Annotated in this window: 55 protein-coding genes, 1 tRNA gene and 1 pseudogene (1 of these 57 running past the window's edge); 26 read left to right on the forward strand and 31 right to left on the reverse strand. The window is 66.7% G+C overall.

Going from position 1 to position 56,165, the window contains the following annotated elements; all coding sequences use genetic code 11:
• The 3 genes from A5756_RS17510 to A5756_RS17520 all read right to left on the reverse strand — a co-directional run.
• A partial coding sequence (locus tag A5756_RS17510; protein ID WP_197505794.1) for a phosphoribosylformylglycinamidine synthase subunit PurQ occupies positions 1-200 on the reverse strand: 200 nt, incomplete at its 3' end.
• Positions 197-436: a phosphoribosylformylglycinamidine synthase subunit PurS gene (purS, locus tag A5756_RS17515; RefSeq protein WP_066955000.1), complete on the reverse strand. Its 240-nt coding sequence runs from the start codon at positions 434-436 to the stop codon at positions 197-199. The genes A5756_RS17510 and purS, both read right to left, overlap by 4 nt.
• Positions 437-497: 61 nt before the next feature.
• Positions 498-1,232 (reverse strand): ATPase, encoded by a 735-nt coding sequence (locus A5756_RS17520; protein WP_066955003.1) that lies wholly within the window; start codon positions 1,230-1,232, stop codon positions 498-500.
• On the opposite strand from A5756_RS17520, the gene A5756_RS17525 reads away from it, so the two are divergent.
• Positions 1,209-1,847, forward strand: coding sequence for an MBL fold metallo-hydrolase (locus A5756_RS17525; RefSeq protein WP_066955007.1), 639 nt, complete (start codon positions 1,209-1,211; stop codon positions 1,845-1,847). The two genes, A5756_RS17520 and A5756_RS17525, sit on opposite strands and share 24 nt — an antisense overlap.
• A gap of 85 nt (positions 1,848-1,932) precedes the next feature.
• Here A5756_RS17525 and A5756_RS17530 read toward each other — a convergent pair whose 3' ends face one another.
• Together A5756_RS17530 and A5756_RS17535 are read right to left on the reverse strand one after the other, a co-directional pair.
• Positions 1,933-3,600 (reverse strand): FAD-binding dehydrogenase, encoded by a 1,668-nt coding sequence (locus A5756_RS17530; protein WP_066955009.1) that lies wholly within the window; start codon positions 3,598-3,600, stop codon positions 1,933-1,935.
• A 48-nt stretch (positions 3,601-3,648) separates the two neighbouring features.
• The gene (locus tag A5756_RS17535) at positions 3,649-4,353 is read right to left on the reverse strand and encodes a DUF2334 domain-containing protein (protein ID WP_066955012.1); all 705 of its coding nucleotides are present in this window, start codon (positions 4,351-4,353) and stop codon (positions 3,649-3,651) included.
• A 147-nt stretch (positions 4,354-4,500) separates the two neighbouring features.
• Between A5756_RS17535 and A5756_RS17540 the strand changes: the two genes are divergently transcribed.
• Positions 4,501-6,126 carry a DHA2 family efflux MFS transporter permease subunit gene (locus A5756_RS17540; protein ID WP_066955015.1) on the forward strand — a complete coding sequence of 542 codons (1,626 nt, stop codon included), beginning with the start codon at positions 4,501-4,503 and terminating at the stop codon, positions 6,124-6,126.
• Positions 6,127-6,368: 242 nt separating this feature from the next.
• On the forward strand, positions 6,369-7,991 hold the full coding sequence (locus tag A5756_RS17545) for a DHA2 family efflux MFS transporter permease subunit (protein ID WP_066955017.1): 1,623 nt from the start codon (positions 6,369-6,371) through the stop codon (positions 7,989-7,991).
• Between the two features lie 10 nt (positions 7,992-8,001).
• Here the strand turns inward: A5756_RS17545 and A5756_RS17550 are convergent, their stop codons facing one another.
• On the reverse strand, positions 8,002-10,152 hold the full coding sequence (locus A5756_RS17550; RefSeq protein WP_066955927.1) for a S9 family peptidase: 2,151 nt from the start codon (positions 10,150-10,152) through the stop codon (positions 8,002-8,004).
• Complete coding sequence (locus A5756_RS17555; protein ID WP_066955020.1) at positions 10,149-11,036, reverse strand: phosphoribosylaminoimidazolesuccinocarboxamide synthase; 888 nt, start codon at positions 11,034-11,036, stop codon at positions 10,149-10,151. The genes A5756_RS17550 and A5756_RS17555 overlap by 4 nt, the downstream gene beginning before the upstream one ends.
• Before the next feature lie 64 nt (positions 11,037-11,100).
• On the opposite strand from A5756_RS17555, the gene A5756_RS17560 reads away from it, so the two are divergent.
• Complete coding sequence (locus A5756_RS17560; RefSeq protein ID WP_066955022.1) at positions 11,101-11,721, forward strand: hypothetical protein; 621 nt, start codon at positions 11,101-11,103, stop codon at positions 11,719-11,721.
• On the opposite strand, the gene A5756_RS17565 is transcribed toward A5756_RS17560, so the two are convergent.
• The 3 genes from A5756_RS17565 to purB are packed head-to-tail and all read right to left on the reverse strand — an operon-like array spanning position 11,686 to position 15,376.
• Positions 11,686-12,705 carry a tellurite resistance/C4-dicarboxylate transporter family protein gene (locus tag A5756_RS17565; RefSeq protein WP_066955025.1) on the reverse strand — a complete coding sequence of 340 codons (1,020 nt, stop codon included), beginning with the start codon at positions 12,703-12,705 and terminating at the stop codon, positions 11,686-11,688. The genes A5756_RS17560 and A5756_RS17565 overlap by 36 nt on opposite strands.
• A complete protein-coding gene (locus A5756_RS17570) occupies positions 12,702-13,961 on the reverse strand; it encodes a cytochrome P450 (RefSeq protein WP_066955028.1) in 1,260 nt (419 codons plus the stop codon). The genes A5756_RS17565 and A5756_RS17570 overlap by 4 nt, the downstream gene beginning before the upstream one ends.
• Complete coding sequence (gene purB / locus A5756_RS17575; protein WP_066955031.1) at positions 13,958-15,376, reverse strand: adenylosuccinate lyase; 1,419 nt, start codon at positions 15,374-15,376, stop codon at positions 13,958-13,960. Before purB ends, A5756_RS17570 begins: the two co-directional genes overlap by 4 nt.
• A 42-nt stretch (positions 15,377-15,418) precedes the next feature.
• Between purB and A5756_RS17580 the strand changes: the two genes are divergently transcribed.
• Positions 15,419-16,165, forward strand: a complete 747-nt coding sequence (locus A5756_RS17580) for a DUF429 domain-containing protein (protein ID WP_066955034.1) — start codon at positions 15,419-15,421, stop codon at positions 16,163-16,165.
• Here the strand turns inward: A5756_RS17580 and A5756_RS17585 are convergent.
• Positions 16,099-16,761 carry a TetR/AcrR family transcriptional regulator gene (locus tag A5756_RS17585; RefSeq protein WP_066955037.1) on the reverse strand — a complete coding sequence of 221 codons (663 nt, stop codon included), beginning with the start codon at positions 16,759-16,761 and terminating at the stop codon, positions 16,099-16,101. The genes A5756_RS17580 and A5756_RS17585 overlap by 67 nt on opposite strands.
• A 74-nt stretch (positions 16,762-16,835) precedes the next feature.
• Here A5756_RS17585 and A5756_RS17590 point away from each other — a divergent pair, with 74 nt between their 5' ends.
• Both A5756_RS17590 and A5756_RS17595 read left to right on the forward strand, forming a co-directional pair.
• Complete coding sequence (locus A5756_RS17590; RefSeq protein ID WP_066955040.1) at positions 16,836-17,750, forward strand: alpha/beta hydrolase-fold protein; 915 nt, start codon at positions 16,836-16,838, stop codon at positions 17,748-17,750.
• A 75-nt stretch (positions 17,751-17,825) separates the two neighbouring features.
• Positions 17,826-19,409, forward strand: coding sequence for a gamma-glutamyltransferase family protein (locus A5756_RS17595; protein ID WP_066955935.1), 1,584 nt, complete (start codon positions 17,826-17,828; stop codon positions 19,407-19,409).
• Here the strand turns inward: A5756_RS17595 and purD are convergent.
• Together purD and A5756_RS17605 are read right to left on the reverse strand one after the other, a co-directional pair.
• The gene (gene purD, locus A5756_RS17600; RefSeq protein WP_066955043.1) at positions 19,406-20,674 is read right to left on the reverse strand and encodes a phosphoribosylamine--glycine ligase; all 1,269 of its coding nucleotides are present in this window, start codon (positions 20,672-20,674) and stop codon (positions 19,406-19,408) included. The two genes, A5756_RS17595 and purD, sit on opposite strands and share 4 nt — an antisense overlap.
• 24 nt (positions 20,675-20,698) lie before the next feature.
• Positions 20,699-21,130 carry a MarR family winged helix-turn-helix transcriptional regulator gene (locus tag A5756_RS17605; RefSeq protein WP_231989201.1) on the reverse strand — a complete coding sequence of 144 codons (432 nt, stop codon included), beginning with the start codon at positions 21,128-21,130 and terminating at the stop codon, positions 20,699-20,701.
• Between the two features lie 58 nt (positions 21,131-21,188).
• On the opposite strand from A5756_RS17605, the gene A5756_RS17610 reads away from it, so the two are divergent.
• Positions 21,189-22,274, forward strand: coding sequence for an aldo/keto reductase (locus A5756_RS17610; protein WP_066955046.1), 1,086 nt, complete (start codon positions 21,189-21,191; stop codon positions 22,272-22,274).
• A gap of 6 nt (positions 22,275-22,280) precedes the next feature.
• On the opposite strand, the gene A5756_RS17615 is transcribed toward A5756_RS17610, so the two are convergent.
• Genes A5756_RS17615 through A5756_RS17630 form a run of 4 tightly spaced genes read right to left on the reverse strand, consistent with a single transcriptional unit; the run spans position 22,281 to position 25,855 of the window.
• Positions 22,281-22,715, reverse strand: coding sequence for a carboxymuconolactone decarboxylase family protein (locus A5756_RS17615; RefSeq protein WP_066955049.1), 435 nt, complete (start codon positions 22,713-22,715; stop codon positions 22,281-22,283).
• Positions 22,715-23,572 carry an NAD(P)-dependent oxidoreductase gene (locus A5756_RS17620; RefSeq protein WP_066955052.1) on the reverse strand — a complete coding sequence of 286 codons (858 nt, stop codon included), beginning with the start codon at positions 23,570-23,572 and terminating at the stop codon, positions 22,715-22,717. Before A5756_RS17620 ends, A5756_RS17615 begins: the two co-directional genes overlap by 1 nt.
• Before the next feature lie 49 nt (positions 23,573-23,621).
• A complete protein-coding gene (locus A5756_RS17625) occupies positions 23,622-24,371 on the reverse strand; it encodes an SDR family oxidoreductase (RefSeq protein WP_066955055.1) in 750 nt (249 codons plus the stop codon).
• Positions 24,372-24,385: 14 nt separating this feature from the next.
• On the reverse strand, positions 24,386-25,855 hold the full coding sequence (locus tag A5756_RS17630) for an aldehyde dehydrogenase (RefSeq protein WP_066955059.1): 1,470 nt from the start codon (positions 25,853-25,855) through the stop codon (positions 24,386-24,388).
• Between the two features lie 219 nt (positions 25,856-26,074).
• Here A5756_RS17630 and A5756_RS17635 point away from each other — a divergent pair, with 219 nt between their 5' ends.
• The 10 genes from A5756_RS17635 to A5756_RS17680 all read left to right on the forward strand — a co-directional run bounded on the left by A5756_RS17635 (position 26,075) and on the right by A5756_RS17680 (position 35,216).
• Positions 26,075-26,713 carry a TetR/AcrR family transcriptional regulator gene (locus A5756_RS17635; protein ID WP_066955062.1) on the forward strand — a complete coding sequence of 213 codons (639 nt, stop codon included), beginning with the start codon at positions 26,075-26,077 and terminating at the stop codon, positions 26,711-26,713.
• Positions 26,710-27,936: a cytochrome P450 gene (locus A5756_RS17640; protein ID WP_066955065.1), complete on the forward strand. Its 1,227-nt coding sequence runs from the start codon at positions 26,710-26,712 to the stop codon at positions 27,934-27,936. Before A5756_RS17635 ends, A5756_RS17640 begins: the two co-directional genes overlap by 4 nt.
• Positions 27,937-28,761 carry an SDR family oxidoreductase gene (locus A5756_RS17645; protein WP_066955068.1) on the forward strand — a complete coding sequence of 275 codons (825 nt, stop codon included), beginning with the start codon at positions 27,937-27,939 and terminating at the stop codon, positions 28,759-28,761.
• A complete protein-coding gene (locus A5756_RS17650; RefSeq protein WP_066955071.1) occupies positions 28,758-30,113 on the forward strand; it encodes a cytochrome P450 in 1,356 nt (451 codons plus the stop codon). Before A5756_RS17645 ends, A5756_RS17650 begins: the two co-directional genes overlap by 4 nt.
• An 8-nt stretch (positions 30,114-30,121) precedes the next feature.
• A complete protein-coding gene (locus A5756_RS17655) occupies positions 30,122-30,331 on the forward strand; it encodes a ferredoxin (RefSeq protein ID WP_066955074.1) in 210 nt (69 codons plus the stop codon).
• Positions 30,332-30,334: 3 nt separating this feature from the next.
• Positions 30,335-30,883, forward strand: coding sequence for a hypothetical protein (locus tag A5756_RS17660; RefSeq protein WP_066955077.1), 549 nt, complete (start codon positions 30,335-30,337; stop codon positions 30,881-30,883).
• Positions 30,884-31,037: 154 nt separating this feature from the next.
• On the forward strand, positions 31,038-32,165 hold the full coding sequence (locus A5756_RS17665; RefSeq protein WP_066955080.1) for an NDMA-dependent alcohol dehydrogenase: 1,128 nt from the start codon (positions 31,038-31,040) through the stop codon (positions 32,163-32,165).
• Positions 32,166-32,192: 27 nt separating this feature from the next.
• Positions 32,193-34,247, forward strand: a complete 2,055-nt coding sequence (locus tag A5756_RS17670) for an FAD-dependent oxidoreductase (protein ID WP_066955083.1) — start codon at positions 32,193-32,195, stop codon at positions 34,245-34,247.
• Between the two features lie 16 nt (positions 34,248-34,263).
• On the forward strand, positions 34,264-34,692 hold the full coding sequence (locus tag A5756_RS17675; RefSeq protein WP_066955086.1) for a ketosteroid isomerase family protein: 429 nt from the start codon (positions 34,264-34,266) through the stop codon (positions 34,690-34,692).
• A gap of 119 nt (positions 34,693-34,811) precedes the next feature.
• A complete protein-coding gene (locus A5756_RS17680) occupies positions 34,812-35,216 on the forward strand; it encodes an HIT family protein (protein WP_066955090.1) in 405 nt (134 codons plus the stop codon).
• On the opposite strand, the pseudogene A5756_RS17685 reads toward A5756_RS17680, so the two are convergent.
• Both A5756_RS17685 and phoP read right to left on the reverse strand, forming a co-directional pair.
• Positions 35,188-36,646: pseudogene (locus tag A5756_RS17685) on the reverse strand (sensor histidine kinase). The gene A5756_RS17680 and the pseudogene A5756_RS17685 overlap by 29 nt on opposite strands.
• A gap of 40 nt (positions 36,647-36,686) precedes the next feature.
• Positions 36,687-37,406 (reverse strand): two-component system response regulator PhoP, encoded by a 720-nt coding sequence (phoP, locus tag A5756_RS17690; RefSeq protein ID WP_066955095.1) that lies wholly within the window; start codon positions 37,404-37,406, stop codon positions 36,687-36,689.
• Between the two features lie 156 nt (positions 37,407-37,562).
• Here phoP and A5756_RS17695 point away from each other — a divergent pair, with 156 nt between their 5' ends.
• On the forward strand, positions 37,563-38,279 hold the full coding sequence (locus A5756_RS17695) for a hypothetical protein (protein WP_066955098.1): 717 nt from the start codon (positions 37,563-37,565) through the stop codon (positions 38,277-38,279).
• 28 nt (positions 38,280-38,307) lie between these two features.
• A tRNA-Thr gene (locus A5756_RS17700) sits at positions 38,308-38,382 on the forward strand.
• Positions 38,383-38,885: 503 nt separating this feature from the next.
• On the opposite strand, the gene A5756_RS17705 is transcribed toward A5756_RS17700, so the two are convergent.
• Positions 38,886-39,671: a DUF732 domain-containing protein gene (locus A5756_RS17705; RefSeq protein ID WP_066955101.1), complete on the reverse strand. Its 786-nt coding sequence runs from the start codon at positions 39,669-39,671 to the stop codon at positions 38,886-38,888.
• A 363-nt stretch (positions 39,672-40,034) separates the two neighbouring features.
• On the opposite strand from A5756_RS17705, the gene A5756_RS17710 reads away from it, so the two are divergent.
• Together A5756_RS17710 and A5756_RS17715 are read left to right on the forward strand one after the other, a co-directional pair.
• Positions 40,035-40,238 (forward strand): cold-shock protein, encoded by a 204-nt coding sequence (locus A5756_RS17710; RefSeq protein WP_066955104.1) that lies wholly within the window; start codon positions 40,035-40,037, stop codon positions 40,236-40,238.
• Positions 40,239-41,342: 1,104 nt separating this feature from the next.
• A complete protein-coding gene (locus A5756_RS17715) occupies positions 41,343-42,251 on the forward strand; it encodes a lytic transglycosylase domain-containing protein (RefSeq protein ID WP_066955950.1) in 909 nt (302 codons plus the stop codon).
• 68 nt (positions 42,252-42,319) lie between these two features.
• Here A5756_RS17715 and A5756_RS17720 read toward each other — a convergent pair whose 3' ends face one another.
• From A5756_RS17720 to A5756_RS17745, 6 genes are all read right to left on the reverse strand, one after another.
• Positions 42,320-43,099, reverse strand: coding sequence for an enoyl-CoA hydratase (locus tag A5756_RS17720; protein ID WP_066955107.1), 780 nt, complete (start codon positions 43,097-43,099; stop codon positions 42,320-42,322).
• A 7-nt stretch (positions 43,100-43,106) separates the two neighbouring features.
• Complete coding sequence (locus A5756_RS17725; protein ID WP_066955110.1) at positions 43,107-43,346, reverse strand: hypothetical protein; 240 nt, start codon at positions 43,344-43,346, stop codon at positions 43,107-43,109.
• A 67-nt stretch (positions 43,347-43,413) separates the two neighbouring features.
• Positions 43,414-44,391 carry an MAP_0585 family protein gene (locus A5756_RS17730; protein ID WP_066955113.1) on the reverse strand — a complete coding sequence of 326 codons (978 nt, stop codon included), beginning with the start codon at positions 44,389-44,391 and terminating at the stop codon, positions 43,414-43,416.
• Positions 44,392-44,431: 40 nt separating this feature from the next.
• Positions 44,432-44,899 carry a lipoprotein LpqH gene (locus A5756_RS17735; RefSeq protein WP_066955116.1) on the reverse strand — a complete coding sequence of 156 codons (468 nt, stop codon included), beginning with the start codon at positions 44,897-44,899 and terminating at the stop codon, positions 44,432-44,434.
• A 149-nt stretch (positions 44,900-45,048) separates the two neighbouring features.
• Positions 45,049-45,696 (reverse strand): S1 family peptidase, encoded by a 648-nt coding sequence (locus tag A5756_RS17740; RefSeq protein ID WP_066955118.1) that lies wholly within the window; start codon positions 45,694-45,696, stop codon positions 45,049-45,051.
• 167 nt (positions 45,697-45,863) lie between these two features.
• A complete protein-coding gene (locus A5756_RS17745) occupies positions 45,864-46,730 on the reverse strand; it encodes an alpha/beta fold hydrolase (protein ID WP_197505801.1) in 867 nt (288 codons plus the stop codon).
• A gap of 92 nt (positions 46,731-46,822) precedes the next feature.
• Here A5756_RS17745 and A5756_RS17750 point away from each other — a divergent pair, with 92 nt between their 5' ends.
• Complete coding sequence (locus tag A5756_RS17750; RefSeq protein ID WP_066955121.1) at positions 46,823-48,307, forward strand: amidase; 1,485 nt, start codon at positions 46,823-46,825, stop codon at positions 48,305-48,307.
• 445 nt (positions 48,308-48,752) lie between these two features.
• Here the strand turns inward: A5756_RS17750 and A5756_RS17755 are convergent, their stop codons facing one another.
• A complete protein-coding gene (locus A5756_RS17755; RefSeq protein WP_066955124.1) occupies positions 48,753-49,901 on the reverse strand; it encodes a TDT family transporter in 1,149 nt (382 codons plus the stop codon).
• Between the two features lie 63 nt (positions 49,902-49,964).
• Here A5756_RS17755 and A5756_RS17760 point away from each other — a divergent pair, with 63 nt between their 5' ends.
• Together A5756_RS17760 and A5756_RS17765 are read left to right on the forward strand one after the other, a co-directional pair.
• On the forward strand, positions 49,965-50,237 hold the full coding sequence (locus A5756_RS17760) for a hypothetical protein (RefSeq protein WP_066955127.1): 273 nt from the start codon (positions 49,965-49,967) through the stop codon (positions 50,235-50,237).
• Positions 50,238-50,515: 278 nt separating this feature from the next.
• Positions 50,516-52,072: an LCP family protein gene (locus A5756_RS17765; protein ID WP_066955130.1), complete on the forward strand. Its 1,557-nt coding sequence runs from the start codon at positions 50,516-50,518 to the stop codon at positions 52,070-52,072.
• 3 nt (positions 52,073-52,075) lie between these two features.
• On the opposite strand, the gene A5756_RS17770 is transcribed toward A5756_RS17765, so the two are convergent.
• The gene (locus A5756_RS17770) at positions 52,076-52,867 is read right to left on the reverse strand and encodes an SDR family NAD(P)-dependent oxidoreductase (protein WP_066955132.1); all 792 of its coding nucleotides are present in this window, start codon (positions 52,865-52,867) and stop codon (positions 52,076-52,078) included.
• A 77-nt stretch (positions 52,868-52,944) separates the two neighbouring features.
• On the opposite strand from A5756_RS17770, the gene A5756_RS17775 reads away from it, so the two are divergent.
• Positions 52,945-53,838 (forward strand): NAD(P)-dependent oxidoreductase, encoded by an 894-nt coding sequence (locus tag A5756_RS17775; protein WP_066955135.1) that lies wholly within the window; start codon positions 52,945-52,947, stop codon positions 53,836-53,838.
• Here the strand turns inward: A5756_RS17775 and A5756_RS17780 are convergent.
• The 3 genes from A5756_RS17780 to fetB all read right to left on the reverse strand — a co-directional run.
• Positions 53,821-54,651, reverse strand: a complete 831-nt coding sequence (locus tag A5756_RS17780; protein ID WP_066955138.1) for an SDR family oxidoreductase — start codon at positions 54,649-54,651, stop codon at positions 53,821-53,823. The genes A5756_RS17775 and A5756_RS17780 overlap by 18 nt on opposite strands.
• Positions 54,652-54,744: 93 nt before the next feature.
• Complete coding sequence (locus A5756_RS17785) at positions 54,745-55,668, reverse strand: enoyl-CoA hydratase (RefSeq protein ID WP_066955141.1); 924 nt, start codon at positions 55,666-55,668, stop codon at positions 54,745-54,747.
• 63 nt (positions 55,669-55,731) lie between these two features.
• Positions 55,732-56,165 carry the 3' portion of an iron export ABC transporter permease subunit FetB gene (gene fetB, locus A5756_RS17790; protein WP_066955144.1) on the reverse strand. 364 nt of this gene lie beyond the right edge of the window, so the window shows 434 of its 798 coding nt (coding positions 365-798); its start codon lies beyond the right edge, outside the window — the gene reads right to left on this strand; it ends in the stop codon at positions 55,732-55,734.

Consider the following 56,165-nt stretch of genomic DNA (forward strand, 5'->3'; position numbering starts at 1 on the left):
GCGACCCGGGCGATCGCCCCCGCCCGCAGGTAGTCGCCATAGGAGAACCCTCCCGGCACCACCACGGCGTCGACGCCCTTGAGGTCGGCGTCGGCGTGCCACAGGCTGACCGCCTCGGCCCCGACACTCCGCGCCGCCCGGGCGGCGTCGACGTCGTCCAGGGTCCCCGGAAAGGTGATGATGCCGATTCTTGCCGTCACTTGGTCTCCCGGCTGATCGTCCAGTCCTCGATCACCGTGTTCGCCAACAAAGTCTCCGCTATGTCGGCCAGCACCGAATCGTCGACGGTGTCGTCCACCTCGAGTTCGAATCTCTTGCCCTGTCTGACATCTGAGATTCCCGGATGGCCGAGTCGGCCCAACGCGCCGACGATGGCCTGACCCTGCGGGTCGAGAATCTCCGCTTTGGGCATCACATGAACGACTACCCGGCCCACCGGCGCTCCTCCTCAGATCTGTCTTCGCGCCAACTCTACCGGCGTAGGTGCGGCTCGGCCGTTACGGGCACGAGGCAATGTAGGCCTCGCAGAGGGGCGCGGTCATGGCGTTCAGTACGGGGTCGTCGGCCATTGCCGGCCACGGGACCTGCGGCGGGCCCGACGACCAGAGCGTGAGCTCGCTGATCGTGCTGCTGGCCGGGTGGGCGAGCAGGTAGGTATGCATGACGACCGGACCACTGATCACGGCGGCCATCCGGCTCGTTTCGTCGCTGGTGATCGATGGTGATTGCAACGGCGCACGTTGCTGGCAGGAGCGCAGCGCGGCGACGGCGTTGCTGAACACCGACCCGACGATGGCGCCGCCGCTTGCCGTATCGCCGCGCCAGTGCAGGATCTGCGCCTGCAACTGCCACTGCCCATCCGGGTGGGCGACCGTGGCGCGTGCCACGACCGCCGAGTCGCGGGGGTCACGCGGCACCGGCGGCGTGGAACACACCTCCTCGAACCGGAATCGAGGGCCGGGTGTCGACCCGGTCACCTGCGCCGCCAGGCCAGCCAGCGGGGGCCAGCTGTAAACCGGATCCAGCGGCACCGCTCGGCGCTGGATCCACGCGGAGTCGGGGATCTGGTCACACACGGGCGGACAGGCCTGCGGTTCGGCGTGTGCGGGCACGGCGATGATGAGAGCCACCGCGAGGCCGCCGACCACGACCATGGTCGCCAGGATCACCCGCATCGGCATCACCCCCGTCGGGGCACAATCGTAGTCATGCAGCTGACGCATTTCGGCCATTCCTGTCTACTTGCAGAATTCGACCACACCCGCGTGCTCTTCGATCCTGGAACGTTTGCGCACGGTTTTGAGGGCATAACGGGGTTATCGGCCATCCTGATCACCCATCAGCACCCCGACCACGTCGACGGCACCCGCCTGCCTGCGCTGCTCGAGGGCAACCCGGATGCCGCGCTGTTCGCCGATCCGCAAACCACCGCCCAGCTGGGCGCGCCCTGCCAGGCCGTGCACGTCGGTGACGAGCTGAGCATCGGTGAGCTGACGGTTCGCGCGGTCGGCGGCAGACACGCCGTCATTCACCCCGAAATCCCTGTGATAGAGAACATTTCATTCCTGGTGGGCGACGGCGATCATCGCGCCAGACTGATGCACCCCGGCGATGCGCTGTTCGTGCCCGACGAGCCCGTGGACGTATTGGCGACACCGGCGGCCGCCCCGTGGATGAAGATCTCCGAGGCCGTCGACTACCTGCGCGCGGTGGCACCCGCGCGCGCGGTGCCCATCCACCAAGGGATCATCGCTCCGGACGCGCGGGGCATCTACTATGGCCGGCTCACCGAGATGACCACGACCGATTTTCAGGTGCTGCCCGAGGAGGACGCGGTCACCTTCTGACCGCTACTCACCTCGAGTGTCGCGCCAGAGTGACGCTCGCGTGCCAGGGTTGCGCGCGCGTGACGTTGGGCGATGCGCTACCGCGCTAGGCGATGTCGTCGGCCACGCCGCGGCCGGCGGCCCGGCCGGAGAAGATGCAGCCACCCAGGAAGGTGCCCTCCAGGGCGCGGTAGCCGTGCACGCCACCTCCGCCGAAGCCGGCCACCTCACCGGCGGCGTACAAGCCGTTCAGGGGGGTGCCGTCGGCTTTCAGCACGCGGGCGGCCAAATCGGTTTCGATGCCGCCCAACGTCTTTCGGGTCAGGATGTGCAGCTTCACCGCGATCATCGGCCCCGCCTTCGGATCGGTCAGCCGGTGCGGTGCCACCACCCGGCCGAGCCGGTCGCCGAGATAGCCGCGGGCGGCGCGGATCGCGGTGATCTGGCCGTCCTTGCTGAACTTGTTGGCCACCTCGCGGTCGCGGGCGGTCACCTCGCCCTCCACCGTGGCGTAGTCCAGGGGCGCCACGTCGGGCAACTTGTTCATCCCGGTGACCAATTCCCGCAACGAGTTTGCGCTGACGAAGTCCACTCCCCGGTCGACGAACGCCTGCACCGGCCCCGGGGGGCCGGAGCGTGCCCGGTTACGCAGCAGCTCGCGCAGGCTCTGCCCGGTCAGATCGGGATTCTGCTCCTGACCGGACAGCGCGAATTCCTTCTCGATGACTTTGGCGTTCAACACAAACCACGTGTAGTCGTACCCGGATTTGGTGATGTATTCCAGCGTGCCGAGGGTGTCGAAACCGGGATACAGCGGCACGGGCAACCTCTTGCCGGTCGCGTCGAGCCACAGCGACGACGGCCCGGGGATGATCCGGATGCCGTGCAGTGGCCAGATCGGATCGTAGTTGGTGATGCCCTCGGTGTAGTGCCACATCCGGTCCGGATTGATCACCCGCGCTCCCGCCCGCTGGGAGATGCCGATCATCCTGCCATCAACGTGAGCGGGCACGCCGCTGAGTAACTGCTCGGGTATGCGGCCCATCCGCTTCGGCCAGTTCTTGCGCACCAACTCGTGGTTTGCACCGATTCCACCGCTGGTGACGATCACCGCCGGTGCGCGGAACTCGAATTGCCCCAACGCCGTTCGTGACGACGCCACACCCCTGGGTGCGGCCGAGGGCTCCAGCACCGTGCCCCGCACGCCGGTTACCGCGCCGCCCTCGACGATCAGCTCGTCGACCCGGTGGCGGTGCGCGAAGCGCACCGTCGAGCGGTCCCGCAGCTGACGGGCGAAGATCTCGACCAAAGCGGGCCCGGTGCCCCAGGTGATGTGGAAGCGGGGCACCGAATTGCCGTGGCCCCGTGCGTCATACCCACCACGTTCGGCCCAACCCACCAACGGAAAGAGCTTGAGCCCCCGGTCACGCAGCCAACGGCGCTTCTCCCCGGCGGCGAAATCGACGTAGGCGTGCGCCCATTGGCGTGGCCAGTAGTCCTCCGGCCGATCAAACGCCGCGGTGCCGAGCCAGTCCTGCAAGGCGAGTTCGTGGCTGTCGCGGATTCCCAAACGGCGCTGCTCTGGACTGTCGACGAAGAACAGGCCGCCGAACGACCAGAACGCCTGCCCACCCAGGTTGGCGCTGCTCTCCTGGTCGACGATCAGCACCCGCATGCCGCGGTCCACCAATTCGCAGGCGGCCACCAACCCTGCGAGTCCCGCCCCCACGATGATGGCATCGGCGCCGAACCCCGCGGCCGAAGAATCGCTCATGTCGGACCAGGGTAGTGCCCGCGCCGGGCGGATTGAGGGGACGCTTGGTCAGGCCGCGTCGAGAATCGCCCTGTCGCGCCGCCAGCGGTAGACCGCGGGCGCGCAGCCGTGCATCAGCGACAAATCGACGGCGTCCACCATCGCCTGCAGCGGGCCGGGTTTACGCAGGTGACGAGCTGCGACGGCAACCCGAACCACCCCGCCGCGCCGAGCGATCCGCTCGGCCGACAGCACCACCATCCGGCACCACCACGGTTCGGTGAGGAAGCCTTCCCCGATACCCAATACCCGGGAGCGCACGGTGGTGTGCCGAACCAGGTCGGTGATGCCATGCAGGTCGGCAAGCAGACGAAAACCGTTGTCCGGCAACGCCTTGACGACTCCTGGGGAAACCACCCAGCCGGGTGCCGCGAACAGCCGCGTGCGCAGCCCGAGGTGCTCGAGCACCCGGTCGGCGGCCATCAGCCGCAGGTTTGCCTCGTGCGCCCGAAGGATCGCGAACTCACCGCGGCGCTTCTTGGTGGCCGCATCGTCGTAGCCGTGCAGCACGATGGCGTCGCCGCCGGACCGCCGGTCGGTCAACCATTCGACGGTGCGCGGGTCGTGGTCGAGTCGGTAGTCACCACTGAGCCGCGGTGCCACCAACAGGGACACTGGGACATTTCGGGCATCCATTTGAGCGCAGAACGCCTCGACGTCACTCAGGGTGCGTTCGCCTATCCCCGAGACCGAGACGATCAATTTTCCAGCCACACCCGCAGTTTGACGATCTCAGGTTTCGGAATGGTGAAGGACACGCAGACGGCAGGCGTATATCGATACCGCTGGACCGCAGGTCGGGCGGGCTGCGCGCCAGCCGGAAAGGGTCCCGCGGGCGGACGGCGGGGGAATCGGTTCGATATGCTAAGCAACGCCATGGATCAGGCCCCGTATGTAGCGGCCGACATACCGCTGCCTTACGACCCCGCCCCGCAGCCGGGCGCGGGCGCGGGCGAGCGGGACTATCCCGACAAGCTGGACGCCGGCCTGTTGCGGATTTCCGGCGTGTGCATCCTCGCCACGGTCATGGCGATCGTGGACGTCACCGTCGTCAGCGTTGCGCAGCGCACCTTCATCGACCAATTCGGGTCTTCACAGGCCGTCGTCGCGTGGACGATGACCGGCTACACACTGGCATTGGCGACGGTCATACCGATCACCGGGTGGGCGGCCGACCGGTTCGGCACCAAACGGCTTTTCCTGGGCTCCGTGCTCGCCTTCACGCTAGGCTCCCTCCTGTGCGCGCTGGCCGCAAATATCCTGCAGCTCATTGTCTTTCGGGTGGCCCAAGGGATCGGCGGCGGCATGCTGCTGCCCCTGAGTTTCATGATATTGACACGTGAAGCGGGCCCGCGGCGGCTCGGTCGCCTGATGTCGATCCTGAGCATCCCGATGCTGCTCGCCCCGATCGGTGGCCCAATCCTGGGCGGCTGGCTGATCGACGCTTCGAGCTGGCGGTGGATCTTCCTGATCAACCTGCCGATCGGCCTCGTCACCATCGCGCTAGGGGCGATCATCTTTCCCCGTGACCACCCGTCGCGGTCGGAAACCTTTGACCTCGTCGGCGTGCTGCTGCTGTCACCCGGCCTGGCCATGTTCCTGTTCGCGGTGTCGTCGATCCCGCGATGCGGCACCGTGGCCGACCGCCACGTGCTCATACCGGCCATCGTCGGCCTCACCCTGATCGCGGGGTTCGTCGCCCACGCGTGGCACCGCGCCGATCACCCCCTCATCGATCTGCGGTTGTTCCGTAATCCGGTGCTCACCCACGCCAACGTGACGATGCTGGTATTCGCCGGCGCCTTCTTCGGTGCCGGCCTACTCCTGCCGAGTTACTTCCAGCAGGTGCTGCACCAGACGCCGATGCAGGCGGGCCTGCGCATGATCCCCCAGGGACTTGGCGCAATGCTGACCATGCGCCTGACCGGGCCATTGGTGGACCGACGGGGGCCCGGCAAGATCGTGCTGGTCGGTATCGCGCTGATCACCGCCGGCCTCGGCACGTTCGCCGTTGGCGTGGCCAGGCAGGCGGACTACCTGCCCACGCTGCTGATCGGCCTGGCGATCATGGGCCTCGGCATGGGCTGCACCATGATGCCGCTGTCGGTCGCCGCGGTGCAGGCGCTGGCCCCGCACCAGATAGCCCGGGGCACGACGCTGATGAGCGTCAGCCATCAAGTGGGCGGGTCGGTGGGCACCGCGCTGATGTCGATGATCCTCACCAATCAGTTCAATCGCAGTGAGAACATCGTCGCGGCGAACAAGATTGCGGCGTTACAGCAGAAAGCCGCCGTCAGCGGGGTGCCGGTAGACCAGTCCGCAATACCGCGTCAGACGCTCGACGCCGGTTTTTGGGCCAACGTCGTACACGACCTTTCTCACGCCTATACGGCGGTATTTGCGATCGCGGTGGTGTTGGTGGTCTCTACGATCATTCCGGCGTCCTTTTTACCGAAAAAGCCGGCGAGCCAAACCGTCGGTAATTAGCGCAATTCGCTATCTCAGCAAATCGCACCTAGGAGAAAGGCCGGCGTCGGCGGCCGTTACGGGTGCCCGCGCGCTCGTTCCGCGGGCTACCTGCTCCGATGGTGGGAGGTCTTACCGGACCGGGTCGATGCGCGCGCGCTGTCGTTGTGGGAACGACAACCGAAACGCCTGCACGCAGCAGGTTAGCGGCGTCGGCCGAGCCAAACGCCTAAAAGCGTCCGCTTGCGGGTACCGATATCGCTATGCTCGGCGACACAATGCAGAAGGCCTCTTCCGGCTTGTCCGACGCTCTGGTGTCCACCGCTGACACCGGAGAGTTAGACGACGACGCCGCACGTGAATACCCCGACAAGCTTGACCCCGCACTACTTCGCATCGCCGGGGTTTGCGGGTTGGCCTGCATCATGGCGATTCTCGACAACACCGTCGTCGCTGTGGCGCAACGCACCTTTATCGACCAATTCGGCTCGACCCAAGCCATCGTCTCGTGGACGATGGCCGGCTACATGTTGGCATTCGCTACTGTAATTCCGATAACCGGGTGGGCAGCCGACCGATTCGGCACCAAACGGCTCTTCATGGGTTCGATTCTGTCGTTCACGGTCGGCTCGCTACTATGCGCGATAGCGCCAAACATATTGCTTCTCATCATTTTCCGCGTCCTGCAAGGTATTGGCGGCGGCATGCTATTGCCGCTGAGCTGGACGATCTTGACTCGCGAGGCCGGCCCGAAGCGGGTCGGTCGCCTGATGGCAATCGGGGGAATTCCGATTCTGCTGGGGCCGATCGGTGGACCGATATTGGGCGGGTGGTTGATCGACTCATACGGGTGGAAGTGGATCTTCCTGGTCAACCTGCCGATAGGCCTGGCCACGTTCGTCCTTGCCGCGATCCTCTTTTCGAAAGACCGCCCGTCCCCGTCGGAAGCACTCGACGTCACCGGGCTGCTGTTGCTGTCTCCCGGGGTGGCGATATTCCTATGCGGGGTGTCGTCCATCCCCGGACGACACACGATTGCCGACCCCTACGTGTGGGTACCGATGGTCATCGGCGTGACGCTCATCACCGCTTTCGTCTTGCACGCCCGGTTCCGCACGGATCATCCGCTCATCGACCTTCGGCTGTTCAAGAACCCGGTGGTCACCGAGGTCAACGTGACGCTGCTGGTATTCGCCGCCGCCTCAGTCGGCGCCACGCTGCTCATACCCAGCTACTTCCAGCTCGTATTGCATGAGACGCCCATGCAGGCGGGCCTGCACCTCGCGCCGGTGGGACTCGGCGCCCTGATAACCCTGCCGATCGCGGGGGTGTACATGGACAGATACGGGGCGGGCAAAATAGTGCTGCTTGGCCTCCCGGTAATGGCCATAGGCCTTGGGATCTTCACGCTGGGCGTGGCGAGGCAGGCTCATTATTCGCCGATCCTGCTCGCCGGTCTGACGATCACAGGCCTGGGTGTGGGTTGCACCACGACGCCGCTCTCTGCAGCCCTCATGCAGTCACTCGCGCCGCATCAGATCGCCCGCGGTACGACGCTGGTAAGCGTCAACCAGCAGCTGGGCGGCTCGATTGGTGCCGCCCTGATGGCGGTGGTCTTGACCAACCAGTTCACCAGCGATGAAACCTTGGCCGCCGCGAGCAAAATGGCCTCGCTGCAGGAGGAGGCCGACAGACGCGGGCTGCCGGTTGATCCGGCGGCAATCCCACGCCAGGCCCTGTCCCCGGATTTCGCCAGCCATGTCACGCATAACCTCTCCCAGGTCTACACCCTGGTGTTCGTGCTGGCCGTCGTCCTGGTGGCGTTCACGATCATCCCGGCCGCATTTCTGCCGCGCAAGCCGGTAACACCCCACGACGTTTCGTGACCGTCGGGCGTTATCCCTCGACGTCGTCTTTCTGTCCGCCGCCATCGCGGTGGCCTTCGGCGACAGCCAATAGCCAGGCGTACTGGAATGCGGTCTCCTGCCACGCCTTGTAGCGGCCACTGACCCCGCCGTGACCGGCGTTCATCTGGGTCTTCAGCAGAATCGGACTGCCGTTGGCGTTGGCGTGCCGCAACGCCGCCACCCACTTGGCCGGCTCGACGTAGTAGACCCTGGTGTCGTTCAGGGAAGTCATCGCCAAAATGGCCGGATACTGCTTGGCCTCGACATTCTCATAAGGCGAATATGACTTCATGTAGGAATAGACGTCTTTGTCCTGCAACGGGTTTCCCCATTCGTCCCATTCCGTGACGGTCAGCGGCAAGGAGGGATCGAGGATGGTGGTCAGCGGGTCGACGAACGGGACCTGCGCCAGGATGCCGGCGAAGAGATCCGGCGCCAGGTTGGCGACCGCCCCCATCAGCAGGCCGCCCGCACTGCCGCCCAGCGCCACCAGCTGATGCGGCCGGGTGACACCCGTGTCGACCAAGTGCCTTGCCACAGCTACGAAGTCGGTGAAGGTGTTCTTCTTCTCCAACAGCTTGCCGTGCTCGTACCACGGCCGGCCCATTTCACCGCCACCGCGGACGTGGGCGATGGCGAAAACCATGCCGCGGTCCAGCAGCGACAACCGAGCGATGGAGAAGCTGGGGTCGGTGCATATCTCGTAGGCGCCATAGCCGTAAAGCAAGGCCGGCGCGGGGAATTCGATCCCGGCGCGGTGCACGATCGATACCGGGATGCGGGTCCCGTCGTCGGCAAGGGCCCAGTCGCGCCGTTCTACGTAGTCGTCGGTGCGGTAACCGCCGAGCACAGGTTGCTCGCGCAGCAAGGTTCTTTCCCCGGTGGCAAAGTCGATGTCGTATACCCGCGCCGGGATGACCAGCGACCCCGCTCTGATTCGCAACTTGGGCGCGTCCCAGTTCGGGTTGCCCGCGAGACCGGCCGACATCAGCTCCGAGTCGAACGTAATCTCCTCGGGCTCATCGTATTTCCCTCCGGAATCGATCCGCCACACCTGGAGCCGGGGCAAAGCCTCCCTCCGGTAGCTGACCACCAGATGGCCGGCAAAGGCGTCCACCCCGTCGAGCCGCACGTCGTCGCGGTGCGGGATCAGGGTGCGCTGCTGGGTCGGTTCGCTCACCGGCGCTTCGGTCAGCGTGAAGTTCACCGCGTCTTCGTTGTGCAGAATCAAGAACCGGTCCTGCCCACCGACCACCGCGTGCTCGACGGCGTACTCGATGCCTTCGCGCCGCGGCAGCACGACGGAGAACGGTGCGCGCGGATCGGCGGCGTCGGCGTACCGGTACTCGGAGGTGATGGAGGAACCCGATGCGATCAATACGTAGGCTTCACTCCGGGTGAGCCCGACGCCGAGCCAAAACCGTTCGTCGGCCTCGTGATACACCAACTCCGCGGTCTCGTCGGAGCCCACCCGGTAGCGCCAGACCTTGTCGGGGCGGTGCGCCTCATCCAGGGTCAGGTAGTACACGGTGCGGTTGTCGGCCGCCCAGGTCGCGCCCGCCCCGATGTCGGCGATCTGGTCCGGATACAGCTCGCCGGTGCGCAGGTCCTTGAAGCGCAGGGTATAACGTTCGTCCCCGACGGTGTCGACGGAATATGCCAGCAGATTCCCGTCCAGGCTGACGGTGGCGGCACCGAGCGCGAAGAATTCGTGGCCGTGCGCCTCGGCGTTCGAGTCGAGCAGGATCTGCTCGCCGGGTATTTCGGTGTCCTCTTCCAAAGTCGGCGGATCCCAGTCATCGGGATCGCCGACCGGACAACGGCACTGGACGCGGTACTGCTTTCCTTCGAAGGTGCGGGCGTAGTACCACCAGTCGCCCTGCCGCGTCGGAACCGACAGGTCGGTCTCCTTGGTACGCGCCTTGATCTCATCGAAGATTTTCTGCCGCAACGGTTCGAGATCAGCCGTCATCCGATCGACGTAATCGTTCTCCGCCTCGAGGTAGGCGATGACTTCGGGGTCGGACTTGTCGCGCAGCCACTCATAGGGGTCGATGAAGACGTCGCCGTGATGCTCGCGTCGGCGCTCCTCGCGCTTGGCGACGGGCGGCGCTGACGCGCCGGCACGTGTTTCCGTCATGCGCCGATCCACTCGTCGAAACTCAGGCCCGAAATGCGTTCGTAGGCATCGATATAACGACCTCGAGTCGCGTCGATGATGTGGTCGGGCAGAGGCGGCGGTGGTTGCGAGCCATGGCGGTCCCAGCCCGACTCGGGGCCGGTTAGCCAGTTCCGGACGAATTGCTTGTCGAAACTCGTCTGCACAACCCCGACCCGGTAATCCTCGGCCGGCCAGTATCGCGAGGAGTCCGGGGTGAAGATCTCGTCGGCCAGCAGCAAGTTGCCGTCGCGGTCGGTGCCGAACTCAAACTTCGTGTCGGCGATGATGATTCCCCTCGTCAAGGCGTGGTCGGCGGCCTGGACATAGATCTGCAGCGTGCGGTCGCGCAGCTGGTTGGCATAAACGCCGCCCACTAACTCGATCACCCGGTCGAACGAGATGTTCTCGTCGTGATCCCCCAGCGCGGCTTTGGTGGCGGGGGTGAACAGGGGTTCGGAGAACTTGCTGGCCTCGACGAGGCCGGGCGGCAGGGTGATGCCGCAGACCTTCCCGGTCGCCTGATAGTCCAGCAATCCAGACCCGGTGAGGTAGCCGCGCGCCACACACTCCACCGGCAGCATCTCCAGCCGCCGCACCACCAGGGCACGACCCAGGACCTCCTCGGGAATCCGAGGGTCATCCGGTGGCCCGGCCAGGTGATTGGGGGCGTCGACCAGACCGAAGAAGAAGACGCTCATCGCGGTGAGGATGCGGCCCTTGTCCGGGATCGTGCTGTCGAGGACATAGTCGTACGCCGAGATCCGGTCGGTCGCGACCAGCAGCAGATGTTCCTCGTCGACGGAAAAGATCTCGCGAACCTTCCCGCTGGCCAGGTGCCGGTAGTCGGACAGTGCAGGGCGCATCGGGTTAGCCTATCGGGCACCCGGGAAGGGGCCGCGTGTCGGGAGCTGTGCTGGGATCGAGACTATGACCCCGCGGTTTTTGCCCTACTCCACCCGACCGGGCCGGCTGCTGGCCCAGCTGCTCAGCGACTTCGCCGTCGTCCTGTGGACCGCCATATGGCTGCTCGTCGGTCTGGCGGTTTACGACGCCGTTTCGACGATCGCCGAGGCCGGCAGGCAAGTCGAGAGCGGCGCGCATGGCATCGCCGGCAACCTTGCGTCGGCCGGCAAGGGCGCCCAGCACATCCCTTTGGTGGGGGACGCGGTCAGCCAGCCGCTGAACTCTGCCAGCCAGGCAGCGCTCGATCTCGCGGGTGCCGGCCACGACCTGGACTCCACGGCCAGCTGGCTTGCGGTCCTGCTGGCGATGGCCATCGCCGCCGTCCCTATCCTCGTCGCGGACGTGCCGTGGCTTCTCCTGCGGCTGCGGTTCTTTCGACGGAAATTGACGGTGACAGCGCTGGCCGCGACCCCGGCCGGCGAGCAACTCCTTGCCTTGCGGGCACTGACGAACAGGCCGCCGGGAAAGCTCGCCGCGGTCAGCGCGGATCCGGTCGGTGGGTGGCGCCGGGAGGATCCGTTGACCATCCGGGCGCTGGCCGCGCTCGAATTACGCGCGGCCGGCATCTCGATCGGCCGGCTGTAGCAGCGCGCGGCCGAGCAGCATTAGCCCAGCGACGACGACAACGAGCCATGCCGCCAACGCGTCCCAAAAGAATACGAGCGAAACCGTTAGCAATGACCGCTCGCCGATTTCGCCTGCCATGGCGTAGCTGGCCGCGGAATACATACCCAGCGGGAACACGAACGCCCACCACACCCCGGCGAAACGCAACATGTTGGGACGCCTGCTGATCCGGTGTAGGCCGAAGTAGATCAGTGGCGGTATCCACAGGGTGGCCGTCACCCACGTCACGACCGTGACGATGCGGACGGCGCAGGTCAGCCACACGGGGGCGAGGGGGTGGATGTTGGCGCCGGCCAGCGTCGCAATCGCCATGCCGCCCATCAGGATCCAGGTATCCGGCTCGAATCCGTCCCGGTCCTGGCGCTCGTTGACGACCCGCCACACGATCAGCCAGGTCACCAGGCCGTAGAAGAGGATCGCCGCCGCCCACACGGCCACGGCTACGGTCAGCCACCAACGGTGACCGGTGTGGTACGCCGCCCGGGCGATGACGATCGCTAGCCCTGAGCTTCCCACGCTACCCAGTTGCCACGCGCCGTGGGCGCGGTCGCGCAGCGCCGACCAGCGGCGCGCCAACATATTCCGTGCGGTGAGGCCGATCAGCACCAACCAGGATGAAAGCCCCACCGCGCCGAGCACCCGCAGCACCCACACATTGGACGACAAACGGGTGTCGATCACCGCGCAGGCGGCAACGAAGGTGAACAACCGAAGGGTGACATCGGGATCCGTCAGATCCCAGCGCAACTTCTCGCGCCTGCCCACGGTCGTCGTGACCACCAGGACCACCAATAACACCAGGCCGACGGTGGCGACGACGCCCAGCGCGTCACTGACCCAGCGGTAGCCGTGGTTGTGCGCAGCGATCGACAGAATCCCTGTCGCCATCGCCGCGGCGAAGACGTCCGGCGTCGGCTCGGCCTCGGCGCGTCGGATCGTCACCGTTCCTCGAGGAGTTCCACAACCAGGTGCCGGATGCCGGTATGCCGGTTACTGCGGGCCCATTCGATCGGCCGCACAACGCGCACACCGCCGAACCGGGAGAACAGCTCCTCATAGAGCACGCGCAGTTCCAGCCGGGCCAGGTTGGCGCCCAGGCAATAATGCACACCCTGACCGAACCCTAAGTGCGGGTTGGGCTTTCGGGCGATATCAAAATCGTCGGCGCGCTCGAATACGGCGGCGTCGCGATTCGCCGAGCCCTCCCAGATCTGGATCTTCTGGCCCGCCTCGATCGACTGACCGCCGAGCGTGGCGTCGCGCGTGGCGGTGCGCCGCTTGGACGGCGACGGCGACGTCCACCGCACGATCTCCTCGACGGCGGTCGGCAGCGCGTCGAGATCCGCGCGCAGCGCCCGCAGTTGCTCCGGATGGTTGGCCAGCGCCAGCAGCCCTCCGGCGACCGCATTGCGCGTCGTCTCCGCGCCGGCGCTGAACAACAGGCTGAAGAACAGGTAGAGCTCGAGGTCCGACAGGGACGGCGCGTCCGCGTCGTCGACCATCGCGTTCGCCACGACCGACAACATGTCGTCGGTCGGCTCGGCCCGCTTCGACGCGATCAGCTGTTGGCCGTACTCGTACATCCGTGAGCCGGCCGCCGCGTCTCTTTCCGAGACCGACAGCTGCGATAATGACGCTTTGCGCGAGCCGCCGAAGTCGAACTGCGGCTCGATCGCCTCGAACAGCCAATGCCGTTCGGACTCGGGCACTCCCAACAGGATGCAGATCATCTGCATCGGCAGCTCGGCGGCAATGTCGACCAGGAAGTCGAACGGTTCCCCGGGCACCACCGCGTCGAGCAGCCGACGCGTGCGCGCCCGCAGATCGTCTTCGACCAGCCGGATCATTCGCGGTGTCAGCCCGGAACTGACGAGGCGCCGTATCTGTGAGTGACGCGGGTCGTCCATCATGTTGAGCACTTGCCCGGCGATGGAGAGGTCCTGCAGAAGCGTACCGCCGTACGGCCGGCCGCCGCCCGTGACCGAGGAGTATGTCACCGGATCCTTTAACACCTCAAGCGTTTCCGCATAGGTGGCGACGGACCAGAAGCCCTCGCTGTCGGGGGTGTTGTCGGTCGGTTCGTGCCAGTACACCGGCGCCTCACGACGGTGGATGGCGAACAAGTCGTGCGGAAATCCGTTGGCGAAATTGTCCAGATCGGTGAAGTCGATCCCCGCGAGCGAGCCGGCGAGCGTCACAGGATCGCGCCCGGGGCGTACTTGGCGGCGTCCGGGTAGCGGCTTACCAACGCGTCCACCGTGGCGGTCACTTCGTCCACCTGATCGCCGGCGGCGCCGATGAACGCCTTCTTGTCGGCCAGCGCGGCATCCAGCGCCGCCCGGTCCAGCGGCAGTCGCTCGTCGGCGGCCAACCGCTCCAGCAGGTCGGGCTCCGTGCCCTGTTCCCGCATGGCCAGGGCCGTCGCGACCGCGTGCTCGCGGATCACATGGTGCGCGGCCTCGCGCCCCATCCCCGCGCGGACCGCCGCGATGAGCACCTTGGTCGTGGCCAGGAACGGCAGGTAGCGATCCAGCTCCCGGCTGATCACCGCGGGATAGGCGCCGAACTCGTCGAGTACGGTCAAGAACGTCTCGATCTGCCCGTCTATGGCAAAGAAGCTGTCCGGCAATGCAACTCGGCGCACTACCGAGCAGAACACGTCACCCTCGTTCCACTGCGCGCCCGCGAGCTCGGCGGCCATCGAGGCGTAACCGCGCAGCACCACCTGCAGCCCGTTGACCCGTTCGCAACTGCGGGTGTTCATCTTGTGCGGCATCGCCGACGAGCCGACCTGGCCCGGAGCGAATCCCTCGGTGACGAGCTCGTGCCCTGCCATCAGCCGGATCGTGTGGGCCATCGACGACGGCCCGGCGCCGAGCTGCACCAGCGCGGAGAGCACATCGTGGTCGAGCGATCGCGGATAAACCTGCCCGACGCTGGTCAAAACCGTTGCGAAGCCTAGGAATTGGGCTACGCGACGCTCAAGTTCGGCCAGCTTTGCCGCGTCACCGTCCAGCAGGTCCAACATGTCCTGGGCGGTGCCCATCGGGCCTTTGATACCGCGCAGCGGGTAGCGGTCGATCAACTCGCGCAGCCGGGTCAACGCGATCAGCGTCTCTTGCGCGGCGGACGCGAACCGCTTGCCCAAGGTGGTGGCCTGCGCCGCGACGTTGTGGCTGCGTCCGGCCATCACCAGGTCGCGGTAGCCCACCGCTCGTTCGGCGAGCCGCGCCACCACCGCGATTCCATGGGAGAAGACCAATTCCAGGGACCGCCGGATCTGCAACTGTTCCACGTTCTCGGTCAAGTCGCGGCTGGTCATGCCCTTGTGCACGTGCTCGTGACCGGCCAGCGCGTTGAACTCCTCAATGCGGGCCTTGACATCGTGGCGCAGCGCGCGCTCGCGTTCCGCGATCGAGGCCAGGTCGACGTCCTCGATCACCCGCTCGTAGTCGGCGATCGCGTCCTGCGGAACGTCGACCCCGAGTTCCGCCTGTGCCCGCAGCACCGCCAGCCACAGCCGGCGTTCGGCGACGACCTTGGCCTCCGGCGACCAGATCGCGACCATTTCCGCGCTGGCGTACCGGGCGGCCAGGACGTTCGGAATGCTCACAGACATAGAGCTTACGATCCGGCAGGCCATACCCTGGCCAGGATGTACTTCGCCGGCGTCGATCTGGCCTGGGCCGGGCGCAATCCCACGGGGGTCGCGGTCGTCGACGCCGGGGGCTGCCTCGTGCACATCGACGCCGTCGGCGACGACGCCGCGGTGCTCGCCGCGTTGTCGCCCTACGTGCAGGGGCAGTGCCTGGTCGGATTCGACGCGCCGCTGGTGGTGACCAACCCGACCGGCCAGCGTCCCGCCGAAGCGGCGCTCAACCGCGACTTCCGCAAGTTCGAAGCCGGGGCGCACCCGGCCAACACGGCGAAACCGGAGTTCGCCGACGGCCCGCGCGCGGCGCGTCTGGCGCGGGCGTTGGGACTGGACATGGACCCGCGCTCACCGGCATGCCGGCGCGCCATCGAGGTCTACCCGCATCCGGCAACCGTGGTGCTGTTCCGGCTGGCGCGAACCCTCAAGTACAAGGCCAAGCCCGGCCGCGGCGTCGATCAGCTCAAATCCGAGTTGCTCTTGCTGATGGACGGCATAGAGAAGCTTGCGCACGCCGCGGTACCCCTGCAGGTAGCGGGTAATGAAGAGTGGGCTCGGCTGCGCAAGCGCGTAACCATTGCCGAGCGCAAAAGCGAGCTGCGCCGCGCCGAGGACCCCGTCGACGCCGTGGTCTGTGCCTATGTGGCCCTCTACGCGCAGCGCCGCCCGGCGGACGTGACGATCTACGGCGACTTCGCCACCGGGTACATCGTGACGCCTTCGCTGCCGGCCGACCGCAGGGGCCGCTGATCGATGGGGGCGAGCACTTCGATGAGATCGACCACCGTCCCCAACGCCGCCGCGCGAGGATCGCGGCCCTCGACCAACGCGGACACCACCGAACCGTCGACCGCGCAGATCAGCGTGCACACCAGCTCGATGTGTACCGTGCGGCCCGATCGCTCGACGGCCTCGGCCACGGCCTCGGCGCGCTGCCGCAGGCTGCGACGCATGGTATCGCGCAATGCGGGCAGCCGGGTGCACGCGATGTGTCGCTCGTAGCGCGAGATCAACTGGTCGCTGAGTCCCGGGCTGGACACGTCGCCGACAAGCAGGTCTACCAACACCTCGGCGATGGTCTCCGGTCCGCGGCGCCGACGGGAAAGGGCGGTAACCCGCGACCGCAGCTGTGCCACCTCGATCATCGCGATGTGTTCGACGGCACGCGCGATCAAATCATCAAGGGACGAGAAGTAATACGTAGTAGACGCCAACGGCAGTCCGGCCCGCCGAGCGACCGCGCGGTGACCCACCGCATCGAATCCGCCTTCGGCAAGCAGCTCGGCGGCGGCGCTCACGAGCGCATACCGTCGACGTTCTCCCTTCGGAGTGACTGCTGCCGTCACGAGTAGCCATCGTGCCAGTCAAAGTGGTACTGCATTGCCATTTCGGCCAAACAGTCCGCCAAAACCAACATGGCATGATGGCCCCCATGCCCGACTTGAGCCGCCGTGCCCTGCTGGGTCTCGGCGCCGGCGCCGCCGCGGGAGCAGCGGGCACGTACGCGCTCGACATCCTGTTCAAGCCCCGACCATCTCAGGCCATGCCGCTGTCGCCGGCCGGCACCCAGGCGCCGCTGGCGCCACCGACCCCACCTCTCGAACCGGCCCCCCCGGGTCAGCCGGCGCCCACCATGGTGACGGGTTCCTTCGTCTCGGCGGCGCGCGGCGGGATCAACACCAACTGGGCCATCGCGCGACCGCCAGGCCAAACGAAGGCGCTGCGACCGGTCATCGCGCTGCACGGCAAGGGCAGCGACGCATCCACGGTGATGGCCGGCGGCGTCGAACAGGGCCTGGCCCAAGCCGTCAACGCGGGCCTGCCGCCGTTTGCCGTTATCGCCGTCGACGGTGGCGGCAGTTATTGGCACAAGAGGGCGTCCGGCGAGGACAGCGGGGCGATGGTGCTCGACGAGCTCATCCCGATGTTGAGTGGCCAGGGCCTGGACACCTCGCGGGTGGCGTTCTTGGGCTGGTCGATGGGCGGCTACGGCGCATTGCTGCTGGGGGGTCGGCTGGGTCCGGCGCGCACCGCGGCGATTTGCGCCGTCAGTCCCGCACTGTGGCTCTCCTCCGGCGCTGCTGCGCCTGGTGCCTTCGACGGGCCCGACGACTTCGCGGCGAATTCGGTGTTCGGGATGCCTGCGCTGGGGTCGATTCCCATTCGGGTCGATTGCGGCGACGGCGATCCGTTTTACGCCGCGACCAAACAGTTCATCGCGCAACTGCCCCATCCGCCTGCGGGCGGTTTCTCGCCGGGCGGCCACAACGGGGAGTTCTGGAGTTCGCAGCTGCCCGCCGAGCTGACCTGGATGGCGCCGCTGCTGACGGCGTGAATGCGTTTGGCCATCGAGCGTCACGCTAGGGCGGTGCTGGGCAACGAGCGTCACGCCAGCGCTACGCTCGCGAAGGTGACGGCACCCTTCGATTGGGAGTTTCCTTACGCCTGGCCGCGAAAGCCCATGCTGGCGGACAACGTTGTGTGCACGTCGCAACCGCTGGCAGCCCAAGCGGGCCTTCGGATGCTCGCCGACGGGGGAAGCGCGGTGGATGCGGCCATCGCCACCGCCATCGCGCTTACGGTGGTGGAGCCGGTCTCCAACGGCATCGGCTCGGATGCCTTCGCCATCGTGTGGGACGGCCGGCAGTTGCACGGGCTGAATGCGTCTGGCCGTTCGCCCGCGGCCTGGACGCCGGAATACTTCGGCGGCAACGCGGTTCCGGTGGTCGGCTGGAACGCGGTCACCGTGCCGGGCGCGGTGTCGGCGTGGACCGAGTTGCACGCCAAGTTCGGCAAGCTCCCGTTCGAAAAGCTCTTCGAGCCCGCAATCCGCTACGCCCGCAACGGATTTCTGGTGTCACCGACCGTCGCGGAGCAATGGGCGGCGCAGATCCCGCTGTTCGAGAAGCAGCCCGGCTTCGCCGCCGCCTTCATGCCCGCCGGGCGGGCGCCGAAACCCGGTGAGCGGTTCAGCTTCGCCGAACAGGCCACCACCCTCGAAGAGATCGCCGCAACCAATGGCGACGCGTTCTACCGCGGAGAGCTGGCCGCCCGACTCGAGGCGCACGCGGTGGCCAACGACGGCGCGATGCGCGCCAGCGACCTCGCCGCTCACCGCGCCGACTGGGTGGGCACCATCCGCGGCACCTACCGCGGGTACACCGTCCACGAGATCCCGCCCAACGGTCACGGGATAGTGGCCCTGATCGCCCTGGGAATCCTGCAGCACTTCGACATGGGCTCGTTCCCAGTCGATTCCGCGGACAGCGTGCATCTACAGATCGAGGCGGTGAAGCTGGCCTTTGCCGACGCGCAGGCCTACGTCGCCGACATCGAGCACATGCCGGTGCGCCCGGAACACCTGCTGGACGCCGACTACCTGAGGCAACGCGCGGCCCTGATCGATCGCGCCCGGGCGAGGCCGGCATCCGCGGGCGCTCCGAGCGGGGGAACCGTGTATCTGACCGCCGCCGACGCCGCGGGGATGATGGTGTCGATGATCCAGTCGAACTACATGGGATTCGGGTCCGGTGTCGTGGTGCCGGGCACCGGGATATCGCTTCAGAACCGCGGGACGAATTTCGCTGCGGCCGAAGGACACCCGAACCGCGTGGGGCCGGCCAAACGGCCCTACCACACGATCATCCCTGGCTTTGTCACCAAAGACGGCGCCCCCGTGATGAGCTTCGGCGTGATGGGCGGAACGATGCAGCCTCAGGGTCACACACAGGTGATGGTGCGCATCGCCGACCATGGACAGAATCCGCAGGCCGCGTGTGACGGTCCTCGGTTCCGGTGGGTGCAAGGCATGCAGGTGAGCTGCGAGAAAGGCTTCCCGGCGGCGACGCTCGACGAGCTTCGCCGTCGCGGACATGACCTCGTTGCCGTGGACGACTACAACCAGTTCGGCAGCTGCCAGGCGATCTGGCGGCTCGGTGGCGGCTATTTCGCGGCTAGCGATCCCCGCCGCGACGGCCAGGCCGCGGGTTTCTAGACGCTGATCTTGCCCTCGGCCGCCAACAGCGCGATGTCGCTTCGAAAGTGGCTGCCGGGCAGTCGGATCGACCGCATCAGCTCGTACGCCTGCGACCGCGCGGCGGCGAGGTCGGCGCCGGTGCCCACCACCGACAGCACGCGACCGCCCGAGGAGACCACCTCGCCGTCGTCGCGGCGCGCCGTGCCCGCGTGCAGCACCCCGTCGACTTCCGAGCCTGCGACGACGTCCCCGACCCGAGGGCGCCCGGGATAGTTCTCCGCCGCCAGCACCACCGTGACAGCCGCCCCCTCGTACCAGCGCAACTCGCCGAAGTCGGCCAGCTTGCCGGTGCCCGCCGCGTACAGCAGTTGCCCGAACGGCGATTCCAGCAGCGCCAGCACGGCCTGGGTCTCCGGATCGCCGAACCGGCAGTTGAATTCGACCACGGCCGGCCCGTTGGCGGTGATCGCCAGTCCGACGTACAACAACCCGCAGAACGGGCTGCCGCGCTGAACCATTTCGGCCGCAACGGGTTCGACGATGTTGCCGACGATGTCCCGGTACACCTCGTCGGGAAGCCACGGAACCGGCGCGTAGGCGCCCATGCCGCCGGTGTTGGGTCCGGTATCGCCGTCGCCGACACGCTTGAAGTCCTGCGCCGGCAACAGCGGCACCACGGTCTGGCCGTCGACGACGCAGAACAGCGACACCTCCGGGCCGTCCAGATACGACTCCAGCAGCACCGGGTGGCCCGCCTCGAGCAGGCCGGCGGCGTGCGCCCGGGCGACGCCGCGGTCCGCGGTCACCACTACGCCCTTGCCCGCGGCCAGCCGGTCGTCCTTGACCACCCAGGCGGGGTCGCCCGCCGGAGGCCCGAACCGGTCCAGGGCGGCGTCCAAATGCGCCGGGCTGTCAACGGTTTCGCTGGCCGCGGTACGCACGCCGGCGGCGGCCATGACCTCCTTGGCGAACGCCTTGGAGCCTTCGATGCGGGCGGCGTCCTTGCTGGGCCCGAAGCAGACGATGCCGGCGGCTCGCAGGGCGTCGGCCACCCCCAGCACCAGCGGCACCTCGGGACCGATCACCACCAGGTCGGCACGGAGCTCGCGCGCCAGGGCGACAACGTCGGAACCCGATGTGATGTCGACGTCATGCTGCTCGGCCACGCGGGCGGTACCGGCGTTGCCGGGAGCGACGAATAACCCCGTGACCTGCGGGTCTTTCCGAAGCGCCAGCAATAGCGCATGCTCTCGTGCACCCGAACCGATCACCAGAACTCGCACGACACGTCAGACTAGCTCAGGCGTTCAGACGATTCGCTCCAGCAGGTCTTTGAGCTCTTTTTGCTGCGCGGCAGTGAGGCGTCCGAGACGCTTGTTGAACTCGTCGGACAGCAGCGCCAACCCGTCCGTGGCGGCCTTACGTCCGGCCGGAGTGAGTAGTAGTCGATGGCGCCGCAGATCGGAGGCGTCGATCTCACGACGCACGAATCCCGCGGCCTCAAGTCGTTTGAGGTAGACGGTGACCGTCGCCTTGGGCATGCTCAACGTCGCCGCCAGTTCGGCGGGGTAGGGATGCTCGTCGATCTCGGCGAGCAGGAACAGTTCCTTGGATTCGAGTCCCAGTGCGCAGATGTCGGGCTCGGCGCACGAGATGACCGACAGCAGCACGCGGTAGTTCAACGACCAGATCTTGGCCGCGTCGATCGCAGGCTTCGACTTGCCTGATCGTTCAGACATGAACTAGTTTAGGATTGAACAAACCCATGATCGAACAACTTACCAGAAGGCGGCCCCCATGCCCCTGGATCAGTACGTGACACTCGGACGCTCCGGACTGCGCGTCAGCCCCTTGTGCCTGGGCGCCATGACGTTCGGCGAAGACCTCGGCTGGGGCACCAGTGTTGAAGAGTCTCAACAGATCATCGACCGGTACACGGACCTCGGCGGCAACTTCATCGACACCGCCAACTTCTACACCCGAAGCCATTCCGAGAAGATCATCGGCGACCACGTCGGTCGCAACGCCGCCCGCCGGGATCGATTGGTGATCGCCACCAAATTCAGCGGCAACCTGTATCCCGGCGATCCCAACGGAGGGGGCTCGGGCCGTAAGTCCCTGATCAACGCTTGCGACAACTCTCTGCGGCGTCTGCAAACGGACTACATCGATCTGTACTGGTTGCACATCTGGGACGCGAACACTCCGATAGATGAGACGATGTCGGCGCTCGACGACCTCGTCCGCGCCGGAAAGGTCCGCTACATCGGCGTTTCGGACACCCCGGCGTGGAAGATCGCCGAGGCCAACCTCATCGCCCGGTTCCGTAGCTGGTCGAGCTTCGTCGGCCTGCAGGTCGAGTACTCGCTGTTGGAGCGCTCGATAGAACAGGAACTCGCCCCGATGGCAGCGGAGTTCGGCCTCGGCATCACACCGTGGTCGCCGCTGAAGAGCGGCGTGCTCAGCGGCAAGTACACCCGAGCCAATGCCGGTCGGCACGACGCCGATCGCGGCGCCATGGTCGACGCATTCCTCAACGACAAGACCTACGCGCTGATCGACGAACTCGAAGGCATCGCCAAGGCGCACGAGACGAACGTCGCCAGCGTCGCACTGGCCTGGGTGCATGCGCAGCCCGCCGTCTCCTCGGTCATCATCGGGGCGCGCAGGCTCTCGCAGCTCGAGGACAACGTCCGCGCCGTCGATGTGCGGCTCAGCACCGACGAACTGGGCCGGCTCGACGCGCTGACCAAGCCGAAATTCGGGTTCCCGCACAACATGCTGGAAATGGCGCCGGGCATCATCAACGGTGGAACGTCGGTCAACGGCGGCCTTGCGCCGATCTCCGAGTACGTGATGCCCGAAGGTGGCCGGCCTTACTGATACCGGTCAGTCCTTGTCTCCGGAGTGCATCTTCAGCGCGGTGTCCACGTTGGCCTTCTTGTCCTCTCCGGCGCCCTTCGCCGCGGCCTTCTTCCGCTTCGCGACGACGGCGTCGACGGCGCCGTTGAGCGCCGAACCGAGGGGGAAACCGAGATAGTGGGTGAGGAAGACGGCCATCTCCTTGAGCTCAGTCTCGGTCAGTTCACCGTTGAGCAGCGCGGCGTTGATCTGAATCTCGGCCAGGTCGCGGTTGCCGATCGCGGTCACCGCCGTCAACGTCATGATGCGCTTGTCGCGCATCGACAATCCCGGTCGTGTCCAGATGCTGCCGAACAGGTGATCGACGGTCAGGTCGAAGTACGCATCGCCCTCGATGTTGGGCATCTCCCAGCCGTAGACCTCGTTCATCTTCGCGAGGCCCTTGCGGCGAAGTTCGTCCATCACGCCTCTTTCTCTGTGTGTGGCACCCCGAGGCCGGCCGCCAGCCCCTCGTAGGCCAACCGGGCCAGCGGCAGATCCACCGATACCGCCTCGCCCAGGGCCAGCGCCAGGCTCAGGTCTTTCTCCCCCAGCCCCCGGGTATGCATGAACGGCTGGTACAGGAAGTGTTCCGGCTCAAGGTCTTTCATGTCGTCGCGGACCATGATCGCCCCGGGCCCGCCGGTGAGGGCATCGGTGTGACGCACCACCCGACCCAGCGCCTGCAGATCCAGTCCCGCCGCTTCCGCCAGTTTCATGGCTTCGCACGCCGCGACATACGACGTGAACGTCAACATGTTGCGGGCCAGCTTCATTCGAGTCCCAGCACCGGGCTCACCGGCGTGGATGACCACCGCCGCCCAATGTTTGAACGCCGGCTTGATCCGCTCGTACACCTCCCGATTGGCCCCCACCATGGTGGCAAGCTCGCCCTTCGCGGCGGCCGCGGCGCCACCGCTGACCGGGGCGTCCACGACATGGATGCCCTGCGGCTTGAGGTCACTGGCCAGTTCCGCAGCCGTCGTGTCGCTGATCGTCGAGTGGATCGCGATGACCGTCCCGGGCTTGGCGTGGGCGGCCAGCTCGCCGACGACCTCGCGCACCTGCGCGTCGTCGAGGACGGTGACGTGGATGATGTCGGCGGCAGCGACGTCGGCGACGCTGTCGGCCAGGCCGGCGCCCTTCTCGGCCAGCGGCGTCATCGCCTCGGTTCGGATGTCGTAAACCGTCACCCCGCCGGGCCATTCGGTCATCTTCGTGGCCATCGGCGCACCCATGTTGCCCAGCCCGATGTAGCCCAGCCTCAGATCTTCTGCCATTGGCGCCGCTCCTCCTCATCGCTCCGCTCTGCATCGTCGCCGGCGTTGCTCATGACCGGATTATCTGCCCGCCGTCAACGTTGAAGATCTGCCCCGTGATCCACGACGCCTCATCGGAGAGCAAGAACAGGCACATCCCGACCAGATCCTCGGGAGTCCCCATGCGCGACAAGGGAAGACCCTTGACGATGTCGGCCACCATCTCCTGCGGCGTGGTGGTCCGGTTGGCCTCGGTGTCGATGGGCCCGGGCGCGATCGCGTTGATCCGGATGTTCTGGCCGCCCAACTCGCGGGACAACTGTTGGGTCAGGCCGTTCACCCCGACCTTGGCCAGGCCGTAGTAGTTCGAGTACAGCCACGCCGCCGTGGACGACTGGTTGACGATCGCCCCACCGCCGCGCTTGGCCATCTTGCGATAGACGGCGCGGGTGCACCACAGGGCGCCGTCGAGGTTGACGCTCATGAACTTCTTGTAGTACTCGGGATCGATCGTGAGCAGGAAATCGAGCTTCATGCCCCCGAAGATCGCGGCGTTGTTGACCAGATAATCGATGCCGCCGAACTCGGCCAGCGCGCGGTCGGCCATCGCCTTCGCCGACGCCGGGTCGGACACATCGACGGGCACCGCCAGGGCCGTACCGCCGTCGGCGACGATCTGCTTGGCCACCGCCTCGGCCGCCTCGGACTTGATGTCGGCCACGACAACCGCGGCACCTTCACGGGCTAGCGCCTCGGCATACGCCTGACCGATGCCGCCACCGGAACCGGTGACGATCGCGACCTTGTTCTCAAACCGCATGCTCTCGAGCTCCTCTAGTTAACCGCTGTCGCGATGGTTTTGATTTCGAGGTACTCCTCGAAACCGGCCAGGCCCATCTCTCGGCCGTTGCCGGACTGCTTGTAACCGCCGAACGGGGCGTCGGCCGAATACCACACGCCGCCATTGACATTGATGGTGCCTGCGCGGACCCGCGCGGCGACCCTCGCCGCCCGATCCGGGTCGGCGCCGAAAACGGTGCCCGACAAGCCGTATGGCGAGTCGTTGGCAATGCGCACCGCGTCGTCGTCGCCGTCGTGCGGAATCACCGTCAGGACCGGGCCGAAGATCTCCTCGCGCGCGCAGCGGGCGTCGTTGCCCAGCCCGGCGATGACGGTGGGCTCGATGAAGAAACCGACGTCGCGGCCGGACGGCCGGCCACCCCCGCATGCGAATGCGCCGCCCTCGGCGATCGCCGAGTCGAGGTAGCCCTGGATGCGGTCGCGCTGACGCGCCGAAATCACCGGCCCGCAGATGGTTCCGGGGTCCGTGGGGTCGCCCGCCTTGATGCCGCCCATCGTCGCGGCCGCGATGGCGACGGCTTCGTCATACTTCGCCCGCGGCACCACCAGCCGGGTGGTGATCGCGCATCCCTGCCCGGCGTGCATGCAGACCGAGAACCCTGCCACGCCCACGGCACCGCTCAGGTCGGCGTCGTCGAGGACGATAAACGCCGACTTGCCGCCGAGCTCGAGGAAGACCTTCTTGATGGTGGCGGCACCGTCGGCCATCACGCTGCGGCCGGTGGCGGTCGACCCGGTGAACGAAACCATGTCCACCCGTGGGTCTTTGGCCAACAGCGCACCCACGCCGTGGTCGCTGGAGGTGACGATGTTGATGACACCGGGCGGGAAGTCGGTGTGCTCGGCGATGAGTTCGCCCAGCACCGCGGCGCACCAGGGTGTGTCGGGGGCGGGTTTGAGGACCACGGTGTTTCCAGCCGCCAGTGCGGGTCCGATCTTGGCGAGGTTGATCTGGTGGGGAAAGTTCCACGGCGTGATCGCCCCTACCACGCCGACGGCCTCACGGGCGATGGTGCGCCGGGTACGGATGCCCATCGGCGACGCCTCGCCGAGATCCTGGTTGTAAACGTAGGATTCGGCGGTATCCGCCGCGAACGCCAGGTCGTTGACCGGGACTTCGAGCTGGGCGATGCTGGTGAGCATCCGCGGCGCGCCGACCTCTGCGATGGTCAGGTCCCGCAGTTCTTCAAGGTGCTGCTGCATCGCCTCGCGCAGTTGGCGCACGCACCGCACCCGTAGCTCGGTATCGCGCGACCAGTCGGTGTCGTCGAAGGCGCGCCGCGCGGCGTCGATCGCGCGGCCCATGTCGTCGGCGCCGCCATCGGCCGCGGCTCCCAATACTTCCTCGGTCGCCGGATTGATCGTCGGGAACGTGCCGGCGCTGCCGGGCGACATCTTCCCGTCGATGAAAAGTGCGCTCACGCCGTCGGCCAACAAGGCCATCTCCCGCTCCCGTCTGTGCGACCAATCGAGCACGCGAATTCCAATGGATTTCAGTGGACAGTTGTCCGATATTATCCGATGGAACCATAGCCGCCTCGCCGTTAGCGGTGCAAGGGCCGATCTCGACTGGGGCGGCTACGCGACCGAAAACAGCACATTAACCGCTGTCTTTGCCGATCGGTCTTGCTTCCGGCGGAGTCGGTCCGATAGCTTGGACATGTGTCCAGCGATGCACTGGTGACGATCACGTCTCAGGCCGAGCACCAGACCGGCCCGCCCGCGCGAAACCGCCGCCAGGAGGAGACCTTCCGGAAGGTGCTCGCGGCGGGCATCGAGACGCTGCGCGAAAAGTCCTACGCCGATCTGACGGTGCGCGCGGTCGCGGCTCGCGCCAAAGTCGCCCCGGCCACGGCTTACACCTACTTCTCGTCGAAGAACCACCTGATCGCCGAGGTCTACCTGGACCTGGTCCGGCAGGTCCCCTACTTCACCGACGTCAACGACCCGATGCCCACCCGGGTGGACCAGGTGTTGCGCCACCTGGCCCTGGTGGTCGCCGATGAGCCAGAGGTCAGCGCCGCGTGCACGACGGCCTTGCTCAGCGGAGGCGCCGAGCCCGCGGTGCGGGCCGCCCGCGACCGGATCGGCGCGGAGATCCACCGCCGCATCACGTCCGCGATCGGCCCCGATGCCGACCCCACCGCCGTGTCGGCGCTCGAAATGTCGTTTTTCGGGGCGCTCGTTCAGGCCGGCAGCGGCGAATTCACCTATCGCGAGATCGCCGACCGGCTGGCCTATGTGGTCAGGCTGATCCTCACCGGCGCCGGAGAGACGAGCCAGGAGACAAGCACCGAATGACCATCCATGTTGGCGACCACGAGCTGGTCCTCGATCCATACGACTACGACTTCCACGAGGACCCGTACCCGTACTACAAGCGCCTCCGCGATGAGGCCCCGCTGTATCGCAACGAGGACCTGAAGTTTTGGGCGCTGTCGCGGCACCAGGATGTGCTGCAGGGTTTCCGCAACAGCACCACGCTGTCGAACAAATACGGCGTTTCGCTGGATCCGGCGTCGCGCGGCCCGCACGCGTCCAAGACGATGTCGTTTTTGGCGATGGACGATCCCGCCCATCTGCGTCTGCGGACGCTGGTGTCAAAAGGCTTCACACCGAGGAGGATTCGCGAACTCGAACCCCGCGTCACCGAGATCGCGACACAACACCTCGACACGATGCTGGAAAAGGCTAGGTCGTCAGCGGACGGCACGGTCGACTACGTCGACGAGTTCGCCGGAAAGCTTCCCATGGACGTCATCTCCGAGTTGATGGGTGTCCCCGAACCGGATCGAGTCCAGGTGCGCGCCTGGGCCGACGGGGTGATGCACCGCGACGAGGGCGTCACCGACGTGCCGCCGGAGGCCGTCGAAGCCTCCATCAACCTGATCGTCTACTACCAGGGAATGGTCGCCGAGCGGCGCAAGAAGCTGACGGATGACCTGACCTCGGCGCTGCTGGAAGCCGAGATCGACGGCGACCGGCTCACGGACGAGGAAGTCCTCGGCTTCATGTTCCTGATGGTGATCGCCGGCAACGAGACGACCACCAAACTCCTTGCCAATGCCGCATTTTGGGGCCACAAGAACCCCGGGCAGCTGACTCCGGTCTATGCCGACCTGTCGCTGGTGCCGCTGTGGGTCGAGGAGACCTTGCGCTACGACACGTCCAGCCAGATCCTGGCCCGCACCGTATCCGGGGAACTCACCCTCTACGACACCACCATTCCCGAGGGCGACGTATTGCTGCTGTTGCCCGGTTCCGGCCACCGCGACGAGCGGGTCTTCGACAGGCCCGACGACTATCTGATCGGCCGCGAAATCGGGCCCAAACTATTGAGTTTCGGTAGTGGCGCACATTTCTGCCTGGGCGCGCATCTGGCGCGGATGGAAGCCCGGGTCGCGCTCACCGAGTTGTTCAAGCGAATCCGCGGATATGAGGTGGACGAGGCCAACGCCGTCCGCGTCCACTCCAGCAATGTCCGCGGATTCGCTCACCTACCAATGACCGTGGAGGTCCGCTGAATGCCCCGCTTTGACCCCCTGCCCGAACGCCGGCCGGCCATCGTGGCCGGCGCCTCGTCCGGCATCGGAGAGGCCACCGCCATCGAACTCGCGGCGCACGGCTTCCCGGTCGCGCTCGGCGCGCGCCGAGTCGAGAAGCTCAACGACATCGTCGGCAAGATCAACGCCGAAGGCGGCGAGGCGGTCGGATTCCACCTGGACGTCACGGATCCGAACTCGGTGAAATCCTTTGTCTCGCAGTCGGTCGACGCACTGGGCGACATCGAGGTAATGGTCGCCGGTGCCGGCGACACATACTTCGGCAAACTCGCGGAGATCACCACCGACGAGTTCGAGTCGCAACTGCAAATCCACCTCGTCGGCGCCAACCGGCTGGCCGCCGCCGTGCTGCCGGGCATGCTGGAGCGTCAGCGTGGCGATCTGATCTTCGTCGGCTCCGACGTGGCCCTGCGCCAGCGGCCGCACATGGGTGCCTACGGCGCGGCCAAGGCCGCTCTCGTGGCGATGGTCACCAACTTCCAGATGGAGCTCGAGGGCACCGGCGTGCGGGCCTCGATCGTGCACCCCGGCCCGACGAAGACCTCGATGGGCTGGAGCCTGCCGGCCGAGAAGATCGGCCCCGCACTGGAGGACTGGGCCAAGTGGGGCCAGGCCCGCCATGACTACTTCCTGCGCGCGGCGGACCTGGCGCGCGCCATCACGTTCGTCGCCGAGACACCGCGCGGCGGGTTCATCGCGAACATGGAGCTTCAGCCCGAAGCCCCGTTGGCCGACAAGAAAGATCGACAGAAGCTCGCACTCGGCGAGGAGGGGATGCCGTCATGACAACCACCGCGATTGTGCCGCGGGTTTCCGGCGGCGAGGAAGAGCACGGTCACCTCGAGGAATTCCGCACCGACCCAATCGGTCTGATGAAGCGCGTCCGGGACGAGTGCGGCGACGTCGGCTGGTTCCAGCTGGTCGACAAACACGTCATCCTGCTGTCTGGCGCGGGCGCCAACGAATTCTTCTTCCGCTCCGCGGACGAGGATCTGGACCAGGCCGAGGCCTACCCCTTCATGACGCCGATCTTCGGCAAGGGCGTCGTATTCGACGCCAGCCCCGAGCGGCGCAAGGAGATGCTGCACAACTCGGCGTTGCGCGGCGAGCAGATGAAGGGCCACGCCAGCACCATTGAGGGCGAAGTCAAGAAGATGATCGCCAACTGGGGCGACCAGGGCGAGATCGAGCTGCTCGACTTCTTCGCGGAGCTGACCATCTACACCTCGACCGCCTGCCTGATCGGGCTGAAATTCCGTGAGCAGCTCGACCATCGCTTCGCGGAGTACTACCACGAGCTGGAACGCGGCACCGACCCGCTGTGCTACGTCGATCCCTACCTGCCGATCGAGAGCTTCAAACGACGGGACGAGGCGCGCGTCAAACTCGTTGCGCTGGTGCAGGAGATCATGGACCAGCGGCTGGCCAATCCCCCGAAGGACAAGGCCGACCGCGACATGCTCGACGTGCTGGTCTCGATCAAGGACGAAGACGGCATTCCCCGGTTTTCCGCCGACGAGGTCACCGGAATGTTCATCTCGCTGATGTTCGCGGGGCACCACACCAGTTCGGGGACCTCGGCGTGGACGTTGATCGAGTTAATCCGCCACCCCGATGTGTACGCCGAGGTGCTCGCCGAGCTCGAGGAGCTGTACGCCGATGGCGAAGAGGTGAGTTTCCATGCGCTGCGGTCGATTCCGAAGCTGGATAACGTGGTCAAGGAGACCCTACGGCTGCACCCGCCGCTGATCATCCTGATGCGGGTGGCCCAGGGCGAGTTCGAGGTCGAGGGCTTTCCGATCCACAAGGGCGACTACGTCGCCGCGTCCCCGGCGATCAGCAACCGGATTCCCGAGGACTTCCCCGATCCGGATGCCTTCAAGCCCGACCGCTACAACAAGCCCGAGCAGGCCGACATCGTCAATCGGTGGACCTGGATTCCATTCGGCGCAGGGCGACACCGGTGCGTCGGCGCCGCCTTCGCCCAGATGCAGATCAAGGCGATCTTCTCGGTTCTATTGCGCGAGTACGAATTCGAGATGGCACAGCCGGCCGACAGTTACCACAACGACCACTCCAAAATGGTCGTCCAGCTCGCCCGGCCGGCAAAAGTCCGCTACCGCAAGCGCCAGAAGTAGGTTCTCCCATGGGATTCAGGATCGAAGCCGATCTGGATTTGTGCCAGGGCCATGCCATGTGCGAACTGGAGGCGCCGGACTACTTCCGGGTGCCCAAGCGGGGCAAGGTCGAAATCGTGGACCCCGAGCCGCCCGAAGACGCCCGCGAGGAAGTCGAGCGCGCGGTCGATATGTGCCCAACGCATGCACTGTTCATCAAAGAAGATCCAGGAGACTGATTCATGACATCACAAGCGTCACGCGAGGAACTCGAGGCATGGGTCGACCGCTGGCTGCAGGCCAACAAGGACTGCGAGAAGGCCGGTGACTGGCGGCCATTGGCGGACTTCTACACCCAGGACGCCACCTACGGCTGGAACATCGGCCCCAAGGAAGACGTGATGTGCGTCGGCATCGACGAAATCCGCGACATTGCCCTGGGCCTGGAGATGGAGGGCCTGGAGAACTGGGTGTACGAGTACCAGAAGGTGCTCATCGACGAGAAGCAGGGCGAGATCGTCGGCTTCTGGAAGCAGATCGTCAACAAGTCCGACGGCACCAGGGACGAGATCTACGGCATCGGCGGCAGTTGGTTCCGCCTCAACGCCGACAACCTCATCGAGTGGCAGCGGGACTTCTTCGACTTCGGTCACGTCGCGTACATGTTCGGCAAGCTCATCGAATCCGGCGACCTCAGCTCCGGCATGCAGAAGCGAATCGAGCGCAGCATCGCCGGCGAGAAGCTGCCGGGCTACTACCCGCTCGGCCAGGCACCGGTGCCGATCTGGTGACCGGAGCCAGTGGCGGACCAACCAAGCATTTGATTTGTTGCACGCGCTATGCTGACGCGACAAGGGTGCCTGTGGCGCCCGTCACCAAGTTGTCCGGCATCAAGGGGCCGGCCAGCTCTGATCGATTCAAAGGCGAAATGGGGTCAGGACCATCGTGAAGACAAAAGGCGCACTGATCTGGGAGTTCAACCAGCCCTGGTCCATCGAGGAAATCGAGATCGGCGACCCGCAAGCGCATGAGGTCAAGATCCAGATGGAAGCGGCCGGCATGTGCCACTCCGACCATCACCTCGTTACCGGCGGAATCCCGATGGCCGGTTTCCCGGTGCTCGGCGGGCATGAGGGTGCCGGCATCGTCACCGAGGTCGGTGCGGGCGTCGAAGACATCGCCCCCGGCGACCACGTGGTGCTGTCCTTCATCCCGTCCTGCGGGCAGTGCCCGACGTGTCAGGCCGGCATGCGCAACCTGTGCGACCTGGGGGCCGGACTGCTCGGCGGTGCCGCGGTTTCCGACGGCACGTTCCGCATCCAGTCAAAGGGTCAGAATGTCTTCCCCATGACGCTGCTGGGCACGTTCTCGCCGTACATGGTGGTGCACCGCAGCTCCGTGGTGAAGATCGACCCGTCGGTTCCCTTCGAGGTCGCCGCCTTAGTCGGCTGCGGCGTCACCACCGGGTACGGCTCGGCGGTCCGCACCGCCGACATCCGGCCGGGCCAAGACGTCGCCATCGTCGGTGTCGGCGGGGTCGGCATGGCGGCGCTGCAGGGCGCCGTCAACGCCGGCGCACGCTACATCTTCGCGATCGACCCGGTCGAATGGAAGCGCGACCAGGCGCTGAAATTTGGTGCCACCCACGTCTATCCCGACATCGACGCGGCGCTGATGGGCATCATGGAGGTCACCTACGGGCTGATGGCCCACAAGGTCGTGGTCACGGTTGGCGAGCTGCACGGCGCCGACGTCGACAACTACCTCAACATCACCCAAAAGGGCGGCACCTGCGTGCTGACCGCCATCGGCAGCCTGCTGGACACCAACGTCAACCTCAACCTGGCGATGCTCACCCTGATGCAGAAGAACTTGCAGGGCACCATCTTCGGCGGCGGCAACCCGCAGTACGACATCCCGCAGCTGCTGTCGATGTACAAGGCCGGCAAGCTGAACCTGGACGACATGGTCACCACCCAGTACCGCCTGGAGCAGATCAACGAGGGCTACCAGGACATGCTGGACGGCAAGAACATTCGCGGCGTCATCCGGTACACGGACGCGGACAGGTAACTGCCGCCCCAACCGACTGGGTCCCGAGTGACGGGGTTCGGGCACCTGCTGGCGCCGGGACAGATCGGCGCCATGACAGTGCGCAACCGCATGGTCATGTCTCCGATGGAGACCATGTATGGCACGCCCGATGGGCTGCCGTCCGAGCGCACCCGCGACTACTTCGCCGCACGCGCCAAGGGCGGAGTCGGCCTGATCACGCTGGGCGCCACCGGGATCGACCACCAGCATCCGGAGACTCCAGGCGGGTTGCACCTGGCCACCGACGAATCGGTCGACGCGCATCGGGCGCTCGTGGAGGTGGTGCACGAGCACGGGGCCAAGATCCAACCACAAATCGTGCACGCCGGTCCCGACGGTCTGGGGCCCGAGATCTTCGGTGTCACGTCATTGGGCCCGTCGGTGATTCCCTCCTACCTCACCGGGCGCCCGTCGGTCGAGATCAGCAAGCAACAGCTGTGCGGGGTGTTCGATTTGTTCAAGGCCGCGGCGCGGCGTGCCGTCGAGGCCGGGTACGACGGCATCGAGCTGCACGCCGCGCACGGCTACATGCTGCTGGGCTCATTCCTTGCCCCGCAACGCAATCGCCGCACCGACGACTACCGCGGTGATTCGGTCCGCGGCCGTGCGCGGGTGGTCCTCGATGCGCTGGCCGCAATCCGTTCCGAGATCGGTGACGCCCTGCCGATCACGCTGCGAATCTCGGGCTACGAACGGGTCGCGGGTGGCCGGCCGATCTTCGAGACCGCGCAGCTGGCGCCGGAGTTCGTGGCCGCGGGTGTCAACGCGTTCCACATCAGCGGCGGGGTGATCGACCGGTTGGTGACCGGGATGGTCAACGGTGCCGACGACGGCGAGGGGCTCAACGTCGGGGCCGCGGCCGCGGTCAAGCAGGTGGTCGACGTGCCCGTGATCGCCGTCGGCCGCATCCACGATCCGGCCCGGGCCGAACGGATTCTGGCCGACGGACGCGCCGATTTCATCGCGATGGGCCGTCCGCTGCTGGCCGACCCCGAGCTGCCGCGCAAACTGCGCGACGGGCAGGCACACCGGATTCGCAAGTGCATCTCCTGTGAAAACTGCATCGATGCAATGGAACTGCGTTTCTCTGTCGACTGTGCCGTCAATCCACGCACCGGCAAGGAGCGCGAAATGGCGGCGGCTCCCGCCGCACGCACCAAGCGCGTGGTGGTGATCGGCGGTGGGCCCGCCGGGCTGGAGGCCGCCCGGGTAGCCGCCGAACGGGGACACCGCGTCACGCTCTTCGAACGCAGCGCCGCGCTGGGCGGCGCGCTGCGCTGGGCGGCGGTTCTGCATCCGGAGAATGAGCCTTTTCTGCGCTACCTGCGCCAGGAGATCAAGCTCAGCAGCGTGGAAGTCCGTCTGGGTCAATCGATTTCGTCTCAGGACGTCGTCGATGCCGGCCCGGATGCGGTGGTGGTCGCCACCGGTGGCAGGGTCGCCGTGCCGGCGATCCCCGGATCCGATCTACCGCACGTCCACACCGGTCCCGGGCTGCGCGAATTGCTGGGCGGGCGAGCCGAATCCGGCGCACCGGCTTGGCAACGGCTGGGGGCTTCCGCGCTGGGCGGGTGGCGGCAGCGGCTGGTGCATCCTGCCGCGGTCCGGATGGCCAGCCGCGCCTGGATGCCGGTCGGACGGCGGGTCGCCATCATCGGCGGTGACCTGGTCGCCCTGGAACTGGCCGAATTCCTGGCGAGCCGGGGCCGGCTGGTGTCGGTCCTCGAATCCGGCAAAAACATCGCCCCGGAGGTCGGCAACAAACGCAAGACCGAACACATGGATCGCCTCGACCGGCTGGGCGTCACCGTGCATGTGCGGGCCACCGTGGAACGGATCACCACCGAAGCGGTGGTGTTCACCCCGGCCGGCGGCACCGCCCGGCAGCTGGAGGCCGACAGCGTCGTGCTGGCCGGCACGGTCGAACCCGACACCACGATGTTCGACGCGCTGGCCGCCGCCCTGCCCGGCGCTCAGGTGCACGCCGCCGGCGACTGCACCGGGCTCGGGCTGATCCGCAAGGCCACCGAGGAAGGCGCGCGCGCCGCGTGCGCAATCTAGTGACAGGAGAACAAGAATGACCCGAACCGAAGAATCGCAGGCGACCCCGGCGCTCGCCGCCTCGCAGGCATCATGGCGATGCGTACAAGCGCACGACCGGGAGGGCTGGCTGGCCCTGATGGCCGACGACGTCGTCATCGAGGATCCGATCGGCAAATCCGTGACCAACCCGGACGGCACCGGGGTTCGCGGTAAGGAGGCAGTCGGCGCGTTCTTCGACACGAACATCGCGGCCAACCAGCTGTCCATCACTTGCGAGGAAACGTTCCCGTCGAGTTCCCCCCATGAGATCGCCCACATATTGGTGCTCAACAGCAAGTTCGAGGGCGGCTTCACCAGCTCGGTGCGGGGCGTGTTCACTTACGCGGTCAACGACGCCGGACTGATTACCAACATGAGGGGCTACTGGAACCTCGACGTCATGCAGTTCGGCAAGGAGGAGTGAGCCGGCCGCACGGCGCCGAAGGCACTACCGCCTCCTGAGATTCGATCGCGCGTGCGCTATCGAACCCGGCGCAAGCAGGCGCGGCCCGAGGCGAGAACCATCGCCCCTATGCTGGGGCCATGGCATCGATCTTCACCAAGATCATCAACCGTGAACTTCCCGGCCGCTTCGTCTACGAGGACGACGAGGTCGTCGCGTTCTTGACGATCGAGCCCATGACTCAAGGGCACACGTTGGTGGTGCCGCGGGCCGAAATCGATCAGTGGCAGGACGTCGATGGGGCGACGTTCGCCCGGATCATGAGCGTGAGTCAGCTTGTCGGCAAGGCCGTGTGCAAGGCCTTCAAGACTGAGCGGGCGGGGGTGATCATCGCCGGGCTGGAGGTGCCCCATCTACACGTGCACGTGTTCCCCACCCGCCGCCTGAGCGACTTCGGTTTCGCCAACGTCGACCGCAACCCCTCACCGGAATCCCTGGACGACGCGCAGGCCAAAATCAAGGCGGCCCTGGCTCAATTGGCGTGAACCGGCTCCTGCGCCGGCACTTCGCTGACGCGCGGGAGTGTGACCCGGAAACAACAGCCCTCCCCGGGCGCGGTCGTCACCGTGACGGCGCCGCCGTGCGCGCGCACCAGCGAGTCGACGATCGATAGCCCCAATCCAGTGCCGCCGCTGGCACGCGCCCGCGACGAGTCGGTGCGATAGAAGCGTTCGAACACCCGCGACGCGTCCTGCTCGGTCATGCCGGGACCCTTGTCGGCCACTTCGAGCACGGCGTCGTCCCCCTCGGTGCCGACCCGCACGGTGACGTCGGCGCGCTCCGGGGTGTGCTGCAAGGCATTCGCGACCAGGTTGCTCAGCACCTGTCGGATCCGCGGTTCGTCTCCGAGCACCTCCGGGGTGCCAGGGCCGTCGAGCACTTCCATGGCAATGGTGCGCTTGGGGTCCATCGCCTGCGCGTCGTGCACGGCGTCGCTGGCCAGCGCCAGCAGGTCGACCCGGTTGTGTTCGAGCGGTCGTTGCACATCGAGGCGGGCCAACAGCAGCAGGTCGTCGACCAGCAGCCCCATCCGGCTGGCTTCGCTTTCGATGCGCGACAACAGCATGGCGACGTCGCGCGCGGCGCCCTGCCGATACAACTCCGCGAAGCCGCGGATTGTCGTTAGCGGGGTGCGCAGCTCGTGGCTGGCGTCGGTGATGAACCGCCGCATCCGCTCCTCGGAACCGCGGGCCTTCTCGGCCGACGACTCCGAGGACGCGAGCGCCTCCTGGATCTGCGCAAGCATTCCGTTCAGGGCGAGGGACAGCCGGCCGACCTCGGTACGTGGATCACGTTCCGGGACACGGCGATCCAGCTGGCCGGCGGCTATCGCCGCGGCAGTCTGTTCGACCTCGGAGAGCGGCCGCAGGCTGCGCTGCACGACCGCGAAGCCGGCGATGCCGACCACTACCAGCACCGCCACCCCGATACCGATCTGCAACCAGACCAGGGAGCTGACCGTGTGTTGGACGTCGGACAGGTCGATCGCAACGGTCGTCAGGCCGTGCGGGCCGCGCACCGACACCGCGCGCCACTGGATGTCGGACCCGTTGACCGACGGCAGCGTCGTCGGATTGGGGCCTACGTCGTTGTTGGGCGGCAATGCCGGTTCGGAGTTGCGGTCGTTGATCGCGGTGAACGGGGTGCCGTCGATGCCGATGCCCCGCACGTAGAACTTCGACGGTGGCCGGCCCGGGTCGGGGGCCCCGTAGGGCGGCGGCGACTCGCGCCGCGGGGCCTGCGCCCAGCCCCGCGACGCGTCGAGCAGCGTCTGGTCGATCCGGGTGACCAGGCTGTGCCGCAGGATCGACGTGACCGCGATGCCCGAGACCGCCAGCCCGCACGCCACCAGCGCCAGGGTGGCGGCGACCAGCCCTACCCGGAGCGGCAATCCACGTCGATGCTGTTTGGCCATGTGAATGATTCTTCGCTAACGCTGGCGGCCGAGCGCGGGCTCAGCGTGGTTCCCGCAACACGTAGCCCACTCCCCGCAGGGTATGCAGCAGCCGCTTCTCCCCAGTATCGATCTTGCGGCGTAGGTACGAAACGTAGGACTCGACGACATTGACGTCACCTCCGAAGTCATATCGCCACACGTGGTCGAGGATCTTGGGCTTGCTCAAGACCGTGCCCGCGTTGATCACAAAGTAACGCAGCAGCGTGAACTCGGTCGGCGATAGGGACACCGGTTCGCCGGCCTTCCACACCTCGTGCGTCTCCTCGTCGAGTTCGATGTCGGCGAAGGTCAGCCGGGCGCTGCGGGGCTCCGCTCCGCCCTTGCCGGCGCGCCGAAGGATGACCCGCAGCCGGGCGACGACTTCCTCCAAGCTGAACGGCTTGGTCACGTAGTCGTCGCCGCCCAGGGTCAGGCCGGCGATCTTGTCCTGCAACGAATCACGGGCCGTCAGGAACAGCGCCGGGGCGTCGATGCCGTCGGCGCGCAGGCGCCGCAGCACTCCGAATCCGTCCATCCCGGGCATCATCACGTCCAGGATCACCGCGTCGGGGCGGGCTTCCCGGGCCCGATCCAGGGCCTGGGCGCCATTCGTCGCGGTGTAGACCTCGAAACCCTGGAACTTGAGGCTCACCGAGAGGAGCTCGACGATGTTGGCCTCGTCATCGACTACGAGGACACGAGCCTCCGGTTTCGTTTCGCTTGAGGTTGCCGCGGTCATCAGATTCTTCTGCCTCTTGTTGAACGTTTCCTATGTAAAGGTTGTGTGGTTGCTGAAAGCTCAGTGCCAACACTCTGATAGTAGTCTGCCAGGCCTCATCGCAACCGCTCGGACCTGCGCGGGTCGGCGCAGTCGCGTCGCGAATAGACTCGTGGAATGAACCTCGCCGCACGGATCGTGTTGGCCGCGACCGCCCCGGCACGTGTCGGGCTCGCCGCCGCGGACGCCGGCCTGACCGTGGCAACCGCGGCGGTCGGGGTGGCGAAACGGGCGCTGGGCGAAGGCGGGACCGGCGGAACGAACGCCATGACTTCCATGCTGGGAATCGACGACGCGATCGTTCGTGCCAACCGGCTCGCCCGGCTGCTGGACGACGATGCGCCACTGGGACGGGCCGTGGCACCGGAGGGACCGATCGACCGGCTGCTGCGCCCGGGCGGGTTGGTCGACATGCTGACGTCGGACGGCGGCCTGCTGGACCGCCTTACCGCTGAGGGCGGGGGCCTGCACCGCACCCTGCAGCCCGGCGGCCTGGCCGATCAGCTTGTCTCCGAGGACGGACTGATCGAGCGGCTGCTGGCCGAGGATGGGCTGGCCGACCGGCTGCTGGCCGAGGGTGGTCTGGTCGACAAGCTGACGGCGAAGAACGGGCCGCTGGACCAGCTCGCCGACGTCGCCGACACCCTGGCGCGGCTGACGCCCGGGATGGAAGCGCTGGAGCCCGCGATCGCCACGCTCCAGGACGCGGTCGTCGCGCTCACCATGGTGGTGAACCCGCTGAGCAGCATCGCCGACCGCATTCCGCTCCCCGGCCGGCGTCGTCCTTCGTCCCGGACGGTGCGCTCAACGCGCATCATCGACAGCGGCGAGTGACCGATTAGGCTTGGACCGGTTTGATCCCGCCTCCTTAGCTCAGTGGTAGAGCACTCGCCTTGTAAGCGAGCGGTCGTCAGTTCAATCCTGACAGGGGGCTCCAGGCATCGCCGCCGCTCTGGCGCTCTCAGATTCCGGCGCAGATATGGATGAATGGAATCGGCGCGCAGATGCTGGCCGAGACGTAGGGCCTGGGGCCGTAATAGCCACCCCAAGCGGGCGGCGGAGGCGGTGGAGCCGCCGGAGGTGGTGGCGGTGGGGCCGCCGGTGGCGGCGCTACTGGTTGAGCTGCCTGCGCGAGCACCACACACGTATCGGACGGTGGGTCGTACACGGTGCCTTCGCCACATTCGGCGGCCCTACTTACCGCCGGCGATAGAGACGTCATGGTCACCGCCAGCGCGAATGCGGCTGGGCCGATGACTGCCAAACGGTTAGCTATGCTGCGCATCACATGACTCCGTGCAGGGAGATCGTAGCTCTGACCTCGTTGCTACGGAAGGGGCCGAAGTGGCCTTTTTGGCGCGAACTCAACCAAAGTCCAGTCGGCGAGTTCGGGGACTCCGCACAGCAGCTTTCCGGGCCGGGCGAAGGCGACCACCCCGGTTATGGCGGGCCGGGGACGCCGTCCAGATCTCGGTGGATACCTTGCAGGTCCCCTTGGATCCCTTGCAGCTTCCCCTCGATTGCCTGCAGATCGGAGAGGGCATTCTGGTAGGCCGGCGACAAGTCGGCCGGGGCCGCGGGTTGAGACTGAGGGCAGTACGCAACGATGGCGCCCGCGGTGACTTCGGTGCTTTGGTTGGCGTCCCAAATCGACGATCGCTGCACGAATTCGACCGCATCCGCGAAATTGGGTTGGCGCGCCAGGAAGTCGCAGACCGCGTGACCCTGGGTTATCACGTATTCGTGGTTGGGGACTGGCACCCCTTCGTGCTTCAACGCGGCGATGAACGCCGCGTCGGCGGCCTCGATGCGCGCATTGGGCGCTTGCGGCGCAACAGGTTTGGGCGCGGGCGCGGCCGACGGCGGAGTTTCCGCCCGCTGCGCCGATGAATCCTGGCGGTGGACCGAAAACATCACCACCACCGCGGCGGCGACGGCCACCAGAGATAGCGGCAAGGCCGCGAGCAGGCCCAAGTGCCGCTGCACGCCCTTGCGCCGGCGAAGCGTGGTGCCGATTCCGGCGCCCCTCGACCCGGCGTTGGGGGCAACATCGGTTTCATAGGCTTTCGCCGCAGCGGGGAGAGACGCCCCGGCGCTGTGGGCCAGGAGCTCGTCGAGCAGTTCGTCCACCTCTCGGGACGACGGCTCGCCGCCGTGCTCTCGGACCGCTCGTCGCCCGAGCGCGATGCGCCGCAATTCTGAATCGATGGTCTCGCGGTCGCGCATATCAACCAGTTTGAGCGTGTCAGGACGACGTCACAAGCCCCTAGATACGGGCCGATAACGGCGCGCCCGCACAGCCGCGCTCCCGCTGACCATGCAGCGTTGTTAACGCCGCCACGAACGCCCCGAACGCGCGGAGACTTGCCGGGAGCCGGCCCGCCACACCTGCAGTTCGACCTCGTGCACGCCCCGACGAGCTGGCGCGATCCGCACGCCGGAGACTCCAGATCCGATTCGTCGCCCACGAACCTTTGGACGACATGAAAGCCATTCTGAGGCAGTCGATTACAGTTAATAGCCACCCCACGTGGTACGCTTGCCCGGGATGCCCGTCGGCATCCGTTCAAAATGAGAGAAGTTGAAGGTATGACACAGGGAACTGTGAAATGGTTTAACAGCGAAAAAGGCTTCGGTTTTATCGCTCCGGACGGCGGCGCAGCAGATGTGTTCGTCCACTACTCGGAAATCCAGGGAAACGGCTACAAGTCGCTGGAGGAAAATCAGCGAGTTGAGTTCAATGTCGAGCAAGGGGCCAAGGGTCCGCAGGCAGTCGGAGTAACCGCCGTCTAGCGCGAGTTCGACCGTGTGGGCTGGTGGGTCGTTTCCCACCAGCCCACAGCACGTTAAGGGGTCCCCGGCCCGCTTCCGCCAGGGCGTGCACCGGGGCGCGGTTTTTGGGGTTGATGAATGCCAGGCGCTCGGCGCAACGTCCGTGCGAACTCTGGCGTGTAGATTGGTAGCAGCAGTCCGCGTTCGCGCTGCCGAGTAGCCAAATTCTTGTGGGGATGAGCAGATCCACGAATCGATCGCCCTTCGCCCCCAAGCCAACCACATTTGGGCTGAAGCCAACCTAACTTGAGGACCCGCTCCATGACATCATCCGACTTGTTTTCCCATCGCTACGAGCCCGAGGTCGTGTCACCGGCCAGTCGCGATGCAGAACCGGTGCAACTTCCGACTTTCTCCGACCGCCCCAACAGCGATTCCGCCGCTCCGAAGCCCTGAGCGTCTGAGCGCGATCCCGGCCTGACCGCCGACCCATCGCGCGGCGCTCCGTCGCCTACTGCGCCGGAGGCGGCACGGGGCCGGGCGGCGGTCCGTCCGGCGGGGGCGGTGGAGCCGGTGACCGGTGCGTGCAGTCCGGCACATAAATCAGCACGCCCCCGACCATCGTCCAACCGATCGCGCATCCCGGCGGCAGCAGAGGGCGTGTATCGGGCGCAGCGATCAGCATCGTCACCATTGCGGCAAGCATCGCCGGACGAATGAGACGAGAGACGTGCTTGGGCATTGCCGCCGCAGCTCGGCGAATCCTGTTCCGTCTCTCGGTCGGTTCAGCCGCGGCGTCACACATGTAGCTTGTCCACTCTGCTGGGAAGGTGATTCTCAGTCTGGAATAAGCCGCGGTCACCCGCAACTTGTGGGGAATTCCAGGGCCCCGAGATTTCGCCGGTTTCCGCGCGGCATGAAGCCGGTTGCCGTCAACAAGATTTCGCACTTCGGGGATGCTTTGAGGCCACTACCTGAGGCGATCTGCCCCAGCCGATACGGGCCACGGCATTGATGTCAGGCGGTCAGATGCGAAAGACTATTCCTGGCAAATCGACGGAAGTGACTCCAGTGAGGCGTAACCCGACGGTCGCTGCGACCGCGCCGGTGTTTCTCGGCGCCATCATGTTGCTAGTCGTCGGCTGTTCGTCCCCGACGGTGAAGCCCAATGCAACGGCGATGACTGCTTCAACCGCCGCGACGGCGGGCGCCGCACCGCTCGCTTCGAGAACTGTTGCCGCAGCACCGAATCCGCCCCTTGGCGCCCAGCCACAACTGGCGTCTGACCCGGCTCAGTTGGCCGACGATTTGGTCGCGGACGAGCGCGCGCTTCGTGACCCGTCGACGGCGGAGCCGGCACTGACGGCGGCGGCGCACCGCGAGCAGGCCGCGTACCGCGCCATTGGGCGGCACCCCGATTGGGACTCGATCACCCGGCCGCGCATCCCGCCGGAGCTGAGCGGCGTCTACGACCGTAACCTCGATGCCCGTCGCCAGCTCCAGGCAATGACGCCCGCGAAAGACACGCTGCCCGCGTGGCGGATCGAGCCTCCCGTACCCGCCGACGAACTGATGAATGACTACCACGCGGCGGAATCGGAGACCGGCGTCGGCTGGAACTACCTGGCCGCGATCAACCTCGTCGAGACCCGCTTCGGCAGCATCAACGGCGCGAGCACGGCCGGCGCGCAGGGCCCCATGCAGTTCTTGCCGTCGACGTTCGCCACCTACGGCCAGGGCGGCGATATCAATTCGCCGCGCGACAGCATCATGGCGGCGGGCCGCTTCCTGTCCGCCAACGGCTTCGCCAACGACCCCGACCGCGCCATCTACGGCTACAACCACGCACACGAATACGTCCAGGCGGTCGACCAATACGCCGCGCTGATCGCGGCCGACCCGGCCGCGTTCCCCACCTACTACCGGTGGGACGTCTATTACGTCACCACCGCCGGCGACGTGTTGCTCCCCGTCGGTTACGCGGAGGCAGCCCCGATCGCCGTCGCGGATTACCTCGCGGCTCATCCCCAGTAAGGCAGCTCCGCACGGCGGCGACCAAGCGCGACAAGCTATTTCGTGTGCGGCACCGGGTGGGGGCGACGCTATGTTCGGTCCTGCTTGCGCGCGAGGAACGCCTGCATGTGCTCCTGGGGCTCTCCGGTCAAGAACGCCAGACCGAACTGCTCGATGCTGTCCTCGATCGCCCCGTGGACCGTCATGTCGAACCACTTGTTGAGCAGGCGCTTTTGCTGCCGGACAGCGTGCGGGCCGAATCCGGCGAGTTTCGCGGCGAGTTCGGCGATGCGAGAGTCGAGCGCGTCGGCGGAAACCACCTCATGCACCAAACCCCAGGAGACGGCCGTGCCCGCGTCGATTGTCTCACCGGTCAGCAGGAGCCACGCCGCGTGCGACGCCCCGATCAGCGCGGGCATCAAGGCCGAGTGGATCACCGAGGGGATTCCGACCGCCACTTCCGGCATGCCGAATGTCGCCCCGGATTCGGCGATCCGCAGATCGCAGCACATCGCGACCTCGAGCCCACCGCCGAGGCAGTACCCGGCCAATCGGGCGATGACGGGAACGGGACATTCGCGGATCGACTCGCACAGGGTTGCGAGCCGACGGATGAACGCCTCGGCGCTCGACCGGTCCAGGTTGACCATCTCGTTGATGTCGGCACCGCCGATGAACGCCGCCTCCCCCGCCCCGCGCAGCACGACCACCCGGACGTCACCATCGCCGTCGACGGCGCGGAATGCCTGTGTCAATTCCTCCACGGCGCGCGTGCCGACGATGTTGAGCCGTTTCGAATTGGTCAGCTCGATGGTGAGTACGCCGCTGTCACCACCGACCCGGACGAACCGCTCCTCCACCGCGTTCACGCACCCCTCATAGGTACTTCAGGGCGATGTCTTGGAGGTGAGCGCGCATCTTTTGGCCAGTCGCCTTCTCCAGCTTGATCCCCAGTTCGCCCGCGAGGTTGACGAAACCCATCAACAGCAGGATTTCTCCGTCCGGCTCATCGATCACGTTCTCGACGAGCCGGTTCCAGGCGAATTCGTTGCCGCTGTCGGACGTCCAAGCCGTCATGACGTCGATGGCTCGGCGGACGTTCTCTCGCACATCCATTCCCGGAGCCTGCCACGACGACCCGATCGCCGCCCACCAATGGCGCGCCGGCTAGACCGGCGGCCCGTCAGTACAGCGGAACCCAGACGCCCATGTACCAGAACCCCCAACCGCCGAACTGCCAGTTGAAGACCGGGATGGCGGTGTAGGAGTCGTACTGGAACGGCCCGAAATCGACCTGCGCGACGGCGACATCACGCTGCGGCCCCGACCACGGACGGTTCCAGCCGCCGGGAGGCGGCGGACCGTCCCAACCCCCTGGAGGCGGCGCGCCGACCCAGTGCGGCGGCGGATGGCCGGGGGCCGGACCGTCGTTCCAGCCGTGGCCCCGCGGCGGGGGTGGCGGCGGCGCACCGTGGTCGACGATGCTGAAGCCCGCCCGCGCATCGCCGGGCCCGCCTACCTGGGCGTTACCGCTGACGTACGTCCCGCGCGGAACGTAAGGCTGATGCGGAGGCTGGGTGCTCGGCGGGTTGAGGGCCTGCCTGCCCTGCGGCGGCGGGTTGTGCTCGCTCGCCGGCGCATTGGGTTGTCCACCCGGCCCGTTCTGATCGTGATCACCCGGCTGGTTGCCCGGCCCGCCCTGCTGCGGGTACTGGTTTGGCGCCGGCGAGTTCTGCCCGCCCTGCGGCGGGTTTTGCCCGTGCTCGTTGGGCGCCGGCGTGTTCTGCTGACCCTGCGGCGGGTTGTTCTGCCCGGTCTGCTGCGGCGGGTTGTTCTGGCCGGTCTGCTGCGGGGGATTGTTCTGCCCGCCGGGGCCGTTCTGACCGCCGGGTCCGCCCTGCTGACCGCCCTGTTGCCCGCCCTGCTGACCGCCGGGACCGTTCTGACCGCCGGGTCCGCCCTGTTGCCCGCCGGGTCCGCCCTGCTGCCCGCCGGGTCCGCCGGGGTTGCCCCCGCCCCCGCCGCCACCGCCACCGCCATGGCAGCCAGGGCACGGCGGCGGGGGGTCGAGCGGAGCCGCGAAGGCCGAACCCGCGTTCAAAGTAACCGCGGACATGCTCAGCCCCGCCGCGATGGCCGCCGCGCTGACGACACGTTTCATAGACATAGCTGCGTCCCCTCTTGGGTCTCGGTCGCCTGCACTACGGGCAGGTCACGTCCAACTCGAAAGACTTGGTTACCGGCTGCGGTTGCTGCGGGTTGCTCATGTCGAGCCCGGTCGCGGTGCCCTTGATTGCGTAGGTCTTCCCGTTGACCGCGGCTCCCGCGTTGCCCCCTTGATTGGGAGCCGCGTCGGAGAAGCCGAGCGTGATGCCGTTGACACTGCCGAGTCCGACCGAGTGCACGATGGGCGGGTTGGCGTTGCTGACCACGGCGCCGACCCCCGCCGTCGGGTCACCGACGCCGATGTTGGTGTTGTCGCCCGCCGGCGTGCACGTGACCTGGCCGCTGACGTTCTGCGCCTGACCGTCGACGATGACCTGCGGGCCGGCCGCCGACGGCGACGAGGAACCCGACGATCCCGTGCTTGACTTGTTACTCGAACAGCCGGCGCACGCCGCGACCACTACGGCCACGCCCGCCACGCCGACGACGATCCCACGCTTCACTACTGCTCTCCCTCGTGTCGCTGGTGTCGCACTAACGAACTCATTGGCCTCGTCAACCTAGCGAGTCCCGGCCAGTGCCGCGGCGCGCGGATACCCGTTAGCCGCAAGTTACAAACGCTGTGTTAAAGGCGGGCACGCGCGGTTGGGCGTCAAGGGAGAACGCGTAACCCCCACCTGCCCAGCAGCGGGTCGATGAGCGTGAAGTAGGTCGTGTTGTCGTCGCCGTCGGGCGAGGACATCAACAAGCCCACGGCACTTACGGTGCCGTCCGGGTTCTTCACAAAACCCGGACTGCCGCTGTCGCCATTGAGACTGAACACGCTGGCCTCGACAACGTCACCGTCTACGTGTGTGACGGAACCGCAGGTTTCACCGGTGACCGCGCCCAATTTGCAGAAGGGCATGCCTTCGCGAATTTTGTTAGCGCTCAACACATCCCGAACAGCATACCGCCCGCCGACATCTCCGAGGGGCGCCCCCACGCTCGGGCGGAGGAGGATGATGGCGGCGTCCCTCGTGTCGCCCTCCTTCTCGCTTGCGGTGATCTTTCCGAGCGGGACGTCATTGCCGTATGTCCACTGTGAGCCGTCGTGGGCGTCGCAATGGCCGCTGGTCATCAGGTAATAGCTGCCGTTATTGCCCTGCGCCGCGAAACCCGATGTGCACGAGCTATTTTCGTCTTCGACCTTGATACCCGGCGTGACGCCCGCGTCGGCCCGCGCCGGGTTCGCCAGCGCCGTCGCGGCGACGAGCACAGCACCGACCAAGCCCAAACCTCGCAACCACTGCAATGCCACGCCGCCTCTCTTGATGTGTCGGCCAGCATGCTAACAGCGCCAGCGGGTTTCGGCCGCCTGGGCGCTAAGTCCGGGCGCGCACCTGACCCGACCGAATTGACATGAGCGACAAATCTTTGGGGAATGCCCTGCCGGACAATTGCTTTCACTCTAGGCCGACGAACCGATCAGTCGTCGAGATGCCTGGCGAGGAACCCCAGGACGGCGTCGGCGAAGATGTCGTTGCGGTCGCCGGCGACCATGTGCCCGGCACCGCGCACATCGGTGAACTCGACCTGCGGAAAGCGCGCCAGGAATTCGTCCGCCCGTTCCTGGCTGACGAGGTCGCTCATCTGGCCCCGAATCAATAGCATCGGCACGCCGCCGCGCAAGATGGCGTCGACGGCCGCGTGCATGCGGTCGGGGTCGGTGACCTCGAAAGGGGGAAACGCGGCGGTCCCGCTGATGAACTGGGGATCCCAGTGCCAGTACCAGCGATCGCCGCGTCGGCGCAGATTCGTGGTCAGGCCGTCTAAGTCGGTTGGCCGCGGCCGGTGCGGGTTGTATTCGGCGATCGCGTCAGCGACCTCGTCAAGTGAGGCGAAGCCCGATTCCACCCGATCGGACATGAAGGCGTGTATCCGATTGGCTCCGGACTGGTCCATGTTCGGCACGATGTCGACCAACACGACCGCGCTGGCGATGCCCGGGGAAATCTCACCTGCGAGCAGCATCGAGGTGAACCCGCCAAGTGAGGCACCGACCAGCACCGGCTGCGGGGGCAGCGTGCCCAGCACCTCCTGGACGTCGCCGGCAAAGCTGACGACGCGGTAGTCGCCTTCGTCGGACCAGTCGGATTCGCCGTGGCCGCGTAGGTCGACGGTGACCGCTTGCCAGCCACGCTGGGCGACGGCTGCGGCGGCCCTGCCCCAGGAGCGGCGAGTCTGCCCGCCGCCGTGCAGGAACACCACGGCGCGCGCTCGAGGATCGCCAAGCCGGTCGGCGACGATGCGCACGCCGCCGGGTCCCTGGATCGAAAACGGTTCCACTGCCATGGGCATCAGGTGATACTAAGCCGCTTCTGCGCCGACCCGGGTGGCGAAGCGCCTCCAATACGATGCAGGCGGGGCGTCCAGAGGAGAATCCGATGCAGCTTGACGAGTACATGTCCTTGGACGCGACGGCGTTGGCCGAACTCGTCGACCGCAAGCAGGTGACGCCGGGCGAACTCCTCGCGTTGGCGCGTCAGCGAGCAGACGCAGTGAATCCGCGGTTGAACGCGATCGTCCGCCGCCTCGGCGATGTGGCGGACCGACAGGCCGCCGATCCGGGCCTGCGCGGACCGTTTGCCGGTGTGCCCTTCGTGATCAAAGACCTTGCTCAGGAGTACCGCGGCTTTCCGACCTCGAGCGGTTCCCGTTCGCTGGCCAACGACGTGGCCGACCAACACGCCCTGGTGACTCAGCGGTTCCTGGACGCGGGACTGGTGATCTTCGCAATGACCAACACCCCGGAGTTCGGGGCCAAGGGCGTGACGGAATCGGATTACTGGGGCCCGGCCCGCAACCCGTGGAACACCGAGCACACTCCCGGCGGTTCTTCGGGTGGATCCGGCGCGGCGGTCGCGGCCGGGATCGTCCCGGCGGCCGGAGCCAACGACGGTGGTGGATCGATCCGCATTCCCGCGGCCTGCAACGGGCTGGTCGGACTCAAGTTCAGCCGGGGGCTGTCGCCCTACGGTCCGCAGACCGGTGAGCCGATGTTTGGGATGGTGACCCAGGGCGTCGTATCACGCACCGTGCGCGACAGCGCCGCGCTGTGTGACGCGATCGTCGGCCGCGATCCGCACGCCGCCTACGAAGTTGCCCTTCCGCGAGGCACTTTCGCCGATCACATCAAGCGCAGGCCGGGCGAGCTGCGCATCGGATACTCGTGGTCCTCGGCGATCAACCCGCATCCCGATCGGGAAGCCGTCGCCGCGGTGGAACGGGCGGTGGCGCTCCTCAGCGATCTGGGGCACCGGGTCGAGGAGGTCCCACCCCCCTACGACGACGACGCGCTGGCGCGCGACTTTCTCACCATCTGGTTCGCGCAGCTCTATCAGCACGTTGCCGACGCCAGACAACGCACCGGCGCCCGCGACCGCGATTTCGAGGCCGACACCTTGGCCGTCAGTGAACTCGCCCGGGCCACCGGCGTTCTGGCGCCCATACTTGCGTTGGAGAACAGAAACAATCACATCCGATCCCTGTCGACGTTCCACGAGACCTTCGATTGCTTGTTGACCCCGACCCTGGCCACGCCGCCCCTTCGCGTCGGCGCCACGGCGACGCCGCGCGCGCTGCAACAGGCGGCCCGGGTCGCCAGCAAGCTGCGGGCGGGAAAAGTCATGGCGCACAGCGGAATTCTCGACCAACTGATTCAGGAAAGCCTGGGCTGGGTGCCTTACACGCAACTCGCCAACATCACCGGGCGCCCCGCGATCAGCGTGCCCCTGCACTGGACACAGGCCGGGCTTCCGCTCGGTGTGCAGTTGGTGGGGCGCCTGGGCGCCGACGGCGATCTACTTCAGCTGGCAGCCCAGCTCGAAGAAGCGGCCCCCTGGGTACACCGGTACCCCGCGCCCGCGTGACTATCTCGGGAATCCGGGCTTGTCCCCCGGCCCGTGATCGCCCCGCCATAATCTGGCGAACCGCCGGGCCACGTCGCCAAGCCGATACCCCGCTCGTTGTGAAGCGTTGATCCTGCCGAGGGCCTGTTTGCCCTCTGCTGCGTAGTCCTTGACCGTTTCGTCGCCTTCTTCAGCGCGCATCCTCAACCTCCGGTCCTCATCAGGCTGTTTGTGTCCGCGCCTAACGCTCAGACGGTTCCGACGGCGTCAAACGCTCCGGCGGATCTGCCGGTGCGAGCCGTTCAGGTGTTTCCGTCGGCGCCGGTCGCTCGGGTGTCTCGCTCGGAGTACCCCGCTCCCGCGGCTCGCTTGAGTTCATCATTTAGCCCTCCGATCGGCTCAGAGTTGCCTACCCGCCGACCCGGGGGATCGAAACGCCTACGGGCCGCGCCCCCACCGCGCACGGTCAGGCCACCGGTTGCTTGCTGGCCTTCACCGGCGTGGTGCTCGGCGGCAGCTTGAGCAGGTTGCCGCGCAGGCTGCCCCGCAAGGTGCGCGCGGCAACCAGCAGCCAGGTGAACAACAGGCCGGCGTACGCGATGGTCGCGGCCACCCGGAACGCGGGCAGATGCGTGTGGCCGGCGAGCTGGGAGGTACCCGTGACGAAGGTTCCGACCGGGAAGGTCAGGCTCCACCATGTCAGGGCGAACGGCATGCCGCGCAGCAGTGTGCGCACGGTCAGCGCGGTTGCCAGCGCGATCCACAACACCGCGAAGCCCCACACCGGAACTCCGTACAGGATCGCGAAGGCGTTCATGTCCTCGGCCACTTCGGGGTCAACGGCCAGTCCGGCGCTGGCACCCAAAAGCCCTGCGGCGGTGATGGATTGGCCGAGCGGACCCAGCACGATCCACAGCGTTGGCACCCGCGCGGAACCCGAGGTGCCATACAGGGTCAGGCGCGCCCAGATCATCGCGATGATGTTCAGGGAAGCCAGCAATGACAGCCCGAACATCGCGTAACAGCCGTACAGCAGGGTCTCGCGCCCGGTGCCCGACGACACGTGCGGCAGCAACAGCGCACCGGTCGCCGCGGTCACCATGGGCGGAACCACCGGCATGAGCCAGCCACCGAATGCCGCGTCGGGCTCGACGTTGTGCTGGGTGAACATCAAGAACGGAATGCTCACCGCGGTGAACAGCCCGCCCAGCGTCCCCGCGGTCCACAGCACCCAATCCAGGTCGACGGCGATGCGTTCGCCCAGCAGATCCCTGCCGACCAACACAGCTCCGCCGCCGACCGTCATCAACGCCATCGGGGCGGCGCCGTAGAAGTGCGCCATCTGTGGATTGCGCGCGTGCGTGCGCGCGACGGTGGGGTGGCGCAACCAGTGGCCCCCGACCAGGACGATCAGCACCGCCAGCAGGACGGCGGCCATCACCCAGACCACTTGGGCGAAAGCGCGCAATCCCGCCACGTGCACGGGCAGGGTGGCGCCGGCGATGGCGACGATGCCGGTGCCCATCACCGAGGCGAACCAGTTGGGTCCGATGTTGCCCAGTACCTCGACCCGGGTCTGCGGCGACGGCGCGCCATCCGGGTTGGTGGTGGTCATAGCTGAAAAACCCTACTGCGCCGCGCCGAACCGGGCGGGCATCCCGCTTACACTCCAACGGTGATGCATCCGGCGCCCACGACGAGGCGGGCAGTCACCAGGGTCCCGCTCATGGTCGGGATTGCCGTAGTGGTGGCGCTGGCCATTCTGGCCATCCCCATCAAGCAACGATGCGGGGCGCCGGGCTTGTCCTGCGCGACCGCGGTGGACCCCCGGGGCAATGTTCATTACTACTACGAGGTCGAGCCGCTCGGTGTCTACCTCGCCGAGATCTTGGCCGGCTCGAACATCACCGTTTTCTACGAGTCGGGCGAGGACCTCGTCCCAGCCCGATAGCCGCCGTCTCGGCTCGATAACAAGTTCGAGTCGGTCCCGTCGGCAGTGTGACCTTGTCGAAACCACGGTGCGACGCTCGAGCCGGAACGCGCTGGTCAGACCGGGATTGCCGCCGCTAACGCGCGCGCGGGCCGCCGCAAGGGGCCGACCTGGGAAGCCTTCTCGATTGGGGGCTTCACAGCAAGCTAACGCATACTTGACACCATGCTTGAAGCGACATCGCCGCAAACCGCCGCTGCGGTGGCTGGTGATGCGCTGGGCGTGGGCAGAGGTTTGTGATGGCCCGCTCGGGCGGTGCTCATCGCCGCCATCGAGCCGTCCGCCAGCCCTCACGTTTCCGCAAAGGGCTGACGCGCACCCTGGGCGCGCTGATCTCGGTGGCGGCGGTGGGGATGACCGGGGCGGGATACTACGTGGCTCACGGCGCGCTGGGCGGCATCACCGTCTCGAACGCCCTGCAGCCCGACGATCCGCGGTCCAGCGGCGACGACATGAACATCCTGCTGATCGGGCTGGACTCCCGCAAAGACCAGGACGGCAACGACCTGCCCTGGTCGATCCTGAAACATCTGCACGCCGGCGATTCCGACGACGGCGGCTACAACACCAACACACTGATCCTGGTGCACGTCAGCGCCGACAACAAAGTTGTGGCCTTCTCAATCCCGCGCGACGACTGGGTGCCCTTCACCGGGGTCCCCGGATACAACCACATCAAGATCAAGGAGGCGTACGGCCTCACCAAGCAGTACGTCGCGAACAAGCTTGCCAACCAGGGCACCAGCAGCCAGAAAGAACTTGAGACCAAGGGTCGCGAAGCGGGCCGGGCGGCGACCCTGCGCGCGGTGCGCAGCCTGACCGGCGTCCCGATCGACTATTTCGCCGAGGTCAATCTGGCCGGGTTCTTCGACCTGGCGCAGACACTGGGCGGGGTGGAGGTCTGCCTCAACCATCCCGTCTACGACTCGTATTCCGGTGCCGACTTCCCGGCAGGGCGACAGACGCTGGACGCCTCCGAGGCGTTGTCCTTCGTCCGGCAGCGCCACGGGCTGGAAAACGGGGACCTGGACCGGACCCACCGGCAGCAGGCGTTCATTTCGTCGGTCATGCAGGAGCTGCAGGCCGCGGGAACCTTCACCAACTTGGACAAACTCAAAGGCCTGATGGCGGTGGCGCGCAAGGATGTGGTGCTGTCTTCCGGGTGGGATGAGGAGATGATCCAGCGGCTGGGTTCGCTGGCGTCCGGCGGCCACGTCGAGTTCCGGACGCTTCCGGTAGTGCGCTACGACAACATCGACGGCCAGGACGTCAACATCATCGACCCGGCCGCGATCAAGGCGGAGGTGGCCACTGCGATCGGTGCCTCGCCCCAGACCACGACGCCCGCCACCACAGCCGCAAAACCGAGTCCATCAACCATCGTCGACGTCATCAATGCCGGAAGCATGAGCGGACTAGCGACCGAGGTGTCGCACGCCCTGCAAAACCACGGCTACACCACGGGGCAGACCCGGGACCGCAATTCGGGTGAGCCCACGGCGAGCACGGTCGCGTATGGCGCCGGGTCGGAAACCGACGCACGTAACGTGGCCAAACTGCTCGGCCTCGACGCGCCCAGCCAGCCCGATCCCAGCGTCCAGCCCGGACATATCAGGGTGACCGTCGATACCAATTTCTCGGTGTCGATGGTTGACGACGGCACTTCGGACGAAACGGCGAGCACCACAACGTCGACCAAGGCCAAGAGTTACTACTACAACGGCACCACCACGACCTATCCGACGCCGGATCAGGGGAAACCGATCGACGGCGGCGGCGTGCCCTGCGTTAACTAGCGGCTAAGCGTGCGTTCCGCCGTCGATGCGGATCTCGGTCCCGGTGATGAACGCGCCGTCATCGGAGACCAGCATTGCAATCACCCCGGCGACCGCCGACGGGTCGGCCATCCCGGTGCCGCTGGACTCCACCGTGGTCGGCAGGATCGGCATCAACCTCGAAAACAACGACCAGTCAGCGTCTTTCGGGATGTATCCCCCGGTCGCGTCGGTGATTCCGGACTTGATGCTGCCGGGTGCCACACAGACCGCACGCAGGCCGTCACGCGCGTATTCGAGCGCCAGTGAGTGAGTGAAGGCCTGGATTCCGCCTTTGCTTGCCGCGTACGCCGCCATATACGGGTGGGCGAACGACGCCGAGGTCGAACTGAAGTTGACGATCGCGCTGCGCGGATTCGCCAATAGCATCGGAAGCGCCTCGCGCACAACGAGAAACGTCCCGGTCAGGTTGACGCCGACGATCTGGTTCCACAGTTCCAGGCTGGTCTGGTGGGTGTGCGCGGCGCGCAGGATGCCGGCGGCATTGACCAATGAGTCCAGGCCGCCGAGCTTTTCGACGGTCCGGCGCACGCCGTCGATCACCGAATCCTCGTTGCCGACGTCCATCGGCACGGTGGTGAGGCGGCCGGCGGTCGCGGCCTCGTCCGCGCGGGCCCGGGTGGCGTCCAGGCCGGCCTCGGCGACGTCGGAGGCAACCACGGTGGCGCCCTCGTCGAGGAGCCGCAGCGCGGTCGCCTGCCCGATCCCCGACGCGGCGCCCGTCACCAGGATTCGCTTGCCCTCGAGTCGATTCATTGGTCGCTCCCGTGCTCGTCGCGTCACTAGGCGCTCATCATCGCAAAGGACGGCCCCCGGCAAGGCAGAGTGGATGCATGGACATCGGATTTATCGGCTTGGGCAACATGGGCCGGGGCATGGCCGCCAACCTGATCGGGGCGGGCCATCAGGTCACCGTCTACAACCGCTCCCCCGGCAAGGCGGAGGGCCTGGTCGAGCGGGGCGCCACTGCCGCCTCGACCGTCGCCGAGGCGTGCACCGGCGACGTGGTGTTCACGATGCTGGCCGACGACCACGCCGTCGAGGCCGTTGCGTTCGGCGGACACGGGATTCTGGCGGCACTGGCCGCGGGCGCCACGCACGTCTCGTCGAGCACCATCAGCGTTGCCCTCTCGGAGCACCTGGCCACCGCGCACGCCGAAGCGGGTCAGCGGTACGCCGCGGCGCCGGTATTCGGTCGGCCCGAAGCGGCCGCCGCCGCAAAGCTTTTCGTCGTCGCGGCGGGCGAGCCGCAGGTGCTGCAACCGCTGTCCCCGCTGTTCGACACGATCGGCCAGCGGACCTTTGTGGTGTCCGAGCAGCCGCACAGCGCCAACCTGGTGAAGCTGAGCGGCAACTTCCTCATCGCTTCGGTGATCGAGAGCGTCAGTGAGGCCGTCGCGCTGGTCGCCAAGGCGGGGGTCGACAGGCAGCAATACGTCGACATCCTCACTTCGACGCTGTTCGCGGCCCCGGTCTATCAGACCTACGGCGGGCTCATCGCCCGCCGGGAATTCGAGCCGGCCGGCTTCGCCGCCCAGCTGGGCCTCAAAGATGTTCGCCTGGCGCTGGCCGCCGCGGAGCAGTTGCAGGTGCCACTGCCGGTGGCAAGCCTGCTGCGTGACCGCTTCCTCACGTTGGTGGCTACGGGCGGCGGGCACCTAGACTGGTCGGCGCTCGCCACGCTCGCCGATCGAGATGCCGGCCTGGGATCAGACGACTCCGCGTAGCCCGTCGGCGCCGAACGCGGGTTCCAGCATCGCCGAGTAGTCCGGGCCCCGTCGCAGCATGAGCCCACCGTCGACGTTGATGATCTGCCCGGTGATGTAGCACGCGGCATCGCTGAGCAAGAACATCGCCAGGTTGGCGACGTCCTCGACCTCGCCGGGCCGCGGAAGCGGCGTGCACTCGCGGTAGTCGTCGCTCACCTCCGGCAACGCGAAGACCGGGGCGACCAGATCCGTGCGGATCAGGCCCGGCCGGATGCTGTTGACGCGCACCCAGGACGGGCCGAGCTCGTCGGCTGCCAGCTGCATCATGTGGTCGACGGCCGACTTGCTGACGCCATAGGCGCCGAACCACCGGTGGGTGTTGCTGGCGGCGATCGATGAGATGCCCACGAATGAGCCACCGCCGCCGCGGACCAGCTCCCGCGCGGCGTGCTTGAGCACGTACATGGTGCCGTTGACGTTCAGATCGACGGTGCGCCGCCAGCCTTCGGAGTCAATCTGGGTGATCGGCCCGATGGTCTCAGAGCCACCGGCGCAATGCACCACCCCGTGGAGTTGACCGTGCCAGGCAGTGGCGGCGTCCACCGCGCGGGCGGCCTCCTCCTCGTTGGTGACGTCGGTCGGCTCGTAGCGAATGGACCCGCCACTCCCAAGCGCTTCGATCTCGCTGACTGCCCCCGCCAGCCGGTCGGGGTTGCGGCCGACGATCATGACCGAGGCGCCCGCCACGACCAGTCCGGCGGCGACGCCCTTGCCGATCCCGCTGCCACCGCCGGTGACCAGATATGTCCGGTTTTCGAAAGAAAGCTGCACGCCGACGCCCTCTCAAACTGAAACAGGTTCTAGATATCGAACCACGTGGAGAACTCGCGGCGGCAACGGGTGGTCGCGTGCGGCCGGCGAGCGTTACGGCGTATCGCGGCGGGCCACCTGCGTCGGCTTGGCGTTGCGCCAGTCCTCGACGTCGGGCGGCAGTCCGACCGCGTACCTGTTCTCGTTGTGGGCCGCCCAGTGCGCATGCCCGAGCTCGTGGATGTGGAACGCGTGCCGCAGGGCCTCGGTGAATCCCATTGCGTCGGAAGCGGCGTTGACCGAGTCCTTGACGAGCAGCGCCGCCATCGTGGGCCGGTCGGCGATGCGCCGGGCGAATTCCAGTGTCTTGTCGGCCAGCTCGTCGACCGGGAACACCTTGGACACCATGCCAAGCCGATAGGCCTCGTCGGCGTCGAGCGCATCTCCGGTCAGCAGCAGCTCTTTGGCCTTCCGGGGACCGAATTCCCAAGGGTGAGCGTAATATTCGACGCCCGGCATCCCCAAGCGCACCGCGACGACATCGCTGAACTTGGCATTGTCGGCGGCCACGATGAGATCGCACGCCCAAATCAGCATCAGACCCGCGGAGATCGCGTTGCCCTGCACCTGGGCGATGGTGATTTTGCGCAAATCCCGCCAGCGGCAGGTGTTTTGGAAGAAGTAGTGCCACTCCTGCAGGTAGATCTTCTCCGCGATCGGATCGCGGGTCCCGCCGTTGATGCGGAAGCTAGGAAGCTGGCTTCGCTCGGCGATCGCCAGCTCTGAGCCCAGGTCGTGGCCGGCGGAGAAGTTACGGCCGCGCGCCGCCAGGATCACCACGCGCACGGTGTCGTCGGCCTCGGCGCGCAGAAACGCCTCGTCGAGTTGCACCAGCAGGCCGCGGCTTTGCGCGTTGTGGGCCTCCGGCCGGTTGAGCCATATCCGCGCGATGCGGCCCTCGTCGAGGGTTTCATAGCTGACCAATTCGTCAGCATCGGCGTTGCCCGAATGAGCACCGGTTTGCTCGGAGAGTGTCATGCGGCCACCTCGTTTGTTGTCAGGTCCGACGTCGTTACACATTACGGCCAGTGTGTAAGTGGGTCACCGGTGGGTGGGTGAGCCGTCCGGCCGCATGCCGAGCGGCAGCAGGCGGTGGTCGCGGGTGAACGCCAGGCGGACCAGTCCGAGTGCGACGACGACGGTGGTGGCCGCCACCGAGCCGAGGATCAAGAACATCACGACGGCCTGGACCAGCACGGCCTGCACCGGGTGCACGCCGGCGAGGATGAGTCCCGTCATGGCACCCGGGAGGAACACCAGCCCGGTGGCTTTGGTGGTTTCGATCTGCGGCGAGATCGCCGACCGCAAGGCGGTCCGCAGGTACGGGGAGGCGGCCTGACGGGAGGGTTGCCCGAGGGCGAGCCTGGCTTCAACCTCGTCACGCTTGTCGCGGAGCTCGTCGACCAACCGCCGGGCGACCAACACCGTGGCCGTCATCGAGTTGCCGATCATCATCCCGGCGACCGGCACCAATG

Source organism: Mycobacterium sp. 852002-53434_SCH5985345, assembly GCF_001667155.1.
Lineage (GTDB): Bacteria > Actinomycetota > Actinomycetes > Mycobacteriales > Mycobacteriaceae > Mycobacterium.

Excerpts from the sequence above, each read along its gene's own strand:
- A5756_RS17525 (WP_066955007.1), top strand. The coding sequence starts at position 1,209 with ATGCAGCTGACGCATTTCGGCCATTCCTGTCTACTTGCAGAATTCGAC.
- A5756_RS17520 (WP_066955003.1), bottom strand. The coding sequence starts at position 1,232 with ATGGCCGAAATGCGTCAGCTGCATGACTACGATTGTGCCCCGACGGGG.
- A5756_RS17530 (WP_066955009.1), bottom strand. The coding sequence starts at position 3,600 with ATGAGCGATTCTTCGGCCGCGGGGTTCGGCGCCGATGCCATCATCGTG.
- A5756_RS17540 (WP_066955015.1), top strand. The coding sequence starts at position 4,501 with ATGCTAAGCAACGCCATGGATCAGGCCCCGTATGTAGCGGCCGACATA.
- A5756_RS17545 (WP_066955017.1), top strand. The coding sequence starts at position 6,369 with ATGCTCGGCGACACAATGCAGAAGGCCTCTTCCGGCTTGTCCGACGCT.
- A5756_RS17550 (WP_066955927.1), bottom strand. The coding sequence starts at position 10,152 with ATGACGGAAACACGTGCCGGCGCGTCAGCGCCGCCCGTCGCCAAGCGC.
- A5756_RS17555 (WP_066955020.1), bottom strand. The coding sequence starts at position 11,036 with ATGCGCCCTGCACTGTCCGACTACCGGCACCTGGCCAGCGGGAAGGTT.
- A5756_RS17560 (WP_066955022.1), top strand. The coding sequence starts at position 11,101 with ATGACCCCGCGGTTTTTGCCCTACTCCACCCGACCGGGCCGGCTGCTG.
- A5756_RS17580 (WP_066955034.1), top strand. The coding sequence starts at position 15,419 with ATGTACTTCGCCGGCGTCGATCTGGCCTGGGCCGGGCGCAATCCCACG.
- A5756_RS17590 (WP_066955040.1), top strand. The coding sequence starts at position 16,836 with ATGATGGCCCCCATGCCCGACTTGAGCCGCCGTGCCCTGCTGGGTCTC.
- A5756_RS17605 (WP_231989201.1), bottom strand. The coding sequence starts at position 21,130 with ATGTCTGAACGATCAGGCAAGTCGAAGCCTGCGATCGACGCGGCCAAG.
- A5756_RS17610 (WP_066955046.1), top strand. The coding sequence starts at position 21,189 with ATGCCCCTGGATCAGTACGTGACACTCGGACGCTCCGGACTGCGCGTC.
- A5756_RS17615 (WP_066955049.1), bottom strand. The coding sequence starts at position 22,715 with ATGGACGAACTTCGCCGCAAGGGCCTCGCGAAGATGAACGAGGTCTAC.
- A5756_RS17620 (WP_066955052.1), bottom strand. The coding sequence starts at position 23,572 with ATGGCAGAAGATCTGAGGCTGGGCTACATCGGGCTGGGCAACATGGGT.
- A5756_RS17625 (WP_066955055.1), bottom strand. The coding sequence starts at position 24,371 with ATGCGGTTTGAGAACAAGGTCGCGATCGTCACCGGTTCCGGTGGCGGC.
- A5756_RS17630 (WP_066955059.1), bottom strand. The coding sequence starts at position 25,855 with ATGGCCTTGTTGGCCGACGGCGTGAGCGCACTTTTCATCGACGGGAAG.
- A5756_RS17640 (WP_066955065.1), top strand. The coding sequence starts at position 26,710 with ATGACCATCCATGTTGGCGACCACGAGCTGGTCCTCGATCCATACGAC.
- A5756_RS17645 (WP_066955068.1), top strand. The coding sequence starts at position 27,937 with ATGCCCCGCTTTGACCCCCTGCCCGAACGCCGGCCGGCCATCGTGGCC.
- A5756_RS17650 (WP_066955071.1), top strand. The coding sequence starts at position 28,758 with ATGACAACCACCGCGATTGTGCCGCGGGTTTCCGGCGGCGAGGAAGAG.
- A5756_RS17655 (WP_066955074.1), top strand. The coding sequence starts at position 30,122 with ATGGGATTCAGGATCGAAGCCGATCTGGATTTGTGCCAGGGCCATGCC.
- A5756_RS17660 (WP_066955077.1), top strand. The coding sequence starts at position 30,335 with ATGACATCACAAGCGTCACGCGAGGAACTCGAGGCATGGGTCGACCGC.
- A5756_RS17675 (WP_066955086.1), top strand. The coding sequence starts at position 34,264 with ATGACCCGAACCGAAGAATCGCAGGCGACCCCGGCGCTCGCCGCCTCG.
- A5756_RS17680 (WP_066955090.1), top strand. The coding sequence starts at position 34,812 with ATGGCATCGATCTTCACCAAGATCATCAACCGTGAACTTCCCGGCCGC.
- phoP (WP_066955095.1), bottom strand. The coding sequence starts at position 37,406 with ATGACCGCGGCAACCTCAAGCGAAACGAAACCGGAGGCTCGTGTCCTC.
- A5756_RS17695 (WP_066955098.1), top strand. The coding sequence starts at position 37,563 with ATGAACCTCGCCGCACGGATCGTGTTGGCCGCGACCGCCCCGGCACGT.
- A5756_RS17705 (WP_066955101.1), bottom strand. The coding sequence starts at position 39,671 with ATGCGCGACCGCGAGACCATCGATTCAGAATTGCGGCGCATCGCGCTC.
- A5756_RS17710 (WP_066955104.1), top strand. The coding sequence starts at position 40,035 with ATGACACAGGGAACTGTGAAATGGTTTAACAGCGAAAAAGGCTTCGGT.
- A5756_RS17715 (WP_066955950.1), top strand. The coding sequence starts at position 41,343 with ATGTTGCTAGTCGTCGGCTGTTCGTCCCCGACGGTGAAGCCCAATGCA.
- A5756_RS17725 (WP_066955110.1), bottom strand. The coding sequence starts at position 43,346 with ATGGATGTGCGAGAGAACGTCCGCCGAGCCATCGACGTCATGACGGCT.
- A5756_RS17730 (WP_066955113.1), bottom strand. The coding sequence starts at position 44,391 with ATGAAACGTGTCGTCAGCGCGGCGGCCATCGCGGCGGGGCTGAGCATG.
- A5756_RS17745 (WP_197505801.1), bottom strand. The coding sequence starts at position 46,730 with ATGGCAGTGGAACCGTTTTCGATCCAGGGACCCGGCGGCGTGCGCATC.
- A5756_RS17750 (WP_066955121.1), top strand. The coding sequence starts at position 46,823 with ATGCAGCTTGACGAGTACATGTCCTTGGACGCGACGGCGTTGGCCGAA.
- A5756_RS17755 (WP_066955124.1), bottom strand. The coding sequence starts at position 49,901 with ATGACCACCACCAACCCGGATGGCGCGCCGTCGCCGCAGACCCGGGTC.
- A5756_RS17760 (WP_066955127.1), top strand. The coding sequence starts at position 49,965 with ATGCATCCGGCGCCCACGACGAGGCGGGCAGTCACCAGGGTCCCGCTC.
- A5756_RS17765 (WP_066955130.1), top strand. The coding sequence starts at position 50,516 with ATGGCCCGCTCGGGCGGTGCTCATCGCCGCCATCGAGCCGTCCGCCAG.
- A5756_RS17770 (WP_066955132.1), bottom strand. The coding sequence starts at position 52,867 with ATGAATCGACTCGAGGGCAAGCGAATCCTGGTGACGGGCGCCGCGTCG.
- A5756_RS17775 (WP_066955135.1), top strand. The coding sequence starts at position 52,945 with ATGGACATCGGATTTATCGGCTTGGGCAACATGGGCCGGGGCATGGCC.
- A5756_RS17785 (WP_066955141.1), bottom strand. The coding sequence starts at position 55,668 with ATGACACTCTCCGAGCAAACCGGTGCTCATTCGGGCAACGCCGATGCT.